Annotated in this window: 37 protein-coding genes and 1 pseudogene (1 of these 38 running past the window's edge); 18 read left to right on the top strand and 20 right to left on the bottom strand. The window is 40.1% G+C overall.

The window, feature by feature from the left end; translation table 11 throughout:
• From ABJD64_RS25410 to ABJD64_RS25385, 6 genes are all read left to right on the top strand, one after another.
• The coding region (locus tag ABJD64_RS25410) for a glycoside hydrolase family 3 C-terminal domain-containing protein (protein ID WP_348208281.1) at positions 1-1,354 on the top strand (1,354 nt) is incomplete at its 5' end.
• Positions 1,355-1,651: 297 nt separating this feature from the next.
• Positions 1,652-1,879, top strand: coding sequence for a hypothetical protein (locus ABJD64_RS25405; protein ID WP_348208280.1), 228 nt, complete (start codon positions 1,652-1,654; stop codon positions 1,877-1,879).
• 102 nt (positions 1,880-1,981) lie between these two features.
• The gene (locus tag ABJD64_RS25400; protein ID WP_348208279.1) at positions 1,982-3,352 is read left to right on the top strand and encodes an arylsulfatase; all 1,371 of its coding nucleotides are present in this window, start codon (positions 1,982-1,984) and stop codon (positions 3,350-3,352) included.
• Between the two features lie 72 nt (positions 3,353-3,424).
• Positions 3,425-4,798 carry a DUF1080 domain-containing protein gene (locus ABJD64_RS25395; protein ID WP_348208278.1) on the top strand — a complete coding sequence of 458 codons (1,374 nt, stop codon included), beginning with the start codon at positions 3,425-3,427 and terminating at the stop codon, positions 4,796-4,798.
• Positions 4,795-6,129 carry a Gfo/Idh/MocA family oxidoreductase gene (locus tag ABJD64_RS25390; protein WP_348208277.1) on the top strand — a complete coding sequence of 445 codons (1,335 nt, stop codon included), beginning with the start codon at positions 4,795-4,797 and terminating at the stop codon, positions 6,127-6,129. Before ABJD64_RS25395 ends, ABJD64_RS25390 begins: the two co-directional genes overlap by 4 nt.
• Before the next feature lie 15 nt (positions 6,130-6,144).
• Positions 6,145-7,344: a Gfo/Idh/MocA family oxidoreductase gene (locus tag ABJD64_RS25385; protein WP_348208276.1), complete on the top strand. Its 1,200-nt coding sequence runs from the start codon at positions 6,145-6,147 to the stop codon at positions 7,342-7,344.
• Positions 7,345-8,031: 687 nt separating this feature from the next.
• Here ABJD64_RS25385 and ABJD64_RS25380 read toward each other — a convergent pair.
• From ABJD64_RS25380 to ABJD64_RS25350, 7 genes are all read right to left on the bottom strand, one after another.
• Positions 8,032-9,246 carry a hypothetical protein gene (locus tag ABJD64_RS25380; protein ID WP_348208275.1) on the bottom strand — a complete coding sequence of 405 codons (1,215 nt, stop codon included), beginning with the start codon at positions 9,244-9,246 and terminating at the stop codon, positions 8,032-8,034.
• A 1,863-nt stretch (positions 9,247-11,109) separates the two neighbouring features.
• Positions 11,110-11,685: a hypothetical protein gene (locus ABJD64_RS25375; protein WP_348208274.1), complete on the bottom strand. Its 576-nt coding sequence runs from the start codon at positions 11,683-11,685 to the stop codon at positions 11,110-11,112.
• Between the two features lies 1 nt (position 11,686).
• Entirely contained in the window at positions 11,687-11,899 is a 213-nt protein-coding gene (locus tag ABJD64_RS25370) for a hypothetical protein (protein ID WP_348208273.1), read from the bottom strand.
• An 88-nt stretch (positions 11,900-11,987) separates the two neighbouring features.
• On the bottom strand, positions 11,988-12,518 hold the full coding sequence (locus ABJD64_RS25365) for a hypothetical protein (protein ID WP_348208272.1): 531 nt from the start codon (positions 12,516-12,518) through the stop codon (positions 11,988-11,990).
• Positions 12,515-20,590, bottom strand: coding sequence for a DUF6443 domain-containing protein (locus tag ABJD64_RS25360; protein ID WP_348208271.1), 8,076 nt, complete (start codon positions 20,588-20,590; stop codon positions 12,515-12,517). Before ABJD64_RS25360 ends, ABJD64_RS25365 begins: the two co-directional genes overlap by 4 nt.
• Before the next feature lie 21 nt (positions 20,591-20,611).
• The gene (locus tag ABJD64_RS25355; RefSeq protein ID WP_348208270.1) at positions 20,612-21,289 is read right to left on the bottom strand and encodes a hypothetical protein; all 678 of its coding nucleotides are present in this window, start codon (positions 21,287-21,289) and stop codon (positions 20,612-20,614) included.
• A gap of 21 nt (positions 21,290-21,310) precedes the next feature.
• Positions 21,311-24,724, bottom strand: coding sequence for a hypothetical protein (locus tag ABJD64_RS25350; protein WP_348208269.1), 3,414 nt, complete (start codon positions 24,722-24,724; stop codon positions 21,311-21,313).
• A 593-nt stretch (positions 24,725-25,317) separates the two neighbouring features.
• On the opposite strand from ABJD64_RS25350, the gene ABJD64_RS25345 reads away from it, so the two are divergent.
• From ABJD64_RS25345 to ABJD64_RS25325, 5 genes are all read left to right on the top strand, one after another.
• Positions 25,318-25,662, top strand: coding sequence for a helix-turn-helix domain-containing protein (locus tag ABJD64_RS25345; RefSeq protein WP_348208268.1), 345 nt, complete (start codon positions 25,318-25,320; stop codon positions 25,660-25,662).
• 298 nt (positions 25,663-25,960) lie between these two features.
• A complete protein-coding gene (locus ABJD64_RS25340; protein WP_348208267.1) occupies positions 25,961-26,491 on the top strand; it encodes a hypothetical protein in 531 nt (176 codons plus the stop codon).
• Positions 26,484-26,825 (top strand): hypothetical protein, encoded by a 342-nt coding sequence (locus ABJD64_RS25335; protein WP_348208266.1) that lies wholly within the window; start codon positions 26,484-26,486, stop codon positions 26,823-26,825. The genes ABJD64_RS25340 and ABJD64_RS25335 overlap by 8 nt, the downstream gene beginning before the upstream one ends.
• A gap of 13 nt (positions 26,826-26,838) precedes the next feature.
• Complete coding sequence (locus tag ABJD64_RS25330; protein WP_348208265.1) at positions 26,839-27,351, top strand: hypothetical protein; 513 nt, start codon at positions 26,839-26,841, stop codon at positions 27,349-27,351.
• A gap of 129 nt (positions 27,352-27,480) precedes the next feature.
• Entirely contained in the window at positions 27,481-27,966 is a 486-nt protein-coding gene (locus ABJD64_RS25325; protein ID WP_348208264.1) for an NUMOD4 domain-containing protein, read from the top strand.
• 63 nt (positions 27,967-28,029) lie between these two features.
• Here the strand turns inward: ABJD64_RS25325 and ABJD64_RS25320 are convergent, their stop codons facing one another.
• The 4 genes from ABJD64_RS25320 to ABJD64_RS25305 all read right to left on the bottom strand — a co-directional run bounded on the left by ABJD64_RS25320 (position 28,030) and on the right by ABJD64_RS25305 (position 35,066).
• Positions 28,030-29,880: a hypothetical protein gene (locus ABJD64_RS25320; protein ID WP_348208263.1), complete on the bottom strand. Its 1,851-nt coding sequence runs from the start codon at positions 29,878-29,880 to the stop codon at positions 28,030-28,032.
• Positions 29,881-29,975: 95 nt separating this feature from the next.
• On the bottom strand, positions 29,976-31,799 hold the full coding sequence (locus ABJD64_RS25315; RefSeq protein ID WP_348208262.1) for a DUF2225 domain-containing protein: 1,824 nt from the start codon (positions 31,797-31,799) through the stop codon (positions 29,976-29,978).
• 350 nt (positions 31,800-32,149) lie between these two features.
• On the bottom strand, positions 32,150-32,857 hold the full coding sequence (locus ABJD64_RS25310; RefSeq protein ID WP_348208261.1) for a bacteriocin fulvocin C-related protein: 708 nt from the start codon (positions 32,855-32,857) through the stop codon (positions 32,150-32,152).
• 433 nt (positions 32,858-33,290) lie between these two features.
• A complete protein-coding gene (locus tag ABJD64_RS25305; protein ID WP_348208260.1) occupies positions 33,291-35,066 on the bottom strand; it encodes a hypothetical protein in 1,776 nt (591 codons plus the stop codon).
• A gap of 527 nt (positions 35,067-35,593) precedes the next feature.
• Here ABJD64_RS25305 and ABJD64_RS25300 point away from each other — a divergent pair.
• Genes ABJD64_RS25300 through ABJD64_RS25285 form a run of 4 tightly spaced genes read left to right on the top strand, consistent with a single transcriptional unit; the run spans position 35,594 to position 39,966 of the window.
• A complete protein-coding gene (locus tag ABJD64_RS25300; RefSeq protein WP_348208259.1) occupies positions 35,594-36,640 on the top strand; it encodes a nucleotidyltransferase in 1,047 nt (348 codons plus the stop codon).
• 2 nt (positions 36,641-36,642) lie between these two features.
• Positions 36,643-38,346: a ThiF family adenylyltransferase gene (locus tag ABJD64_RS25295; RefSeq protein WP_348208258.1), complete on the top strand. Its 1,704-nt coding sequence runs from the start codon at positions 36,643-36,645 to the stop codon at positions 38,344-38,346.
• A gap of 4 nt (positions 38,347-38,350) precedes the next feature.
• On the top strand, positions 38,351-38,818 hold the full coding sequence (locus tag ABJD64_RS25290; protein ID WP_348208257.1) for a Mov34/MPN/PAD-1 family protein: 468 nt from the start codon (positions 38,351-38,353) through the stop codon (positions 38,816-38,818).
• The gene (locus tag ABJD64_RS25285) at positions 38,818-39,966 is read left to right on the top strand and encodes an SAVED domain-containing protein (RefSeq protein ID WP_348208256.1); all 1,149 of its coding nucleotides are present in this window, start codon (positions 38,818-38,820) and stop codon (positions 39,964-39,966) included. The genes ABJD64_RS25290 and ABJD64_RS25285 overlap by 1 nt, the downstream gene beginning before the upstream one ends.
• Positions 39,967-40,576: 610 nt before the next feature.
• Here ABJD64_RS25285 and ABJD64_RS25280 read toward each other — a convergent pair.
• The 3 genes from ABJD64_RS25280 to ABJD64_RS25270 form a co-directional block, all read right to left on the bottom strand.
• Positions 40,577-42,037 carry a VapE domain-containing protein gene (locus ABJD64_RS25280; protein ID WP_348208255.1) on the bottom strand — a complete coding sequence of 487 codons (1,461 nt, stop codon included), beginning with the start codon at positions 42,035-42,037 and terminating at the stop codon, positions 40,577-40,579.
• A 555-nt stretch (positions 42,038-42,592) separates the two neighbouring features.
• On the bottom strand, positions 42,593-43,120 hold the full coding sequence (locus ABJD64_RS25275) for a hypothetical protein (RefSeq protein WP_348208254.1): 528 nt from the start codon (positions 43,118-43,120) through the stop codon (positions 42,593-42,595).
• Between the two features lie 11 nt (positions 43,121-43,131).
• The gene (locus ABJD64_RS25270) at positions 43,132-43,458 is read right to left on the bottom strand and encodes a helix-turn-helix domain-containing protein (RefSeq protein WP_348208253.1); all 327 of its coding nucleotides are present in this window, start codon (positions 43,456-43,458) and stop codon (positions 43,132-43,134) included.
• Positions 43,459-43,621: 163 nt separating this feature from the next.
• On the opposite strand from ABJD64_RS25270, the gene ABJD64_RS25265 reads away from it, so the two are divergent.
• The gene (locus ABJD64_RS25265; RefSeq protein ID WP_348208252.1) at positions 43,622-44,452 is read left to right on the top strand and encodes a helix-turn-helix domain-containing protein; all 831 of its coding nucleotides are present in this window, start codon (positions 43,622-43,624) and stop codon (positions 44,450-44,452) included.
• A gap of 9 nt (positions 44,453-44,461) precedes the next feature.
• Here ABJD64_RS25265 and ABJD64_RS25260 read toward each other — a convergent pair whose 3' ends face one another.
• From ABJD64_RS25260 to ABJD64_RS25235, 6 genes and pseudogenes are all read right to left on the bottom strand, one after another.
• On the bottom strand, positions 44,462-45,679 hold the full coding sequence (locus ABJD64_RS25260) for a tyrosine-type recombinase/integrase (protein WP_348208251.1): 1,218 nt from the start codon (positions 45,677-45,679) through the stop codon (positions 44,462-44,464).
• Between the two features lie 67 nt (positions 45,680-45,746).
• Entirely contained in the window at positions 45,747-46,016 is a 270-nt protein-coding gene (locus ABJD64_RS25255; protein ID WP_348208250.1) for a helix-turn-helix domain-containing protein, read from the bottom strand.
• 105 nt (positions 46,017-46,121) lie between these two features.
• The gene (locus ABJD64_RS25250; protein WP_348208249.1) at positions 46,122-47,123 is read right to left on the bottom strand and encodes an IS110 family transposase; all 1,002 of its coding nucleotides are present in this window, start codon (positions 47,121-47,123) and stop codon (positions 46,122-46,124) included.
• A gap of 893 nt (positions 47,124-48,016) precedes the next feature.
• A pseudogene (locus ABJD64_RS25245) lies at positions 48,017-48,204 on the bottom strand (transposase); the annotation flags it as partial.
• 82 nt (positions 48,205-48,286) lie between these two features.
• Positions 48,287-48,493, bottom strand: coding sequence for a hypothetical protein (locus tag ABJD64_RS25240; RefSeq protein WP_348208248.1), 207 nt, complete (start codon positions 48,491-48,493; stop codon positions 48,287-48,289).
• 80 nt (positions 48,494-48,573) lie between these two features.
• Entirely contained in the window at positions 48,574-49,164 is a 591-nt protein-coding gene (locus tag ABJD64_RS25235; protein ID WP_348208247.1) for an RNA polymerase sigma-70 factor, read from the bottom strand.
• Between the two features lie 251 nt (positions 49,165-49,415).
• Here ABJD64_RS25235 and ABJD64_RS25230 point away from each other — a divergent pair, with 251 nt between their 5' ends.
• Both ABJD64_RS25230 and ABJD64_RS25225 read left to right on the top strand, forming a co-directional pair.
• Complete coding sequence (locus ABJD64_RS25230; RefSeq protein ID WP_348208246.1) at positions 49,416-50,411, top strand: FecR family protein; 996 nt, start codon at positions 49,416-49,418, stop codon at positions 50,409-50,411.
• A gap of 90 nt (positions 50,412-50,501) precedes the next feature.
• A protein-coding gene (locus tag ABJD64_RS25225) for a TonB-dependent receptor (protein WP_348208245.1) crosses the window boundary here: on the top strand, positions 50,502-50,536 show its start. Its footprint extends 3,466 nt past the window's final position; 35 of the gene's 3,501 nt are visible here — the first part of the coding sequence; it begins with the start codon at positions 50,502-50,504; its stop codon lies off the right edge, out of view.

Genomic DNA, 50,536 nt, shown 5'->3' with positions numbered 1-50,536 from the left:
GAGGCAGGTTGCTGAGGCAGGATTGAATGTAAGAACACATTTTACCCCACCTCAGGATTACATTCTGCCACTTAGGGAATTAGTCAATGATGGAGAACTTTCACTGGCCACTCTCGACCGAAATGTGCGAGATGTGCTTAGAGTGAAATTTGAACTGGGACTATTTGACGAACCATATGTCAAAGACACGAAAGCCGCTGATAAGATTGTGGCGAATAACACCAAAGACTTTGTGTTGCAGATGGCAAAAGAATCCTTGGTGCTTCTGAAAAATGAAAATAGCACACTACCACTGGACATCAACAAGCTGGAAAATATCCTTGTAACGGGTCCGCTTTCGGTTGACACAACTGTATATGTAAGCCGCTATGGACCACAAAAAATGAAGATCACTAATGTGCTGCAAGGCATCCGGAATTATGTTGGGAACAATGCAAAGGTCGACTTTTCATTGGGATGTGAAGTTGTGGATGAAGCCTGGCCGGAGAGTGAGATTATACCAATTCCATTGAGCAACGAAGAACAAAGCCTGATTGATGATGCAGTAGCAAAAGCTAAACAATCCGACGTGATCATTGCTGTAATGGGAGAAGATGAGAAGCGTTGTGGAGAAAGCCGCTCAAGAACAGATTTAGGGCTTCCAGGCAGACAGTTTCAGTTGCTTCACGCCTTGAAGGAAACAGGCAAACCAATCATCTTAATTCTAATCAATGGTAGACCACTAACCATCAACTGGGAAAACCAGTACATCCCTGCAATTCTGGAAGCATGGTTCCCAAATGTAGAAGGACCAAATGCCATAGCGCAAACCATCTTTGGGGATTACAATCCAGGTGGGAAGCTGCCTATTACATTCCCAAGATCAGTTGGGCAGTTGGAGTTGAATTTTCCATACAAACCCAGTTCTCAAGTTGGTCAGCCATCTTCAGGTCCAAATGGAACTGGTAAGACCTCTGTGGTAGGAGAGTTATATCCGTTTGGTTATGGAATTAGTTATACCGAGTTCGAATACAAAAATCTGAAGATCACACCAGAGTTAGCCAAAACTCAGCAGCAGATCGAAGTGTCAGTGGATATCACGAACACCGGCAAAGTCAAAGGAGACGAAGTGGTACAGCTCTACTTTAAGGATCTAGTGAGCAGTGTGATCGTATATGAGCTACAGTTGAGAGGTTTTGAGCGAATCACCTTAAATCCGGGAGAAACCAAGTCGGTCAACTTCACACTCAAACCAGAGGACTTACAACTATTAGATAGAGACATGAACTGGACAGTGGAACCTGGAGAGTTTGAAGTTTTGGTTGGTTCCAGCTCGCAAGATATTCGAGCAATGGGAAGTTTTAAATTGGAATAGTCTAATTGATAATCAGATTTTAAAAAGGGATTATCGCTTGTGAATCTTTTTGAAGATGTGGATGCACGGCAAAAGAGCAAACATGTTGACTGGCAAGGAGCGTCATGATATTGGACGTCCCAGTGATGCAGGTTACTTAATCCGGGGGGTGTAGAAGAGGATTATCTCCACCTAATGAATTATGAAAACGATAGATGGCCTTCCGGAGAGCCGATCGCAGGATATCTCAAATATGAAGGTAGTCCGACCGATACTGTGGTTTCGAATAGCTGACCGCAAGATAAAGAATATTGGAAGATGTCTTTTGGTAAGCGACCCATCGACGAACTATACAATATAAAGATGGATGTGGAGTGTATGAATAATTTGATTGATAACCCAGAGCTTATTGGGACTTTGGAGTCTACAATGATTGAGCAACTCAGACTTCAACAAGATTCCAGAATGGTTGGTAATGGCGAATTTTTTTTGGTAGTTACATTTTTGATAACCCTTCCAATGATGACTTCTACAACAGTTATCTAAATGGTGAGCAAAAGACGAACCGATGTGTGAATAGAAAAGACTCTGTTAAATGATCATTTGAGTGAAAATTATATTTTTAGAAAGATGAAATTAAGAAAAAAGATGAAATTAAAAATCGGTACTGTCATGCTTCTTATTTGTCAGCTTCTGTCTACAGAAGCACAACAAAAAACTAACATCATTTATATTCTGGCGGATGATCTGGGGTATGGAGATCTGGGGTGCTTTGGGCAACAAAAAATCCTTACCCCAGAGATTGATCAAATGGCGGCTGAAGGCATGAAGTTTACCCAACATTACGCTGGCTCAACAGTTTGCGGACCAAGTAGAGCTAGTCTGCTTACAGGCCTGCATTCTGGTCATTCACCTGTGCGAGGAAATCCCCTTTGGACATTCATAGGAAATCCTGTTGATATGCCAAGAAGCCAGATCACGGTGGCTAAAGAACTCAAACGAGCAGGATATGTCACGGGTATAGTAGGGAAATGGGGAATGGCTGAGGCAGATTTGGAAAGTATGCCGCTCAATCAGGGTTTTGATTATTTCTACGGCTATAGGAAGCATAAAACGGCTCATTACTATTATCCAGAGATCCTTTGGGAAAACAACGATCCTTTTCACCCAGAGGGCAATGACGAATATAACGCCAAAGGCCAATATTCTCATGATAGCTTTACGTCAAAAGCAGTTGAGTTTGTTCAACAAAATGCGGATACTTCCTTCTTTCTTTATCTGGCATATACCATTCCTCACCAGGAGTTGACAGTACCGGAAGATTCAAAAGCTCCCTATAAGAACCTTGGCTGGCCGAAACGAGAGACTGGTAGACATCATGAGCCAGGCAATGTGACCTACGCGGGGATGGTAAGCCGCATGGACAGAGATATCGGTCGATTACTTGATGAGTTGAATGACCTTGGGATAGCTGAAAACACTTTGGTTATTTTCACCAGTGATAACGGGCCAGAATTTGACAATGGTTTTTTCGATAGTAATGGACCACTTACTGGTAAAAAAAGAGATCTATACGAAGGGGGTATTCGAATCCCTTTTATTGCCTATTGGCCAAACCATATCAAAGCAGGATCTACCAGCGAACATGTCTCTGCTTTCTGGGATTTCTTTCCAACAGCCTGTGAACTTGCTGGGGTAGAACCATCTACTCGAATAGATGGAATTTCCTATTTGCCATCATTGTTAGGTGAACGGCAGGCAGAGCACAACTATTTGTATTGGGAAATTAATGTACATGAGGGCCCCATTCAGGCTGTGAGGAAGGATAATTGGAAAGCAGTAAAGTTCTATAATAAGCCAATTGAGCTATATGATCTCAGTGAGGATGTCGGGGAGAATAACAATTTGGCAGAAGCAAAGCCAAAAAAGGCAGAGGAGCTTATGAATTTGATTGGATCGGCACGAAGCTATAACCCTGCGTTTCTCTTAGAGCCACACCCCAGAATTTTGAAAAAATGAAACTCATGTAAGGTGCTTAAAGCATTTCATTAGAAAAATAAATCAAAGGAGAAGATTTAAAGATTAAAAATCATGAGATACCTAAAATCCATTTTTGCACTCTTTTTATATTTTGTTGTAAACGTCTTATTAGCCCAATCTTGGCAACCCTTATTCAATGGAAAAGACTTAAAGAATTGGAAGCAGTTGGGCGGAGAGGCGATGTATTATGTGGATAAGGATATGATTGTTGGAGAAGCAGTACCCAATACGCCTAACTCCTTTCTAACCACCAAGAAATTATATAGTGACTTTATCCTTGAGTATGAGGTACTAGTCACCACAGATTTGAATTCAGGTGTCCAGATCAGGAGCAATAGCTTGAAGGATTATAAGGATGGCAGAGTCCATGGCTACCAAGTAGAGCTCGATCCATCGACAAGAGGTTATAGCGGTGGGGTTTATGACGAGTCGAGAAGAGGTTGGTTGTATCCATTGGCTCGAAATAAAAAAGCCAGAACAGCCCTTCAATATGGTAAATGGAACAAGGTAAGAGTTGAAGCCATTGGCAATAAGATCAATACCTGGATCAATGGCATACAGTGTGCCAGACTGGTAGATGACATGACTGCTGAAGGGTTTATTGGGCTTCAGGTTCATAGCATCAATGACAAAGAACTAGAAGGAGCAAAGATCAAGTGGAAGAATATGAATATTCTGACAGAAGATTTATCAGACAACTCATGGAAAGAAGATCCTGAAGTACCTGAGATCAGCTATCTGAAAAATGAGCTTACTTCATACGAATTGGATCATGGGTGGAGACTGCTTTGGGATGGAAAAACATCAGATGGCTGGCGAGGAGCCAAGCTGGATAATTTTCCTGCAGGAGGTTGGACAATCGAAGATGGCACTCTGACAGTAGCAGAAACAGAAGGAAAAGAATCAGCAGGTCCTGGTGATATTGTGACAACTAAGGACTACTCCAATTTCGAACTGAACTTGGAGTTTAAAATTACCGAAGGAGCCAATAGCGGCATCAAATACTTTGTTGACCCTAGACTCAATAAAGGATCAGGCTCAGCGATTGGTTGCGAGTTTCAGGTTCTTGACGATAAAAACCATCCGGATGCCAAGAAGGGAGTTAATGGCAACCGAACAGTCGGCTCGCTGTATGATCTGATCACAGCAGAAAATCTTTCTGTACCCGGTCGGGATAAAAGTTTCAAAGGCATTGGTAATTGGAACCATGCAAGAATTGTATCGAAAGACGGCAAAGTAGAGCACTGGCTCAACAATGAGAAAGTGGTGGAATATGACCGCAATTCACAAATCTTCAGGGCGCTTGTAGCCTATAGTAAATACAAAGACTGGGAAGGCTTTGGACAGTGGCCAGAAGGTAAGATCCTGTTACAAGATCATGGCAATGAAGTGAGCTACAAAAACATCAAGATCAGAGAACTATGAAAGAGAATAGCAGAAGAGACTTTATCAAGAAAACAACCCTGGCTACAGCTGGTATTTCAATGGCCAGCAGTTTGTCAGCAGCTAGCTATAATAGGATCATAGGAGCCAATGACCGACTCAATGTGGCTTTCATTGGACTAGGTAGAAGAGTTGGAGCCTATGTGCCAAGCCTGGAAAAGAAGAACAACGTGCGTTTGGCTTACTTGTGTGATGTGAAGAAAAGCCAGATTGACAAAGCCATGGGTGAGCTTAAAAGCATCATCTCCTACACACCCAAGACAACTGAAGACATGCAGGAAATCTTTGTAGACAAGGAAGTTGATGCGATCTTCAATGCGACTCCTGATCACTGGCATGCACCTGGTTCGTGGATGGCTATGCAGCAAGGTAAGCATGTGTATGTAGAGAAACCGTGTAGCCACAATCCATGGGAAGGAGAGCTATTGGTTCAGTATGCCAAGAAATACAACAAAGTGATCCAGATGGGCAACCAGCAGCGATCCTCGCAGCATACTATTGAGATCATCAAAGAGATTCATAATGGCCTAATTGGAGAGCCTTATAAAGCAGTAGCTTATTACAATAATAGTAGGGGAGAAGTTCCACAGCGCATCCAGCAAGCACCACCATCAGACCTGAACTGGGATCTATGGCAAGGGCCAGCACCAAGGGAGGATTATCGCCATGATACGTGGAACTACAACTGGCACTGGTATGGCTGGAAATGGGGTACGGCAGAGAGCGGGAACAATGCGATGCATGAATTAGATATCGCACGATGGGCGCTTCAAGTAGAGTTTCCAAATAAGATCACGACAGAAGCAGGTAAGCGACATTACAAAGAAGATGGCTGGGAGATGTACGACACTATGTACGCAACTTTTGACTTTGACAATGAAAAAGTGATTAACTGGGATGGTAAGTCAAGAAATGGTTACACGACCTATACTGGGGGAAGAGGAACCTTGATTTTTGGATCGGAAGGGACAGTTTTGGTAGACAGGGATCATTTTAAAGTATTTGATCGTAGAGGTAGGCTTTTGAAAGAACTAAGTTCAGGAAGCAGTGAAGGAGGACTTGCGTTAGGGGGTGGAGGTGATACGAGCACAAATCATGTGCTAAATTTCTTTGATGCCGTCAGAGGCAAAGCCAAACTCAACTCCCCAATTGACGAAGGAGCGAAGAGCACATTGCTGTGCCATCTGGCGAACATTTCCAGCAGACTCAATAAAACGTTGGAACTAGACAGCAGCAATGGGCATATCTTTGACAGAGAAGGTATGAAACTTTGGAGAAGAGAATATGCTCCAGGATTTGAGCCGAAATTGTAACAGAAATACCTGTAAATGATTGAATTAAATAGGAGGAAGTTTATAAAGTCAGGTTTTACAGTTGCTGGAGGAGCTATGTTAACCGCAAGTCTGGCAAACCCATTTTCAAGCTTTGCAAAAGACAAGGTCAAAGTTGGGGTAATAGGTGTTGGAGATAGAGGTACGGGACTCATGAGCTTGATGAAAGACTTGGATGGTTTTGAGATAGTAGCTCTGGCCGATCCTTTGCCCTTCCGTCTGGAAAGAGCCCTTGCTAAAACTCTAAAAGCCAAAGGCTACACCAGTCATGCTGAGCTAATTCAAGATAAGAATGTTGAGGCTGTTTTTATCGCAACTCCATTTTCCACTCATGGTGAAATAGCCATAGCTGCTCTTAAAGAGCGAAAGCACGTTTACTGTGAGAAAACCATGGTAAAAGGAGTGCATGAAATTCAGGATGTAATTGATATTCACAAAAATTCCGGTTTAGTCTTCCAGACCGGTCATCAGTATCATAGTAGCCCGCTTTACAATAAAGCACTTGAAATTATCCGCTCAGGGCATCTGGGGGAAATCACCTCATACGAATGTCAATGGAACCGAAATGGAGATTGGAGACGTTCAGTACCTGATCCAAAATGGGAACGCATGATTAACTGGCGGATGTATAGAGAGTATTCTGGTGGGTTGGTTGCAGAGCTGATGTCTCACCAGATTGATTTTATTAATTGGGTACAGCAGGAGTTTCCTGAGAAGATCACAGGTTTTGGTGGAATAGATCACTGGAAGGATGGCAGGGAGACATTTGACAATGTTCATATGCTTTACAAATACCCTTCGGGTTTAGACGCTTCATTTACTTGTACCACAACAAACGGCTATGATGATTACCAGATAAAAGTGCTAGGCTCTAAGGCTACCATGATTTTGGATTATACCAAAGGCCAGATTTGTGCAGAAGGAAAACTTGATCTTGAAACAGGTATAGTCGATGGTGTTTCAGGAGCTACCATCCAAGCCTGGAAAAAAGGCGAGGGGGTACCTATTCATGCTCCGGGAAATGATCCGACCCTGGACGCTATACAGCAGTTCTACAACTCGATTGTTAACGGGGATCCTGTGATTTCTGATATTCAAACTGGCGCACAAACAGCTAAATGTGTTCAGATATCCTTAGATGCCTTGTATCAGGAAGAGATTAAGGTTTGGAAGGACTATCAAGAGCTGAAGTTTTAGAACCTAACTTGATGGTTGAAGGAAATTGGAGTTTGTTTAATTGATTTTAGGGGCTCAAGGTTAATAGAGGTTATTTTCATCTATGTGTGCTTAATGCTAGGCTTTGGTCATGGTGGGCCTTCGGTATCAATAATTTGATCTCTCCTAAACCAAGTACTTTCCCCAAAAGTGACATACCCCAGCATATTGCTATGCATCCAGGTCCAGGTATTTCCAATTCGAAATGATTCAAATGGAATGTGGGTATGTCCTGAAATCCAATGATCTGCTTTGTGGAATTCATATGAAAGCCAGGCCAAGTGTGATTTCAGGATTTTCTTGTTCTAATTTCTTCCCTATTTGTTTTACCAAAAGTTTTACACTTTTTATAGAAGTGTTTGATTATCAGCAATGAGCGTAGTTCCCTACGGGCTACGAATAATTACCTTAAAATGCCCTTTCTGATATCAGAAAGGGTATTTTTTTTATCTCCCAAAACAACAGGTCGAGCGATAGTTCGAGCGTTTCGAAAATTGTTACAAATTTTCTAGCAATATCCTTTAGTCAATTAAAGTCAATGTGAAAAAGTTGCGGTGCTTAGGAGATTTGTTGTTTTAAATTCTTAACGAACTAAAAATTACTTTTCAAGTATACTTTCCACCTCTCGAATTATAACGGTTTGCATGGAATAAGACAGTGTTCAAACCTCTATTTCCCGGGCTTCTTTGTGAACTGAAATCCGACACGCATCACGAAAGGAAGCGGATTGAGGTCATTTCTGCGATGTAGGAAATCATACATGATGATGGAGTTCATGCGCACTCGCAATATTTTGAAATCCATGCCAATACCTATGAGTGCTGCTTGCTCCCATTTCACCGAAGTGCCGGACTCATTGCTGTAAATGATGGAACGGTTGATTTGCCTCTGAAACTCTGCCCAGGTAAAAAAGGACTGCTTCAAGTTGTAGCGATTGAAATAGCTGTAGCCGTAGCTATCTCCAGTCAAGGAGGTAGTCAGGTCATTTTTGAACTGCTCGCGCATTTCAAAGCCAGCACCAAGCATCCATTTCTTGTTAAGCCAGTAACCGAGCTGCAAACTACTGTTGACAATGAGCGGATCAGTGGAAGGCAAGTTTAGTTTGCCACCAAAATAGATTCTTTTGTAAAACGGAGTTTCCTTCAATGAAATTCTTTTGGTACCACCCTCAGGGCTGTTCATGTCCGGCATTTCAGAATACTTCTTTTTCATATCGCCCATTTCTCCCTGCATTTCCTCAAACTGCTCCCCATCTATTTTAGCTATGAGGTCTTGCGCCTTTGAAGGTTTGACCATATTTGGGTTCGGTGTGGATGCTACACGGTATTTAGAGGCAAAGGCAGTAAGGTCACCTCCTTGTAGTGGATTTGAGGCCAAACCTGATAGTGGATCTTGTGCTGTGGGACCCAAACCATCACCAACGTAAGAAGCCAGTGCTCTTTCTGCCTGATTTTCTATGATGTTTGTAGCCTTTGCAGCAAATACGCTATCTGACTTTATGAGAGTTTGTTCATCATAAAAAATTGGGTTCTCGATAAGCTCTATATATTTCTCAGGAAAATCCGTTTCATAAAGCACTTGCTTTGATAGGGCGAGTGAGTCTTCTATAGACCAGGTATATACAGAAAGACTATCTTGATTCAGCTGAGACAGCTGTTCTTCTTTGAGCTCATTATAAGACTCCTCATACTCTTTAAAAGCCTTTTGCTGTTCACGTATCTGACGAAGCTGTTCTTTTCTTGCTTTGGTTTGCGCTCTGGTTTCCTTTGCAGTATTGATCATTTTAGCATGCCTGCCCGTGGCTGTGGCATCTACCTCCACTTGCGCTTGCAATGAAAGTGCACACCAACTAAAAAGAAAGAAAATCCAGAGTCTTGTGAGCATGAAACTTAGCACATAAATGACAATGGAAAGGTAATAAATAGCGGTGAATTTTAATCATGCAATTTGATTTCTAAAGTATTAATAAAGTTAGACCGCTGGATTTAGGAAAAGACAAATAACAACGTACAAACAACTACTCTTTTTTCATCAAAACACATAACGCGCTTATGGAAGTGGGAGATAATTCAGAGGCTCATTGTTTAGACCTTATCAACCTTTGCTATTTGAGCTTTCTTGTATCGGACGAAATTGAAACTTACTGCTTATCAAGCGTACCAAGCGATTGATTTTTAGTACATTCGCTGAAGTGGAGTTCCTTCAGGACATATCTATTAATCTTATTTCTGATGCAATCTGGGCATTGGGCGGAGCTTTCATATATCACCTTTTTTTAAAAAAAAAGCTGCACGGTTACAGAGTTACAAAACCTTGGATTCCCTTTTAAAAAAAACCTCTTTTTGTCTCCTTGAGGATACACAGCCAATACCCCTTTAACACCGTTTAACATTGTTCAATTTGAACGTTCTTTAAATGCTGAGTGATTTTCCATCCCTCACTGATTTAACACCCTTTCAAACAGCTTATTTTATTTCAATTGGTTGGTGTTTGATCTAGCAAACTTCTTCTTGTAAGTCACCCAGATTGTGCAATAAACTGTGTTCCGTATTCAGGACGTGTTTGTGATATGTGATATGTCTAGGGCCTTTTATTAGGTTCATTATAAGTTTCTGGTTGACCTTTACCTAATCTCATATCTTATAATTCTCTCTTCAAATCATTTGCTCGATCCCTGAGCACACCTTCATAAGGGCTACAAGCAGCATTATTATGTTGACTCTGCCGTGTATGTAGTTATTGTCTGTAAGTCTTTTCTCTTCACTGTATCCATCTCTCAAGGAGATAAATATTGGCGTATCAAGATATGCTAAGTTGCCTTTTTTCTAGGCCTACCCATTTCCAGATGAGATGGCAGTTTTAAACAACCGATAGATATAAAATTTGCTTTTATCCTATTGACACGGCAGACTCCCAAAAAGAAAGTCTCCAATATCAGCAAAAGGATCAAAGTAGCTTCAATAATACAACCAAGGCAATCATCATCCCCAAAATTATAATGGTCATAAGGGAGGGGTTTTTGACCTCTAAACGCATCCATAAAAAACGGATTACTATGTGTTCTTCTGTGTCTTTCATTGACTTCTTCATTATTGTTTTGCGCCCTTATGATTTCAGCCCTTCAAAAAGTCGCTTTTTCATTTAGCGTATGAGCAAGCTAATGGAGCCTTTAAGCCTATGTTAGGACGTCGAGCTAATCAGCCTGCTTTCAACGATTTGCATAGTATACTACAGTCACTCAAAAAATTTACTTATGCTTCCGGCAAGTATAATCACTTAGCATACTCATCGAAAGGACAAGCTATTAAGAGCCTAATTATTCTGGTAGGACAGTTTTTCCATCTTACCTAAAACCAATAAAAAAGGCCCCATTAATGCTTTTATCGCATTAATGGGGCCCTCTTTGTCGATTTACCCTGTGGCTTCAAGTAAAGATAGTTAATATCTCTCAGATTGGTAAAGTGTACACCCCCTGAAAAATTTAAGAGTAATCAGAAGTTTACGATTAATCTTTATCGTGGACATTTAACTTAAATGCTTATCCACTAATACTCACCAGGTAAAACTCGCAGTAGCTACCCTAATCGAAGAAAAGTAGGAAACTACCCACGCTGACTTTATCAAGTTGACATCCAAACGGTTGAGGTAACAACATGTAGAGGCTTAAATAGCCCCTTGTTCCGCAAGGCTAATCATAGGCTTTCTTCTATTTAATGCCACCATGGAAACATGGCTGAGCACAGAGGATTATTCTAGACACTTTCCTACGTCAGATTTAAAATCACTTAAGATATTCAATTCAGATATAACTGTACTTTCCCATTTCTTTTGTTGCTCATAGTTAGTTCCGTGTCCAGTTTCTAAATCATACTTATGCTGTCTTTTATTCCGTTCTTCGAATAACATATTTACGCCATTCATGTAACCAGTTGAGGAATAGTCTTCACAATTATGAACCCAATCATTGAGATATTTTCTTATTTTCCTGGCGTATACCTCGGATATGTTGAAATGAAACCGTTCATGACTTAATAATGTACTGGAAATCCCAGTCTTATCCGCTATCCAAGATTCTTCTTGGTCAAACCTATTGATAACCTTGAATCCAATAGTGTCATCCGATGAGTAGGTTTTGATAATAATTTCGGTTTTTGAAACGGCTTTAAACCCCTCATTATCGAAAGGAATAGAACCTGTTAAACCCTTGAATGCTTCCACCCCAATTTCTAAGTCATCATTCCAATAAATATACCTGCAAGAATCAGGGGGCTGATAAGTCCCGATGGTCAACTTAATAAACAACATAAGACTGATAGAGAACATACTATTTCTTTTTTATCTTAAATTTTATAGTTTGCCTTTCTTGATCAAACTCATTGTGGATTTCTAATTGATCCTCATCCAATCCCATATCTTCTAATTCTCTCTTTAAAGTGTTTGCTCGATCTCTGAGAACATCTTCATAGGGATAAGGAGGATCGTCAGTAGCATTATCATGTGCACCTTGCGGCGTTCGTATATTAATTATTATTTTCAAATCTTTTCTCTTCTTTAGATCCCTCACTAAAGGAGGCTCTTTTCTTACACCACCATGTAAAACATGGCGGGAATGGGGGATTACCTAATCATCTATTATCCAACTCATATAACATAAGTATGATCAAAGGTAATCGCGTAAGAAAATTGTTATTAAACTCATTCCCGTCTATCGAATTCAAATATTCCTTAAAATGTGCACCCTCATCAATTTTAATATCATAACCCTTTTTCATTCTTCCTAGGATTTCGCCACTTTCAGAATCGGAAAGGTAAACATCGAACATTCCAGCCAAAACAGATGGATACAGAAGAGTTTCGGCATTCGTGCAGTTTTTATACAAAGTATTTAATTGAACACCTGAATTCAAAATAATATAATCATGATGCATTGTTTGATAGCCCGATTTCGTTTGAGATTTCAAATAACCCATAAAAACAAAATATCCTTCAACCCTTTTACAAGTTTCTAGTAAGGATAGATTAGTTGCCCCAGGCATATTTGGGTCAATTAACTTATTTAAATTTCTAATTATTCTTTCGTCATCACTTATTTGCGCATCACAGGCGTATGCATATACCAGCATCCATAGTGTTATAAAAATTTTTGTACCTCTCATATTCCTAATTCATTTCTTATTGCATTATCATATTCAACTGGAACAGAAATAAGTATTCCCGAGTCTCCCCATCTTATATTTAAGCGGGTATCATTATTTCTGTATTTGTCTTGATATGAGTATGGGTCAAAGGTACCACCACTTCTCAAGTGATCATCGTGATGGGGTACCTGAAAATAGATTTTGATTGTTTCATCACCAATTTTATAATTCCCAAATCCCATAAAGTGAGAGCCTGCGCGATTCAGACCATCAATATTCTCAAAAAGTTCTTTTAGATCGATTTTCGTACCTGTGGCAATGTGATATTTCAAACCTTTCATTAAATGTTTTATAATTTCATCATTGGAATTTTCAATATCTATGGTTCCAGGATGTTTAGGCTGTTGATCTTCATCATCAAACTCCATCCCTCTCAACTTCTGGTCAGTACCCTCAATGAGTCCTGTTATACTTTCCTCTTTTTGTTGATTATTATCAGAACTCTTCTTATCCCCTTGCTGACTGCCTCTATCTCCTTGCTGATCATTCCCATTACCTGTTTGTTTACCTTCTCCTTGATCATCTTTACTTATCAAACTTTCACCGCTATCCGATGATGTTTTATAAGTTCGACCCGTAGAACCACCAGCTTTTCTTGTAGAGCTATGCCATAAACCTTCACTTACCCCGAGAGGTGCAGGAGCTGGCGCCATCCCATCCGGATCTATATACCTGATCGGGTTATCAAAGGCATAAGCATAAGTGCTGTACCTGCGCATCACATCAGCAGCAGGGTCAACGGATGTGAAGCGACCTATACTTGGATCATATTGCCGAGCCAGGTAATCGTACCAGCCTGTTTCCTTCTGCTGCTCTTTGCCGTTGTAGCGGTACTTGTTTTCCACACCTCCATAGTAGGAGTTAAAGGTTAAACCGAAGGGATAATAGTCATCTATCTGAGCCACGTTGCTCATGCCATGATAGATCGCAAAATCATCGAAGTGCACGTGAAACTCTTCTTCATTTTCATTTGACAAATACGTCAACAGGTACCCTGGTTCTGTTCCAATTATATCCATAATTTGAACCACCTCGGTTGAACCTTCCGCAGCGGAAGATATTTGCTTAAATCCTGCCGATACATAATTCATTTCAGTATCAAAGATAATATAGTTGAGGTATGCCCGTGGTGCAGATGTACTATTGTCTTTGCCACTCATGCCACCAGTAGAACCCATGGCTGTCTCAAATGCGCTTGAGTTTGCCTCCACACCCTCCGGAAGGCTGCCTCCCAGGCCGGTCTGACCAAATGCACCGAATACATATTGGAAGAAATTTGCACTGGCGGTCGTGCCAGTAGGCAAACTGTCATAATGAGCTTTTACGCTGAGATGTAGCGTATCATCTTTTCCTATTTTCAACATGTAGAATGCACCCACCGAGTCTTTCGCCAGCCATTCGGACATACTCCCACCTGGGGTCGCGTTCCAATTTGGATGATGATGTAACTTGTAAAATCCATTATCGCCTCCTTCAAAATCCTCATTGGCCACATAGCTTTCATTTTTGCTTCTCACAGTCACTCTTGTATTACCCAGATGGTCTTTGAGATGGTATTGGTGATCGTAAGCTTTGCCGGTCGTTAGTTCTTTGAGAAGCACCCGCCCTTCAGCATGAGGGATGATTTGCAGACGTGTGGAGTCCAATCCTTCACCTTCATAGATCATGCCTCCAATGTAATCCGTGGTGCTGATCCTGTCAGTGGTGTCTTCCTCATAATAAAAAGTCTTTCTCAGTTTCACGCCCCCGGCATTGTAGGTATAAACCAGCGAGTCACCATTGAGAAACTTAACCTTGGTAGGCATGTTCATGTAGTTGTATTCCACATCGGTTATGCTTTTGTTCATGTCTTTTGACATGTTGCCGTTGCTATCATAGGTATATTCTCCCTCACCATCGGCTCCATTTTTAAAGCCCTTCTCCTCGCTGGTCGCACTCAGTTCATCCACCTCAGTGAGTTGATTCCCTGCATAGGAATAAACGAGGCTATCAATTCTTACATTATCCATCCACCTATTGAGGGTAAGGATATTGCCGTTAAGATCATAGCTGATGCCCGTTACGCTGAAATAGCCTTCGGTGGCTTTCCCCAGGTTGTAGTCGGCCTCAGTGAGCCTGTTGAGTTGGTCATAGCTGTAGTCAAAGGTTTGCTCCTCACCGGCAGCTCCTGCGCCATAGGGAGACTTCCAGATCATCTTGCCTATGTTGCCGTTGTACTCCCCGGCCGCATCATATTGCAGCTCCATGCCAAACATATCGCTGGCATCATCGAGCGCACTGCCATTGTTCATTTTGGTCATCCATCCGCGGATGTTGTACTGATAGTCGATAGACTGTAGCTCATCACCTATATTTTTCTCTTTTAACTCACCCAGCTCGTTGTAGTTATTGTGTGTCAGCACCACCGTATCGGTAATATGATGTTTGTGTTTGACTAACCTTCCGGCATTGTCGTATTCAAAACGCTCGAAGATGTTGACAGTATCATTTTCGGTGGTGTGTTCCCTGCGGGTTTTGAGTACCTGACCGATAAAATCAGTTTCTGTCGTGATCCTGTCCCTTCCGCCAAGATGGTTTTCTGCTACGGTCTGTAAGGACTCACCCCGGAAGTTGTAAAAATTGGCTGTCCACAAGAATTTGTCAGAGCCTACAATACTTGTTTTGGTGGCTACAGGCTTGCCTATGGCCTGTGTGCTATCCACAGCAGCATAGGCACTGGTGAAATCGTCCGGTATTTTATGGGCCAGGCTGTCGGGCAGTCCATCATAAGTATCATAAAACGAGAAGGTGAGCGTGTCTATCAGCGTGCCTTCCCCGATATGCTCAAATGGATAAGCCGTGGCACTGTAAACCGTGTCTGTCCTTGTGATGTAGCGACCCACCAAGCTATCAAGATGTAGCTGCAGGGAATCTCTTGGTGAATCGTCTTCCAGGATACCCGTCATGGCAGGCCGATTAAGCGCATCGTAGGTAGAAAAGAGCCACTGGTTTTTGGTGCGCTGCTCACTGTCCTGTGTGAGCACTGGTCTGTCCCAAATATCATAGACGGTATAAACCCATCCTGCGCCGGGCACTCTCTTTTCCACCATGCGGTGGCGCTTATCATAGTTATACTGGAAGGTCAGCGTGTCGATCTGATCCTGACTTGGGCTGTCATCTTCATTCAGCTCGGCTGAAAGATTGGGCTGTAATACAAAACGCAACCGGCCAAACACATCATAGATATACTGCGTCTCCACCCATGTGGCATCACTGTCATATACCCTACGCGAGATGACTCGGCCCATCTTGTCTTTATAGACATCCAGGCGGCTGTTGTTTTCGTCCATGGTGACATCTTTCATCAAAGTACCCGCATCGTATATATCGACATAGACCGGCATGCCGCTGCTTATCTTCCACAGCTTCACAGAGTCATCTGAGGTGTTGTGACGGTAAGCAAAGCGAACCACATGATCTGTGCTGTCTTCAGGGTCTGCGGTTGGCTGCCAGCTCGTACCCGGAGCTCCTTGCTTGAGGACTCTACCAAGTGGGGATTCTTCTATGATGGTGACGGAGTAGGGATCATCGTCATTGACAATATCATCCCCCGTAGCGCTGTAAAACGCCAGCTGCTCGGCAATGGCATTGGTATGGAAGCAAGCACCTTGTTCATTGCTCACATAAGGCAGGTATTTGATTGGCTCACGACCCAGATCGTCGTAATCAGCTATTTGAATGATATCCCTACCCAATGGTGACTGAGCCACGGCAACTTGCTGAATCGGTCTGCCCAATCCATCATAATAGGCTACATTGATCCTTCTGGCTGCTGCGCTAAGGTCGATCACGTCATCATTGTTTGTCACTCCCGACTGAGTGATCGTAGAGCTGATGATATGGTTTTGTGAGCCAAAACCCCCAAACCCGGTAAAGACTACCGGATCAGACGTAAACGAGTCTGATACTCCGGTCTTTGTAACAGTTACGGTATAGCTGCCGGATGCGCGGACCGTGTAACTGGCAGCTGTGCTTACCTCGGTACCGTCCTTTTTCCAGGAGTAGGTATCATAAGCAGTTGTCAGACTTAATTCTGACGAGGTACCAATGGCTATCTCACTGGCTCCTGTTTGACTTGTTGCCGGCTCAGCTTCAATGGTGACCGTCACCGATCTGGCATCTCCCCAGCATCCGGCTGTTGTTTGACTTCTCAGGTAGTATGTACCTGCCACAGTAACTGTGTCATATTGATTGGAATTAGTTGTACTTGTTCCATTTGGATCGGTACCCTGCCAGTACCATGTTTCGTCCAGCTCCGGTGCAGGTGTGCCTCGCATCAGTACGGATTTTCCGAAACGCTTCTCTACCGAAACGGTGGAAGGTTGAGCAGGGATTGCATCTACGCTATAGTTCACCTGAAGTGCTGGCCCCCAACAGTCGGTGATGTCATCTTTACCTCTCACGTAGTACGTAGTACCTGATGACCTGTCGAAGCTCGCACCTGAATTAGTCGTAGAGGTACCCGTACTTGTACTCTGCCAATACCAGGTAACATCTGTTGGCGCGGCATCAACCTGAAGCGTAGTTTCTCCGCAGTTGTTGGTGGTAGCCGGGTTGGATGGTGTGGACGGAAGTGCGTTTACCGTATAGCTGACACTGGATGCAGCACCCCAGCAGCCCGAGGTATTATTGCGTGCCCGCAAGTAATATAGCGTCCCGGTGGTCATATTGACCGTACTCGATGAGTTCGTTGTACTCACACCTGTCGAGCTGCTTTGCCAATACCAGGTGATACCAAATGGTGGAGTTGACATGGTAAGGTCTGTACTGCCGCAATTATTGGTAACCGTTGGAGTACTGGGTGCAGCAGGTATCTCATCCACGCTGTAATTAATGGTTTGCGCGGAACTCCAACAACCTGTGGTATTGTCTTGCGCTCTTAAGTAATAAACCGTGCCACTCGTCCGGTTAAGGGTCGTGGATGAGTTTGAAGTGCTTGTCCCGGAAGTACTACTTTGCCAGTACCAGGTAATACCCCCGGGAGGAGTTGATCTTGTCAAATCCGTACTGCCGCAATTATTGGTAACAGTTGGTAAACCTGGAGTCGCCGGAATTTGGTCAATACTGTAGCTAACAGTCTGGGCCGCACCCCAGCAACCGGTAGTATTGTTTTTTGCTCTCAAGTAGTAGGTCGTTCCGGTTGTCCTGTTTACTGTGGTGGATGAATTTGATGTACTCGTACCAGAGGAACTGCTTTGCCAATACCAGGTGATGCCTCCTGGAGGAGTCGATCTAGTCAAGTCAGTGCTTCCACAATTATTGGTGATCGTTGGTGCGCTTGGGACAGATGGTACCTGGTCTATGCTGTAACTAACCGTTCTGGAAGCACCCCAACAACCGGTCGTGTTGTCTCTTGCCCTTAAATAATAGGTTGTTCCGGTTGTCCTGTTTACCGAGGTGGATGAGTTTGAGGTACTGGTGCCGGATGAGCTGCTTTGCCAGTACCACGTAATACCGCCTGGAGGAGTAGATCTTGTTAAATCTGTACTGCCACAATTATTGGTAACGATTGGCGCACTTGGTACAGATGGCACCTGATCGATACTGTAATTCACTGTTCGGGCTGAACTCCAACAACCCGATGTATTATTCCTGGCTCTCAAATAATAAACAGTGCCACTGGTTCGATTAAGTGTACTCGAAGAGTTGGATGTACTGGTGCCGGAAGAGCTACTCTGCCAATACCAGGTGATGCCTCCCGGAGGAGTAGATCGGGTCAAATCTGTGCTGCCACAATTATTGGTGACCGTTGGTGTACTTGGGACAGAGGGTATTTGATCGATGCTATAATTGACCGTCTGGGCTGAACTCCAACATCCCGTGGTGTTGTTTCTCGCCCTTATGTAATAAACAGTGCCACTGTTTCTGTTCAGAGTAGTTGACGAATTGGAAGTGCTGGTACCGCCTGCGGTACTTTGCCAATACCACGTAATGCCTCCCGGTGGTGTTGATCTGGTTAAATCTGTATTGCCACAATTGTTGGTGACAGTTGGTGCACTTGGTACTGAAGGCACCTGATCGATACTATAACTCACCGTTTGGGCTGAACTCCAACATCCCGTCGTATTGTTCCGAGCTCGCAGATAATAAACCGTACCTGTTGTCCTGTTTATGGTGCTCGATGAGTTTGAAGTGCTCGTGCCGGACGAACTACTTTGCCAGTACCAGGTAATGCCTCCCGGTGGTATTGATCTGGTCAGGTCGGTGCTGCCACAATTATTCGTAACAGTTGCTGCACTTGGTGTTGATGGCACCTGATCAATGCTATAGTTAACCGTTCGGGCTGAGCTCCAGCAACCGGACGTATTATTTCTCGCTCTCAAATAGTAAACTGTACCACTGGTTCTGTTGAGTGTACTTGAGGAGTTGGATGTACTGGTGCCGGAAGAGCTGCTTTGCCAGTACCAGGTAACTCCCGCTGGCGGGGTTGATCTGGTCAAATCTGTGCTACCACAATTGTTGGTGACAGTTGGCGCAGATGGTAACCCCGGCACAACATTGATGGAGTAATTGACCGATCTGGCTGTACCCCTGCATCCGGTGGTATTGTTTCTGGCCCTAAGGTAATAAACCGTTCCACTTTCCCTGTTTATAGTGGCAGAAGAATTTGAGGTACTCGTTCCAGAAGAACTACTTTGCCAATACCAGGTAATACCGGACGGAGGAGTTGACCGGGTCAAATCCGTGCTACCACAATTATTGGTAACTGTGGGTGCGCTTGGGGTCGAAGGCAAGCTATTGACAGAATAATTAATTAGTCGGGCGGTTCCCCAACATCCTGAAGTATTATTCCTTGGTCTCAGGTAATATTCCACTCCGGAGGAAAGTGAAATTGTAGCAGAAGAATTGGACGTGCTCGTACCGGATGACGTACTCTGCCAATACCAGGTAACACCTCCAGGAGGGCTTGATCGGGTTAAATTTGTGCTGCCGCAATTGTTTGTAACAGTCGGCGCACTTGGAGTAGAAGGAACCTGGTTTACGGTATAATTAACCGTGCGAGAAGAACTCCAACATCCGGAAGTATTATTTCGTGCCCTTAAATAGTAAACAGTTCCACTCGTTCTGTTTATGGTCGTGGAAGAATTGGAGGTACTCGTGCCGGATGACGAGCTTTGCCAATACCATGTAACACCTCCGGGTGGTGAGGATCTGGTCAGATCCGTACTCCCACAATTATTGGTAATGGTTGGCGTACTCGGTGTTGATGGTACCGAATTAATGGTGGCTGTAACCGACCGTCTGCTACTCTCACATTGATCTTTCCTTGAAACATAGTAAGTAGTAGTTGAGCTGATTGAAGGCGTAGAATAAGAGCTACCTGTATGCACTGAGCTTCCTCCACTGGAGCTTGTGTACCAGTAATAGTCATATTGTGGATTGGGACTTTGCACTGTCAAAGTCACAGAACCCGTTCCACATCTGGATGCTCCGTTCGCAGAAGGTTGGGTGGGAATGGTGTTGATAATGGCCTGTGCCTGCGTACGGCTGTTACTCTCAAGGCCTATTGAGCTTACGGCAGAAACCCAGTACGAAGTGGTCGAGGACAATGAAGGCGTAGTGTAGCTACTTCCTGTGTGTAAGGCACTTCCTCCGCTTGATGAGCTATACCATTTGTAATTGCCTCCAGAAGGGGCCCCAGAAGCTGTTAACGTTACAGCACCACTTCCGCAGCGACTTTGATTGGAAGCAGAAGGTGCTGAAGGTACACTACCAACAGTCACATTAAGTGTTGCAATTGTCGTAAATCCGTCCTTAACAGTAATCGTTCCCGATGAGGTCCAGGTAATTGTTGCCGAGTAGGAGTTTTTGGTAACGAACGATCCTCCTGAGGTCACATACCATTTAGCTGTAAATGGTGGTGCAGGATCCATTGAGTAAGACTGACTGGTACCTGTAGCAACCACAGTCGGCCCACTTATTTGGGCCAACACCGAAGTATATGCAATGATTAAAAAGAGGCTAAAACTATGTTTGATACTACTTTTCATGGTTTGGAAGGTTAGCGGTGATTAGTAGTGATACTCTATTGAGTGGGTTGCATTACCCTCCTGATCTTTGGTATATAAAAACCTTCCCCATTCATCATAACAAAGGAATGTCGTCCGACCCATGGGGTCGGTCGAGCTTGTGAGTCCTACAAGTGGTTTGTAAATATAGGTGGACATCTGAGTATCCACAGTGTGGAATTTTAAATTATCAATGGCACCTGCCTGAGAGGCTATATAAGTGTCGTCGATAGTAAAAGAGGTACACTGATCCATCATTCTATGACTACCTTCATCATATTGTAATTGTACTCCTGTTCGACATGAGCTATCCAAATCAAAAGAGTAGTCAGTAGTTGCCTCCTGAGCATAAGCGTGATAACGAGACATCATTGATGAAAAAGCCAAACTATCTGGCAAACTGTCAACAGTAACATTTAGGGTGGCAAGAGTTGTGAGCCCATTTCTAACTGCAATCGTTCCTGATGAAGTCCAGGTGAGGGTAGCTGAGTATGAGTTCTTGGTGACAAACGATCCCCCGGAGGTCACATACCATTTGGCTGTAAATGGTGGGGCCGGATCCATGGTGTATGAATGGGTCGTGCCTTCGGCAACCACAGTGGGCCCACTTATTTGGGGTAACACGGAAGTATATGCAATGATAAATAAGAGACTAAAAGTATGTTTGATAAGATTTTTCATGGCTTGAAAGGTTAGCAGTGATTAATAGTGATATTCTATTGATTGGGTTAGATTACCCTCCTGATCTTTGGAGTATAAAAACCTTCCCCATTCGTCATAATAAAAGAATGTCGTCCGTCCCGTGGGGTCGGTCGAGCTTGTGAGTCCTACGAGTGGTTTGTAGGTATAGGTGGACATCTGGGCATCCACGGGGTGGAATTTTACGTCATCAATGGCATCTGCCTGGGAATCTGTGTAAGTGTCATCTATGGTATAAGAGGTACCCGATACGGTTACTGTTTTGCTCACCCTGTACCATACCCCGCTAACCCTTTCAAAATAGCTCAGCAGGTAATCTCCAGACTTTAAGCCTGTAAGGGTATTAGAGTAGGTAGCTGAACCAACTTTGTTACCGGTCTTTGAATTGGTATCGACTGAACCGCTATTGTCTTCAAAGCCAGTGTAAAAAGTGAGATGACTAGGCGCGTTGACAGTCCTTGCAATCGGATAATTGTCTTCATAACCCCAAATAAGGGATTCATATTCAAGGGAATCATTCTCATAGCCGGGGTATGATTCAGTTCTGTCAACTATAAAACTTCTACCGGGCAATTTGTATTGATCTGTTAAATGGTGGACCGAAGGGTCGTATTCCAGTTGAATCCTGGGACTCTTCATGTATTCAAAAGTCACCGTATCCTGAAAATTTGATAGACTGTCGTCAGGTGCCTGCTGAGTATATGTAGGTAACCACGTGTTGAGCGTAGCTGTGTCAAGTACAGGATCCTCAGTTTCAAGGAAAAAATACCTCAGAGGAATATTTCCAGCCAAGTAATCAGTTATCATACCTCCAACCAGCAATGAGTCCTTAAGCACCCTTTTTTCGGTCACAGCATTCTTTGCCACAAAGCCAATGGCTCCTGTGCTCCCCTGGTAATGTTCGGGATATTTGAAGAACCATAAATATTCGGAGCTATCAGATTGGAGGCTTCTTTTTCCTCTTAAATAGGTTGTTCCGTCATGATAGAATTGCGTTAAGCTAACCAGTGGTTCTTCATCAGGAGTATAACTCGTTTCTATTGCTTCGTTGAGGTAGTACCACTGAGATTGAATACTGTAGGCCTCATAAGTAAAGTCCTCGTAATAATCCGCCCAGCTTTGATCCACAGTCGCCTGCATGTACGGCTTAATGGCCATAAAGGTGTTTTTCGTCCATACCAGATAAGAGTTCTCAACCTTCTTGATGAGTTTGTAAACTCCGTTTATTCTGGAGAAATCTCTTTTTTCTTTAAGCTCAGCACCTAGAAAATTGAACACCGAGCCCACTGATTCCAACTTTGTAAATTCATAGGTTGATTTCAGTGTATCAGAAGCACCGAGTTGATATTCATTGATCTTGTTATAAAATATTTCAAGGGATGGAGGGTGTACCATACCGCATGTAGAATTGATATTGGTATATGACTTTGTTTCTGAGTCATTGGTAGCACTGAAATCTCGATACTCGTAGGCAAGCCCTTCAACCAAGCCCATAGGCTTCCCATACTCATCCTCATAGGTGAACTTTTTGGTGATTGCTTCACCTCCGTCTGGGTTAGAAGTTATTTGCTTAATTCTGATACCTGGCCCAGGCTCGGGAACATAGATTTCGTTGTTATACTCTACCGAAATATCTATGTTATTCTCTGACCCATCCAAGACGGTCTTAAATAGATACTTTCCTTTAGGTAACGTAGTGGTAACTGTATCCACATTCCGTGTCGGGTGATTGTCGTGGCTGTAAACAAGGCTTCCCAGTGGGTCAAATGACTCAGAATTGTAATCGTATATTTCTATGTCATCCAGGCTGTTGGCAGATGGATTTACCTTCGGAATGCGACTCACATAAATCGTGATTTCCTGTTCATGCGTCAGGAAAAACTCTTTACCCACTGAGGTTCTTACATCCGTGGTGGAGGTATTTGTTCTTTCAAGACCATCATACTCTGAGTCTGAAGAATATGAAGTTTGATTTTCGGTCAGATAGAAAGTGTTAAGTTCATAATCGAATTCTGACCATCCTCCTAGCGGATAATCAACTTTGCTTAGAGCACCGTATTTTGCATAGGTGAAGTTCGGTTCTCTATCAACACCAAAGGTTGTTCCTCCAATTTCTTGCCCTCTATATTCATCAGGTATGAGTCCTGTTCTGGAACCACTTCCATTCAGATATCCATAGTGATCAATGGCGGCTGTCGTGGCACTTGGAAATGTGGCTTGTTCGTTTTCATATTCAAACTCATATCCCTGGCCCAGATAGTTTCCATTGGCTCCCAACTCCTTAACCCAATCCAATTTTAGGTATCTTGATGTATGACCTCCTGAACCAAAGTAACTAGTCTTAAACTCGTAACTTTTGAACAGGCTCCCTTCATGGTCGTAGATATGAATGGCATCAAGAGCTTTCTGTGTGCCGTTTATGTCCGCTCTGGTATTACCTGGTTCAAAAACTACAATACACTTGTCAGTAATGATAGAATCGAGTCTCCAGGTATCTTCAACATCGGTTGGATAAGAAACCTTTGGGTCAAAAATCTTTGAGCTATGGGTTGCAGTTGTTTTCTGAAAGGTCTGCGTTCTTGTTCCGTACTGAACCACATCACCATCATCAGCGTAGGTAAGGCGGATAATTTCCCCTGTTGGATGAGTTATTTTAGACAAGTAGTAGCTTGAGTGATAATCTGGAATGGAGTAGTTAGCCCCGGCTGTACCTCTTAAACTGGTAGTCTCCTTAACATCAAATTTGTATTTAACCCCATCATCGGTGGTAATTTCAAAAAATCCCCAGGCTACTCCTCCGGTAACACTGAATCGCTTGTGTGGGAAAAAATAATACTGGTCATTGAGAATAATGAACCTTCCGGAATACCCCGGCATATTGAAATTGAAAATGTCAGGTTCAGTATCATAGGTGAAGCTGATACTTCCGGTTGCAGCATCATCCAGAAAAGCATTTCCGGTGGAATCATCATTGGCCTTGGCTATGAGGCTATCATAAATGCTTTCATAGCGATTTGGAGAATGGTGCGATATAATCGTATCTTCAATAGCACCTTGGTCATCATAGACAATAGTCCAAAGTGTATCGGTTGAAATTCCAGGGTCATCATCCAGTTTATCTTTGACTGTTCTTGTAATGACACCTCCTACGCTCAAGTTCCAACCGAGTCCGACCCAACTTGCCTCCTGAGCTGGTTTGAAGCCACTGTAGTTATAATTCAGACTTATCGGGTGTGAAAGGTTTGTCCCAGGACAATCAAATATTGGTATTGAAAGATTTGTTTTACCTGCATAGAGGGTTACCGGAACATCACCATAACGAGCCATTTCCTGGGCTGTTGGTGACGCACTTATCAAGTCTGTTCGGATGTAATTTGTGGGATCCTCAGTTTGTGCAAGTGATAAAAGAGGAGCCAAAAAGAATAGTAGAATTATGGCATAGGTTTCCTTATGGGAAACACCATAGCATCACGGTTTGAACATTGGTGGTTCGGTTAGGTAGTAGTGTACTTATTTCGGTTCTTTGGTACTTACAAACGAGTCAAAAATTCAATTCAAACGTTTGTAAGTTTTCCAATAATAGGCTTGAAAAATTAAAATACCAAAAAACGCCCTTATTTCTAACCTTACTTTTTTATTAATAACGTGTTAAGTTAAGGGTCAACTAGATCCCATAATGACCTGATTCAGAGATATTACTTCTTATCAGTGTTCAATAGATATAAGGTAAGTACTACTCTCACCTCGATGAATTAGCGATTAATTGAAAGTCAAGCACTTACGCTGCAATGTTTTGTATGGGAATAACATTGCTCAACTTGTAGAGCTCGTTTAGAGCTTCAAGAAAGGTGTTCGATATTTGAAACTTAGGGGCTACGAATAATTACCTTCAAAAGCCCTTTCTGGTATCAGAAAGGGCTTTTTTTGCCTCTCAAACAAGAGGTCGAGTGATAGTTCGATCGTTTCGAAAAAAGCCTCTTTTTCAGAAATAAATAAGAAAAAAGCCTTTTATGAATCACACAGTCTATCAAAAGGAGCTAGCCAAATATTCTAACGCCCCAAAAACTATCCATACTTCCTATAACATCTTCCAGCTGGCCAAGCTGATAGATGATGCTGTTAATCTAGCAATCAGTCGCAGGTTAGAAGGATTGGAAATAGTCAAAAAGGAAGAGAAGGACAAGCTACTAACCATTGAGGAAGTTGCGAACCTACTTAGTTGCTCAAAGGCATCTGTGCACAACTATAAGCGAGATGGAAGGCTCGAAGGGTTCGTCAAAGTGGGAAATCGTACTTATATCAAGGAAAGTGACTGCATGGTCTGTCTCAGGCGAATCGAGGGCAAAGGGAAATGAATTTTATCCCCTTAAGCTATTTCTAAGCATATAAAGGAAATGCACTGATCTAAGGAAGTCAAATGAAATAAAAGAACATCAAAAAGCAAGAGCATACCTCCTTAAAGCCAGACAATATATTTTCCTTGTACTCACTGTATTTCAAGAAAAGTAAAGCACCAGAAAAATACTTGAGTTAAAGGAAAGGGCAAGAAAGGATTCACAAGCAATTATGCCTTTAACAGCCTCTTAACACACCTTGTTAGGAGCATTTGAAGTGGGATGTTTTTTTTTGTATTTCAAGCAAATAAAATATCCCATGATAGACGACCCCTACCTGTTACAAGAATTCCTGATGAAGAATGCAGTGTCAATTAAATACTTACAATCTCAAGGTGTTAAAACAACCATTGAGGTCAAGGAACTAATCCGAGCTTTTAAACTGAAATACAAGATGGTTGAAGATCAGTTTTACGATTACAATCCAAGGACACTCTATGATGATGTTACATTAATCGATAGATCAGCTTACAGAGAACTCTACAATAGTCTTAAGAAGGATTCGGAGATAAAGTCTAAGGAATATGACATTGAGTTTGTTATGCGCAGGCTGATAAGTGTTGAAAAGATAGAAGGAGATGTCACCAGCCCACAGTTTTTAGAGTTAGATAAACTCGATACTGCTCTTATCCTCATCAAATATCTTCCGAAAATATTATGGCTAAAATTCAACATGCATCTCCATGGTGCTTTGGAAAAGGCTTGTTTTTCAGCTCATCAGAAAGAACTAATTGAAGCTATGAACAAAGAATCTATTGACTGGTCAACTATAACATATCAATATGAATGATTCAGGTTTAATCAAGCTAAGGCAGTTTAAGTGTGGGATCACCTTTATATGCCAAGATCAAGAAAGAACATGGGAAATCGAGAAGGAGTTCAAGCAGATGGGGTTTGGGTTTTACAAAATCAACACCCTTTTAGAGGGGCATGACACTCCAAAATTCTTGGTATACTTCGTTCCAACCGAATCATCAGAAGCAAAGCAGATTTTGGAAGATGTGGTTGATAATAATGAAGCAGTCCAAATTCTTAATCGAGGGGGGTTAGTCTTTCTGGAAGTAGAAAAGCCAGGCAATGCACTTGGTTGCTTTGCTTTCAGCGTAAAAGGGCAGCTTTGGTAAATAACTCTAGATCATGATTGACAACCCATTTATGCTCCATGAATTTCTGCTCCGGAATGCGGTATCTCTGCAACACCTCAGGTCAAGCGATCAGAGATTAACATTAAACATTGCTGATGTTTTGACAGCGTTCAAACTCCGTTACAAGATGATGGAAGACCAACACTTTGAAAGGAAGCCAGAATCATTGCAAGAGGTAATCACACTGATCGATCGGAAACAATTTGATAGAATTAAAGAAATAGCAGAAATAGCTTCGGATGTAAAGTCAAAGAGGTACCACCTAGAATTCCTCATGAACTCTGTTCTCAATGTAGATGAGTTGGGTGATGAGGACTCAGATATCAAGTATCTGGAAATGAAAAATCTCATCAATGTGGCTACCATTATCGAGTATCTACCACATATGCTCTGGTACAAATTCAACATCGGATCAAAGCAGACCGAACTTTACAAAACTTACCGTGATTTCACTAGTCTTGATTTGCAGAAAGAGGGATTTAATTGGGAGAGCATCGGCTACTAGTTTTTGAGATTGCTTGATGTATAAAAAGTAGAGTAACAAGAAAATCCAACGATCGTTTTACCTTCAGAAGAAGGTGACAGTTGTTTTAACTTACTCTCAAATTAGTACGAATAACTAAATCTTTAGTCTATGGCTAATAACAATGAGGAATGGAAGGCAATAGAAGGCTTTTCCAACTATGAAGTATCAAGCAATGGGAAGATAAGAAGTAAGGCACGAAAGACTTATCATTCTGGCTCTAAAAAGGAGATCAACATTAAAGGCAAACCTTTGAAGCAAAGGTGGCATCCCAAAGGCAAGTGCTTTTTCCTTGATCTAATTGATGACGATAAAAGGCGCAGAACAATCTATCCTCATGTAGAAACAGCCAATGCCTTTGTGGATAAAGAAAATGAAGATCAAACTAAGGTAATCCACCTTGACAACAACCCACGCAACAACAAAGCTTCGAACCTCAAATGGATGACTCCTTCTGATCATATGAAATGGCAATTCGAGGTTGGAAACAAAGACAACTATAAAGTTTGGAAGACTCGCAAAAAGAGATACAAAAATGGATTCAAGCCAGATACTGTTTTACCCGGTAGACCAAGAACTAAAAACCTTTTAGACTAAAAGGTTACGAGAACCCGCTCTTCGAGCCAGGTTCTGGAATTTGAGAGTTTAGGAATCCCGTTTTCACCACCATATTTGCTTCCCATTTTCAATAGTAAAAATTCTTTCCTGTTTACCTTTGGTATCATTCTTCAGGATAAATAAAGCATTAGTCGGAACCCTATCAAAAACTAAATATTCTTTCGAGGCAATTTGTTGTTCTAAAGATTGCCAGCCCTTATTCCAGTATAATAGATTGTACTGATCTCCTATTTCAATGGAATTTCCGTCATTGGGTGGATAGAATTCAATTTTTGACAAATGATCTGTGAAACCGGAACCCAAGTCAATTCCTACCCATCCATTAGAATCAGCTTCCGATACAAAATATGATAGAACGTTTCCGTCAGTGACCATATTCTTATTGAATTTCTCGCTTTTGTGTTCACTACTAATCAAAGAGCCAATTAGTAACTTTCCGTTTGACCCATAAAATTTAATTTCAGCGACCTTGCAAGTTTCATCAGGCAGGATAAAACGATAAAATCTGTATGAGTGACTATCATCCAAAATATATGTATTAGTCCTTGGCTCTGGTCTATCAAAAATTGTATAAATAGTCCGAAAAGTTCTGAAATCCGCATGATTCGAACCCTGAAACATTCCTCCTAACATTTTTTCCTGCGCACTTTGTTGTCTGTATGTATAAGGCCATTTCCTTGTCAGGGTTATACATTGCCGGTTTATTGTGTCAGGGTTCAAATTTCTAACTATTCCGTCATTTTGAATAATAAATGGATTATAAATTTCAGTACTCATGGATTCAGGCAAATAAACTATGTTCTTACCTATGTTTTCAAATCTCCAAAGTGACTCGTTTAGAGGAGTTCCTTCTACTAAACCTTTCCATGATCTTTCATTGAAAACAGCCAGCCTAACATTTTTAACCGAGGAGGTTTCAATGTCAAATGTTACGTCAACAGGAAAAGGCCAGTATTCATTTGTTACATCAACAATATTATTAGGCAACGAGATATTTCTATGTTGTTTAATTGAATAACCGAATCTGTAAATTTTAGGAGCCCTTCTTGGTTGAGATATTTTAAATTTAGGGATTTGCCCATAAAAGCCTATAGAATCAGAATTAACAATAGCATCAGAATTAACAAAAGCATCAAAAGCATAAAGCTTTCCATATTCGTCCTTAATTGATATCCAAGAATGTCCCTTATCTCCCGTACCCCATAATGGAACATAATCGAAACTCGCTGGAACACCCATTGCTCTTAAATAATAAATAGTCCTAGTAACAAAATGATCGCATTTGCCTAATCTTCCCAGGTTTATATTTCTAAATGACACTGCATTTGGAATACCAAAAAGATGAGCATTGTAATGAATCGAAGATCCTGTTTTATACACTATGGTATTAGCTACTGAAACCAAATCTTCTTTATTCAGAGAGTCCTTTAGCCACCCAAACTCTTGCATCGCTAATCGTCTCCAAGACTTATCAATAGGTTCATTCAGCACCTTATAAGGCAATATTGTCTCACAGAATAAATTAAAATCAATTTTCTTTGACCAGCTAAAATTCTCCCAAGAAAGAAATGCAAATTCGATATTTTCTATCAGGAAATCTGCGGTAATTATTTGACAATCCGGCTTTAATGCAAGGTCAATTTCAAATATTCCCATTGAATCGGCTAAATCCTTTGCTATCTGGTTTCTTTCCGAAAGGGTCAATTTTTCCCTCCAAACATTTGATAGTTTTTCATAATAGCTATCATACTTATCCAAATCAGGTCCATAGTAGGAATAATGTGAATCCATATTTTCAATTAGGAACATTGCAGCCGCATATTTCAAGCTGTCATCATTAAAATAGTCAAGAACTCTTAGTAATTCATTCTTATTTGTTCCTGCTAACTCCAAAACATTGTTTAACCTTTCACTTCGCTTATTTTGGCAGTCAGTGAGCAACAGACTGAAAAGTAACATGGTCGTAAAGAATTTAACCTTAAGCATTATTATTTTGATGTTTGAATGTTCTTTAGCATAGTTTCCATTTCTTGTTTGATCTCTACTATGGCTGTCGACTGAACTTTCACGTCTTTCTGCAAAATTTCTCTTGCTATGGAAATTGCCTTTTCATTTTCCTGAATAGATTCATAAAGCTTAGCCAAAAGGTACAAGGGGTAAAATTTATGTGGCATCAAATAATAGGCATGCTGGTAGGATTCTTCCGCTTTTGTGTACAGCCCCTCTTCCTTATAACAATCTCCAAGGGTAGTAAACAGATAAGGGTCAGATGTCAATTGCTTTGCTTGGTTTAAAACTTCAATTGACTTTTTGCAATCATTATCCAACCTCAATACTTGCCCATAATCAAGCAAAAAATCACCGTTGGAACCAAGCTCTAGCGCTATTTCATCCATTATTAATCGTGCTTTAGGTACTTGATTCCAGTGGTTTACTTCATTTCGTGCCTTTTTCCATAGCCTATAATTTATCACGTTTTTATAGGCATAATGTAAAGAATAGGATACCCAAACAATACCAAACAATACCATTACAATTTTTATTACATAGGATATTTCCAACACAAATAATGTTTTCCAATTTGTCATTCCATAGACCATAGCAAGAACAATAAAAAAAGAGATTAACAATGGTGATATAGAAAAGGGATAGGAGAAGCATGCAAACACACAAATAGAGGTCAGTGACATTGTGAAGCCTAGTATGAGATAATCCCTTTTATCAAATGCTGTAAGAAACCCTTTGTATAAAATTATAATAATCGGGATTATAAGGAGAAAACCTCCAATGATGCCATTTTCACAAAATACTCGTATCCACTCGTTAAAAACATACTCACCTTTTCCCGCAACTCGAATTTCAGTTTCCGAAGCGTCTCGTGTACGAAAATAATTAGCTTGAGTAAGCCCAAATGTTGGGCGATGCAGATCAAACCCAATCCCGAGTAAAGGTTGTTGAGCAATAATATCTCCTGTAATTTTCCAATTTAGTATTCGACCTTCAACTGATTCAGGCTTCACTCGCGCTAAAACAATGACCGCAATCATTGAAATTATGACGCTTACGAGGATCAATGAAATTTTATGTCTTGTTGTTTGAAACATAAAATTCCATTTGGAAATATGAACAGTTAATGCTACAAAAAAAAACAGGCTGATAATAACACCTAGCAATGCAGCTCGGCTAAGAGTTAATATTATTACAGCAATTGTTAATATCGAAATGCCTGTTGAGAGATATTTTATTTTTGATCTTGAAACAATGCTGAACGTCAATAATGGCATTAGCCATATTAGCAGAAAAGCAGCGAAGGGTGCTGGATTGAAAAAATAACCAGATATAGTAATATGACTCTGCGGAATATAATTGAACATTTGGCCAATTCCGATTACAGAATTGACAAAAAGCCCAACCATCAATATCCATATAACACCTACCCAATTGATCGAAAAAAACCTCTTGACATACTGTGCGGTAATAAAGAAAATCAAAACTCCAATTTCCCAAAGAGAGATATTTAAGAATGGAAAGGGCTGATTAACTTTGAGTCTATTCATAACCAAAAACACTCCAAAAACCACAAGCAAAATATCTACAACGCTAATCTTCCAGTTGGTTTCAATAGATATTGCAGATGCTGTGAAAAATATCCCTGTTGCGATAAGCAAAAATAAATCCTTAGATATTACATAACCTTGATGAAGATCATTGATATAAATCAAGGAGGAGAAAATCAAGCAAATAAGTAGGCAATAAAAAGCCCAAGGAATTCTAATGAGAAACTTTGACCCGTTTATGAGCTTAACATTCATACACAAGTTCATCTTGAAAAAGCACAGAATATGATAGTTTGATTGAGTGGAAACAAGTAGACCTTGCTAGAAGAGCACGAAATATAGCTCTAGCAAAAGTAGGTTCAAGAAAGTGCTCCCATGTACATTCAACTTAGCTTTAAAAACCTCTTTGTCTATAGACGACTTTGTTGACAATCCTTTAATTCATGTTCGAGTTCCTCTATTCTAAAATGCTTTTCTTCTACCATTTTGGCAAACCGCTCTGCTTCCTTAGCTTTAAAATACACTTGCAGTGATAAAAAACAGAACAAGAGGAAGCATACAAGTAATACTATTTTATTTTTCATGTATATTATTAGTTTTCAACCTTATGAACCCTGACAGAACCCATCACAACAATAAAGAAGTCCCCAACCACACCCTGGTATACAATTGATTTCGCACGAACCATAAGAATATTCACAATCATCACTACCGCACCACCAAGGATCCTGTCGCGAACAATTACATTCACCACTTTCTCCAGAACTAGATCTTAGAAATTCGCCCAAGGATTTGAGCTTTAAACCAGACTCAGATTTTGGATCATTTACCAAATCATGGGTTAACAAAACCTCTGACCTATCAATGTAGAATGTCATACCTAGAATTCTAATTTTGTCAAAAGACCAACCCAGATTGGATTGAGCTCTTTTTGCCCATCTATCGGAAAACATCTTTAGCTCGGCCAGAGAAACTGGGTCATCCTGAAAATGTTTTTTTTCAAAGTGATTGAAAAAGATTCCAATGAATTTTTTCTCTTTTACACTATAGAAATCACATTCTTCAATGTCTCTCCATTTCTCCATCCATAGATTATATCTCTTCTCTAAGGACAGATTTATTAGTACCTCCTTTTGTGCTTTCCATGGCAAACCAATTAATTCCTTTCTTGATATGTTTTCAAGAGCATCTTGGTTATCCCATATAAAATCTATGAGTTCGTTTGAAGATAAATTACTTGGCAAAACGAACTCCGAATATGATATCTGAGACTCGGTTATTGATGGTTCGGTCTCTATAGTTTTCGAATCCATACATGAGTTGCTCAAGAAAAAAATAATGAGTAAATACAAGTATCTAACTGACAAAATTGGCGTGTGAGTTGTTTTTTGCATGACTAGGCTTTAATGATTAATAAAATTTTTGATTGAACTAATTTTCTGTTAGTCAAGGAATTTAATTCTAATAACTTCACTATTTGTAACATGTCATCATAATTTGACATGCACAGCTTTGCACACCTTTCTATGAGGTATAAGACAGGATTTTTACCAAGGCTTTCGTAACATATCAAAAATTTAATTCGAACATCAAAACTAACTTATCTCTCATGGAGATTATTTTTAATATTGTATGTCGCAATATGATATCTTCAATTTGACATTTTGGAAATCTAAATTTTAATTGCTTTAAAATGCCGCAATACAAATACATACAGTGAAACTGTACTCTCAAGAGTACAGTCCTTTAAAGCCCAAAAGCAGCTATTTTCTCATCTATGCTTTGAGTATTTTGAAGTTTATTCTTCAAAACATCTTTCTCCTCTCCACTTAGACTTAGCATTCGACTACAGAGTTGTTTCAGTTTAATGACCAGATTGTAACTCTCCACTTCAGGTAATGTATTGACCTCAGAAGATAGGCCATCATATACTTGTACAAATGCATTATAGATCATCCCATTATTGATAGAGGGATTACTGTCAATGTCTTTTCTGAGTGCGGTGGCATCAAGCATGACCATCTTCACATGATTGCTGTTTCTACCTAGTTTCTCGGCTGGCTGCTGAACCTGATTCCCATAAGGATCATAGAACTCGCTTCTAATCAGTGACCCACTTTCATCGAAGTATTCCCATTTATCCATTTTGATTGATGTGCCATTCATTACGTTAAACATTCCAACACTTGATGGTCTTCCATTATCATGAAAGGATTTGTATTTGCTTACCATAAAATCTTGAAAATCCTTAAACCCACCTTGATCAACAGGGTACTTCATATTAACGAAAGTTGCTTCTTCAGCTCTTTTATTATTTGACCAAATCTCTCGCCTTTCTACAGAGTTATTTAAGACATAATCTACCTGAACTTTGTCTCCGTTTTCATTAAAAATTGTTACTGGCCCATTGTAGAGTCCATCTTTATGATTCTCAATTGTAGATAAGTTCCCGTTTTCATAATAAAACCTGCATTCCCCATCTTTAACTTCTGGGTCAACTTGAAGTAAGCGGCCTTCAAACTGTAATTTGCCACTGGCATAAAAGTCCCTCACTATACCAATCGGAGTACCTTCATCATCAAACTCAATCTCCCTATAAAATGTAGCCTCATCTGGTGAAGAGATTTCATTCCAATGCTGATCAAAGTAAATGATCCATCTACCAGTTCTCTTGTTGTTTATATAATTACCCTGGCTCAGTACGTTTCCATCTTCATCCCACTGAGTAACCAAACCATTTACAACCGCCTCATAGTGTTTGTATTCACCTGTGTTCGGCTTCCTTGAAAGTATAAATTCTGTTGATGTCGCTTTGTTTCCATTATCGTAATAGATAACCTCATTATACAAATCTGAATCTGGGTACTTATTCCATTCCGAAGTTTTCTGACCATCTGAATTATAGTCAATGTACTTTACAGTCAGTCCATTATCCCCAAAGTAGTTCTCACTTACTAGATTTCCTTCCGAATACCTTTTAACCTCCTTGATTTTGATGAGGTCACCAAGTCCGTTTAAAACATAAAAATCATCTCCTTTTGGAGCATCTGCGTTACTTTCTGCTAAGTCCCATGAAACACCATTCCATTTACCGTTTGGATAAAGTATAGCGGTCATGGCTATCGAGCCGTCTTTATGCCAGAAAGTCCATGTTCCGTTAACGATTTTGTGATAATTTTTTGTCCCATCGTTTAGGTAAGAAGTTTCTTCAACCAGCTCCCCACTCTGGAATTTTTGATGAAGTCGTAACTGCCCAGTGCTTAAATTATAAACTGTGTGATATTCTTTGCGGTCACCATCGAGGTAGTTATCCTTGTAATTAGCCTCTGAGATTGGCCCCCCTTTTTTATCAAAAGCTTTATAAGTTCCATGCTTAGTAGCTGTCCCAGACTTTACTGTCCAAATCTCCTTTAAATGGGCTCCAACATAGGGATCATAATAAGTTCTTTTTTCCTCAAGAGATTGAGAAAAGGCGAGGTGGGCAAGAAATAATAGAGATACTGAAAGGATGCGATAATTCATATGATTTTGGTATTTGATGCCTTGAGGTTCTAAAGGCGATGAGTAGTTAATACCAAAAAAGAGGGCGTGAACCTCAAGCTTTATCTTCTGCCACTGAGGTACGGCTAAATACCCAAACGATCAGAATTAGGCAGAGGACACGCCCATAGGACGCGTCAACTCTAGCCATCTCCATCGTTCTTGAAATTTTAGCCGTTTTCAGTGAGGAGACGACAAGCTACGCTTATCTTATATGTCTTATACGTTTCTAGAAACTGATTCTATTTCATACACCTTTTCTTTTAATTCAGAGATATATTCCTAAAGCTATAAAGGCATTTTCCTTACCTCGTAAATGTTAAATACCAAAAAGTGGACTTCATACAAAGAAAAATAAAAGCGATCAACCGGACAATATTGATTTGCAGATGACATGAATTAGATCAATTGGCGGTCAATATGTCAGCATTAATCATCGAAACATGACACCACCTCTATATGGCACTATAACTGTTTGATGGAAATAATGGCTCCTAAATAACAACAACATGGCAGTATATCTTCAAAAACAATTCCAGCAATTCCACGAGAATATTAAGCTCATAAATACGGATGACAATGCTCCATTACGAGAGAAACGGGAAATCCTGATTGGCGAGCTTCGACGATACTTTGAGGAAAAGGCAATAAGAGAGGGTACAACAAAAATCACGTTTGATCCAGAAAACCAAGGAAGTTATTCTATGGGTACAGGAGTTAAACCACTTACAGGTGGAGATTATGATATTGATGTCATGATTCTATTCAACTTCTCCAAGGATGATGAGGATAAGAAGCCGGTAACAGTAAAAGAATGGGTTTATGAGGCCCTTAATAAGCCAAATAGAACGGTTCAATATAAATATCCATGTGTAAGAGTACAGTATCATAAATCAGGCGAGGAGCATTTTCATGTTGACCTGGCACTATATGCAAATCTTAATGCCAATGGGAAAACCTATTTATCGAAGGGAAAACCTACATCAGCTAATGTCGATAAGAAGTGGGAAGAGTCAAACCCAAAGGTTTTAAAGGACAAAATCAACAATAAATTTTTGGATAGTGATGATCGCCAGCAAATGAAAAGGGTGATTCGCTATTTGAAGCGGTGGAAAGACTTGAAGTTTAAAAGCCAGGGAAATGGCCGACCAACGGGAATTGCATTCACAGCATTAGCGTATGATCACTTCTCTCCTGAAATAAACCGAGTTTCATTCAATTCAAGTACAGAGCCAAACGATCTTGTTGCATTGAGAAAACTGGTAGGTCAAATAATCGATCAATTCAACTGGTGGAACGGCAGGATAACAACTTATTTGCCTGTAGAGCCAGGCAATGACTTATTTGAAAAGTTATCCGAAGGGCAATGCAAAACATTAAAGGAAAAGCTGGAGAACTTGAAGTCCGTACTTAAAAAAGCTGAGAATGAGCCGGACCCACACGAAGCGTCAAAAATGCTCAATAAGGAATTAGGAGAAGATTTTCCTATAGTCGAAAAAGATCAATCTGCTCAAAAACGTGCTCTTGCATTTCCTGGGAAAAGCGAAAGCGCGTGAAGATGACGAGGGAATTACTTTTAAGATATATTGAAGATACTGAGGGTATTGAGTTTGTCAAAGAATTAGTTGACTCCAAGTTATTTAAGAATGAACAACCGCTTTTTCTATTTGGATGTCAACTGACAGTTGATAACAAGAAGGTTTCGATCTCTCTTATAATAAGCAAATGGTTCCCTCAACACTTACCACTTTTTCTTCTTCCGGAATATGACCATCTAGGCTTTTTACCTCACATTGAACCAAAAGGACTGATATGCTATTTAGAAAAGGAAAGTGTCTTTGTTAACAGAGAAGAACCAAAGGTTGTATTCCAAGCATCTGTAGGGCTTGCAATTCAAACACTAGTAGACGGAATATCCGGAAAGAATAAAGGGGATTTTAGAGAAGAGTTTCACGTTTTCTGGGAACGGAACAAGTACATACTTCCCTTACATATAATGTCCTTTATTGAAGTCGATGATGAACCAAAGAAGGTTCTAATCTTGAAGAATCAAAAGAAGGCGATTGTTTTTGACTCTGACAAGAATATTGAAAGTCAGAAACGGGTCCACTTCAGGAATTCAGCAACTTTATCAAAATCAGGCATTTATATCCCATTAAAACTTGACTCAGATTTAATACCTCCTAAGTATGATCAGAATTGGACAATGGCTGAGTTTATTGACTGGTTAAGACCAAAAATTAGCGATGAGCATTGGAAAAACATCACTGAATCAATTCTGGATAAAAAGCCAACAAGGTTCGAGTATTTATTGCTTGGTATTCCGCGAGAGACTGGGCCGACAATTTTGGTCGGAGTTCACCTAAAGCCTAAAAAGGAGACACCTCACCCTCTGCTTAAAAAAGGAGCAGGATGGGGGCTGGAGTTACTCACCATTTCCCGCCTTGATAATACTGCCTTTTTACCGAGAGGTGGATCAAGATTGGAGTTGCAAAACAAATCAGTCTTACTGGTTGGCTGCGGATCAGTAGGAAGTCACATCGCTTTGAATCTGGCAAAAATGGGCATTGGTAAATTAGACTTAGTAGACAAAGACATACTTAAACTCGAAAACATACAACGTTTTGCAATTGGATTTGAGTATTCTCTTAAGCCTAAGGTGATGGCATTGAGAGAGTATTTAGACAAAAATCACTTGAATACTTTAGTAGCTGCTCATGAGAACACGATTGAGTCCTTCCTTGACACAGAAGGTGCGGACTTAACTAGCCACGATCTCATCATTTCAGCTACGGGAGATCCAGCCATAAATATGTATTTGAATCAGGAGTGCAGAAAGAAGGAGGTTCCTTTAATAGTGGCATGGAATGAACCTTATAGCATAGGCGGACATGCTCAACTCAGCATCTCTCCACAAAAGGGATGTTATAAATGTCTCGATCGAGATCATTATAATATAGCTTCTTTTGCGGCAAAAGATCAATCTAAGCCATTTTATAAAAAGCACTTAGGGTGTGGTGAAGTGTACACTCCTTACAATGCTTTAGATTCAAGTTGCACATCAGAAATAGCCAGTCGAATGGCGGTGTCTTTTTTATCAGGCCAAATTGAGCAACCGCAAGTACTTTCGTGGAAAGGTAACAGCTCAGAGTTCACCTCAAGTGGTTTTCTATTGTCTTCAAGATACCTGAATCAAACACTTGATCAGTTGGAAGAATTAAAAAATGAATTTGTAAACCCAGAATGCACACACTGCGGCTAAAACCATGATTGCAAAAATGACAAATAATGGAAGATTAAAGATCAGTGAAGAAGCATTGATTAGGATGAATCAATACAAACAGGACAGTAATGAAAAATTTGAGGCTGGCGGAGTTGTGTTGGGCAGGTTCATCAAAGATTTTAAGGACGTAATAGTAGACCGCATCACGGTGCCAATGATCGGTGACGTACGAGGTCGTACCTTTTTCATTCGTGGAGAAAAAAGGCATCAACAAGTCATTACAAATGCTTGGATAAAAAGCAATGGTACTTGCAACTATTTGGGAGAATGGCACACTCATCCCGAATCATACCCAACACCATCAGGCCAGGACATCAAGAACTGGAAAGAAATATTAAGCACTCGTACATTTTCGAGCCTGTACTTATACTTCATTATTGTAGGTACACATCAGGTTAGAATTTGGGAAGGAAACCGTAAAACAGGAAAGATCAAAAGGCTATACAGGTAATGACAAAGAAAAAAAGTGGTAGACCCCAAGTGAGTCTTAAGGATAATGAAAAGATTAAAATCTGGACTGAAGCGGCTGGTCGCTGTCAATTCAGGGGGTGTAATACAGAGCTTTGGTACAATTCTCTAACTCTTAGCAACAGAAATTTTAGTGAGTTGGCTCATATTATTGGAGCTAGTGAAGATGGGCCACGAGGAAATCATCAATCAACAAAGCTAGCGGATGATCCTAATAATATTATGCTTCTTTGTGATAGATGTCATAAAGAAGTTGATGGGACTGAAACAAGAAAACTTTACCCTGAAGATGTCTTGATCAAGATGAAGAGTGAGCATAATACCCGTGTCAGGATGCTCTTGGATCAGAAAGCAAAGAAAACAAGACCATTAATTCTCACTGCACAAATTGAAAAGCAGAACGTCATGTTTGCAGATCGAAGTATTCAATCTGCCATTTATCCAGACTACCTAGACACAATTAGTGACAACTGGATAAGAATTGAGCATGGTAAATTTGATCGCACAAAAAATGCAGAATGGGAGGTCGCAAAGTCTAGAATTGAAGTCGAAATCGAAGATGTAAATCGTGCTGTTGCTACAGGCCATCTTGAGCATCTTTCCGTTTTCGCTTTGGCCGCTCAGCCGCTTCTCATGTATTTAGGTAGCAAATTAGGAGACAAAGCAATCATGCAAGTCTTTGAGCCAAGAAGAACAGATGACTTAGATAAAAAATGGACATGGGAGGAAGAAGACGGAAATGGAATCACCTATCAGGATGCCCGAATCCAAGAAGGAGAAGGAACTAATGTCATACTCCTCCTTGCGCTAAGCGATTATTTATCAGAAGACAAATACACCAATATGGTTGCCGGCAATCCTCATGTTTACCAGCTGACCATAGACAAGCCCGTCCAAGGTTTTCTAACCAAAAAATCGGAAAAAGTTGCCTTCATTCATTCGTGTCGTCAATTATTGAATCGAATTCAGAAAGAAGTGGGTAGAGACTCTACAATCCATGTACTTCCTGCGATGCCGGCATCTCTAGCGGTGGAATTCGGACGATTACTTCAGCCAACAAAAGATCCTAAAATCTGGATTTACGAGAATGTAGATAAAACTGTACCCAAGAAAATTATTGAATTAAGCTAATATCCCATTCACCATCTGATTACTATAAGATATTTAATGAGGTCTATTTTTATTACATTCCAAAGTTCAATTCAATAACTATTATATGAAAAGCGTTGAGTACTTCTAGAGATTTAAGCGAGTAAGTACACTTTTATTTCAGCTGTTTTATTTTAAGAGTTATAAAATCTTTGAAATCATATTTAGGCTTCGGCAATTAAAGTGGAAAATGTTAAAACCTCGCTGTTAATTTCCATTCCCTCATTAATATAAATTGATTAAAATATTTGATTTTTCAAAAATTGTTGTGATTCCAGTCAGGAAGCGAACTCCTTATACCGAAGTGTGGTCTTCTGGTTCAGAAATCAATATCCGTAATCTTCTTTTAGATATAAGGTTGAGTAAAGATTCGAGTCCCGCAGCACAGATCGCAGGTAAAAAGGCATCAATAAGGGTTGGATTCCCATAAGACTACAGCCCCTGTTTCCTTGGTCAATATCTAGGTTAGCACGACAATTTAGGGTAACTTCCCATTCGTGTTCGTTACAAATAAATCATAAGTCGCTGATTAACAGTGTTTTATAGTCTTAAATTGTCATGGTAATGTTTGAACCCTTCTTACTTACCCAACTCAAACCCTTCTTGTAACGATTTGTGAATCAAACAAGTCATTATAGTTGATTGGTGAAAGTCCATCCTCTTGCACAAAGACAACTCCCCAGGTCTTTCGTCCATGAGTTGTTTTTCTTGGATAGTCGTGCTTTGTAAGTGCGGCACCGAGTTTTCGAACGGCTGTATTTGATACAGTTCTTGGCATACCTCCAAGTTCTAGAAGGTTTTTGAGTAGTAAAGTGGTTTGATCCCACCTTATGTCAAAGGTTTCATCACTATCCAGAGGCCTTCGTGTGTAGGCCAATAATAGCTCCTCTTCTGGATCAACAAACTGAAACTCCTGATTCAGCACTTCCTGTTCTGCGATATCTTCCTGGTCCAGCCAATACTTAAAGCCTTGTTTGATCTCAAAAAGGGCTTGAGAAAAGGCCATCTTGATTGGTAGCTCCACATTTAAATCAATCGATTCTGCCTCAAAACAGAGGTATCTTCGTGATCCCGTGCTATCTGTCAGAAATTGCTTTTTATTGGTCGTTGCCCCAAAAGTTGCTAGTCTCTTATACTCTTCCTGCTTCTTGTCATAAGGCTTTCGAACTTTCACCTTCTGTGTTGTTATCAATTCTTTTAAAGCTGTATTTTCCTTGAAATTTAGAGTATCAACTTCATCTATGACAAACAGAACGTTCTCGGCTAACATAATTTCAGTGTCTTTATCTCTCAGCTTGGGAAGTTTCTGAACCAGATAATTAGCTAGTATGCCAGGCATCAATCGCTTAAAAAATCGAGTCTTTCCAATACCTTGACCACCGGTCAGCACAAGGATAAGGTCATTAACTACACCTGGAGTGGTTATGCAAGCTACCAAACCAACAAACCACCGTTTAAATCGATCTCTTAGAACCTCTTGGTTCTTGGTCTTGATTGTATCTGCAATATCAGTTATGTAGTCTCTTTTGCCATCATATTCTGAAAGCTGCTGCATAAATTGACTTAATCCACTATCGCATTTTACCACAGCGGATTTCAATAGTAATTCAATTATTGATACACTTAAATAAGATTTTGAGAGCTCATTAAACTCAAGCCAAAGAGAGTTTAAATAGCGATCGTTTAACCTGATAAAAGGCTCTTCTCCTTTACGACGAATAAATATGTCGTCGTAGTATGTATCGAAGTAGCAATGCAGATAGTGTTGAAAGTCATCCATTTTAGCGTTGGTGGCACTGCTCGAATATTTTTGCCTCTTTCTTCTTTCCTCATTCTCCTTGTTCTTTGCTTTGATTTCCTCATACTGAGTCTTGAAATCTTCTAATGTATATGGATTGAGCGGTTCTACTTCGTTCAAAAATTCATAGCATTGTTTTGGACTGATTGTCTTTTTGCGAGCTGCTCTGCAAAAGTTAAAGAGAAACTTATTTCCTGAACTTTTTATGTTTGCTTCTTCAGTAATGTGATCGTAAATTTTTTGTAATTGGGTCATAAGAGTAGATTCTAATTTTGTGTTTTATTTCGTGTGAGTATGGATTCCAGAACAAGTCTGGATCGTGAGAGACAAAGCATAGCCGAGTTACATCATCAGCTTTGTCCAAACCCTTAGACAATATCCTTCGATAGTGTCTAGTCGCAGATTCATATGATGATCTGAATGTTGCTTTTGGATGTGAGAAAGTCTTAACCAATACCTTCAGTCCTTGTCCAGAAGGACTAATGAAGCACCCCAAAGTGTAAGGTGACTTTATAACTTGCTTTTTTGCATTATGAACATCATCAAGGAAATCGAAATCAAGAACCATTATTCCAGACATTGATTTGATTCTATCTGTACTCCTGAACCTATCAAAGGTTCCTGAAGGAGTGAATGACAATAGCCTGGATTTCTGCTTTTGATAGAGCTCAACATCTTGATCTCGTAATTGTCTGAGCCTATGTATCTCTATTGCGAAATGACCATTTTTTACAAGAGTGAGAATTTGGTGCAATGGGATGTCCATTCGCACGTTCCTTCCCACCCCTGAAAAAAGTGATACTAATCCCGCTAGGAAGTGATATTCCATGAGAATCTACCTTGGATGCCAGCTTCCTCAAATGCTAGTTTGACTTTCTCCGAGAGTTCGTCATACAAGTCCGCACCATGAGGCATTTCCATATGGTACTGCTTCAACCAAGCATACTCAGGATAATATGCAAGAATCATTTCAAACCGATCCTTGTACACATCACCAAAGAATACATCTTTGTCGGATCCTTTGGCAATTAAATCAGCCAACGGTTCAAAAGATTCTTGAAATAGCTTAACTCCAGGATTCTCATCATGGCTAACATCAACAGAGTTTTCTTCAATAAGCCTCTGGTATTCTTCGTCTGAAAAATTCTTAAATAGTTTCAGATCATACTCAGAGAACATTTTTGAGTATTTCACTTGAACAAAGAGATAGCAGAGTTGAATTGCCACCTCAATTCGTCCTGTGAATGCAGCAGTATTACTTCGTACGTTTTGCAATTTCCAGCCTTCGGCCACCGAAAGCTTGATGTATTTAGTTAAAAGATTATTCTTCTTTAACATAAGTTCTGATATTAAAAAATTGGAATTTGTTTTAGTTGATTCAGTTGAAACATTCTCACATCCTCACCCCTGAACCGTAGGCGAGATCGCTTTCCTTCACTGATTCGAAATGCTGGAAGTTTTCCTGTTCTTTCAAGCCGTCTTACGGTGCTCTCGGAAACTTTTAGATATCCCGCAACATCTTCAGTGGTATATGTCTGGAGAGGATCGCCACGACAGTAAATGCCAAGGAAGGGAATAAGATGTTCCTTGACATACCGATCAAGGCATTGTTCAGAGGTTTGAGCGATGCGTTCATCTATATAGCTATCTATAGGGTTCGATTTTCCCGATTTCATAATCATATTGTAGTTCTGATCACACATATAAGGGTGTCCAGAGTAAGGGTTGGTTTCACCCACGAGAATGTTATTGAATTAAAAAGTCGAGATGGAGACTGGAAACCTTGGTTTTTACTTTTATCCTTTGGAGATTAGGGATTCTATTTGTTGCGCATTATAGATGAAAAAATGTCCAAAATGTGAGAGTTATGCGATTGTAAAAGATGGCTTTGTCGGTAATCCGCCAGTCCAGAGGTATAAATGCAATACTTGTCAGTATAGGTCTTCCAAAGAAGTCACGAAATACAAACTGGATTCATATGAGAATGCGGTAATTACTTCTATACTGAAAGGGAAAACGTATTCGGAAATTGCTCGTGAAATTGGGATTCACAGATCAAGTGTAATGCGGTGGGTTAAGACGAAATCCCTGGAAGAGAAGGGATTATTAAAAAGACTAGTACTCTCTCTAATGATGTACCTAGAAAAGGTAGACCCAAAGGAAATTTCAAGATTGCTTGCGCTACCCCCGATTTTGATCAAATTTTGGATTAAATCCTATAAAGACATGCCTGTCAGGAATCTGCCTCGACATAGTGGAGAATCATATGAAATAACTTCATGGGATACCTCCAATCTATTTGTTGAAAACAAGCCATACAGAATAGAGTATTATCTAGGTGGTTTTACAATAATTATCATTTCCTCAATCCCTAACGAGTTTCTTCCAATTACTATAACAAAACCTGGGTCAAGTTCTCAACCCGTGTTGGATGGATTTGTTCGCATGAGGGCGATTCAATTACAACTAATCGGAATGGATAGTGAGAGTATTGTCGAATACTTGGATTTAGAAGAAAGTGATCTTAGTGACTTTATGAATATGAGTCTTGAAGAATGCAGAAAAAGCTACATAGGGGAGCCAATTATTAAAACTGTTCCCATTGAATACTTTCATTACATTGAGGTTTTTATTGAGATGATGGACGGGGAAATCCTCTTAAATAGATGATCCTTATTGCTAATTAATTTCGTCTAGTTTGATAACATGTTCCATCAGTCTACTTTCAGAAACGGCCATATACCGTTCAAAGCTAGAGAAGTTCTTGTGATGACTCAATTTCATGACGTCTTTCATAGGAATACCTTTATCCAAAAGTCTCGTAATGAACGTCTTCCTACCAATGTGAGTAGTTAATACTTCATATAATGGCAGCTTAATTATTTTATCCTCCTTTCCATCCGCCTTTTTCACCTCACGCTGGTTAGTTAATCCTGCATCCTTGCCAATCAGTTTCAATTTTTCATTTACCTTCTGGTTTGACGGTACTGAAATATGACCTTGATATTTTTCTACTATATGGCGGGCAACATTATTCAATGGAACATGCAGTTCTACACCGGTTTTTTGTGAATGCATAACAATTCTGTCATTTAAGATATTTGACTTGCGTATTTGCGAGTACTCTGAAAATCTTAAACCAGTCATACAACTAAAAACAAAAGCATCTCTTATTTTTTCGTGGGTTTTTAACTTTGGTTTATAACTCCATAGCTTAGATAGCTCTGCTTCAGTAAGCGCAATTATAGTTGCATCCATAGAAGGCTTTTTGAATCTCTTGTAGTTGGCGTTTGTAATTATTCCGTTAAGGTCACACCAGTTTAGAAATACTTTGAGTTGTTTTATCTGCGCACCAGTAGAGTTATTTCCAAGCTTTATTGTGTTTTGTAAAAAGTCAAGGTATTTATGGTACCAGCTTTCGTTGACGCTATTGAAATCCATCCTTCTTTTAAGGTGTGATTCAAATGCTTCCAAGTGCTTCTTGAATGTTCTATACCCCTTTAGAGTACTGTCCTTAACATGATCAACTTCCTCCTTGTAAGTAATAAACTCATTAAGGCAACTAAAGAAATCGGATGAGGTCACTTTTTTTGGCTCTTTAGACTCGATGTACTTGGACTTTACAAGTTGCGCCGTAGGTTCAATGTTCTCACGAATCAAATGTCGTCTAACTTCATCTATTTCGGCTTGAATTTCCTCTATGAAAACATTTAGTTTATTGAAACCGCGATGTTGTTTTTTGACTTTACATTCATTTGGGTTCCAATGCTCTGCAAGAATTTGTTCACCGGTACTGAAATAAGTATTTTTTGACTTGTGCGTATACTTAATATAAATGGTGACCTCGCCATGGCTATTCTTCCGGTCTATTCTAATCACTCTTTTTGTCTTACCCATCCGATTAGTTTTACGCCAAATGAAGGAAGAATTATCGAATAAAAAATGCAAGGTGTGTTAAGGCTTCTCATTTTTTTTCAACATGCTGGTTGATGAATTTTTCCAAATCCATTCTCCTAAAACGCACCGGAGACCTTGAGTTATAGCCTATCCTTATCTTTTTCAGCTTACCACTTCTTATATGTTGGTATAGGGTCATCTTAGACACTTTTAGGAGCGAGCATGTGTCAGCAATGGTTAAAAGCTCTAACGGGTCAATACCTCTCAGTTGATCTTCGAGAAAGTCTTCATTATCCTGAAGAAACTCTTCCAAACACTCTCCAATAATTGTTTTCAATTCGAGTCTTATTATAGAGACCAACTCTTCCTCCAATCTCATGGAGCAAAGAAAAAAATGAGAGAATTCGAGAACTAGCAAATTGTGTTAATCGAATTCCAGGGGTTAAACAAGAGCTGGCGTATAAATTTCTTCATATTTTCTTCCATCTCGTACACAGGCAAATATTCGGTGAATCAGTTTGTTTCTAATGGCATTTAGCACCACCATTTTATTCTTCCCTTCTGATACTTTCCTTTCATAGTAATCACGCAGTTCTCCCGGACTTGATACCGAAGATCTGGCAGCTAAATTGAGCAGCACCTTCATCGGCTTATGGGCTCTGTGACTCACTTTTGTCCTCCCTCTGATCCGTTTGCCTGACTCATATGGAAACGGAGCTACTCCACACTGACAGGCCATTTTTCGTGGATCGTTGATACTCTTAAATTCGTTCGTCATCACCAATATCGAAGCGCCTACAATTAGTCCTACACCTTTCACTGAACTCATTTGACTATATAGCTTTTGAAGGTGGGCATCCTCATTGATGATCTCCTTCATCTTACTTTCAACCTCTTTTAGTTGACGTTTCAATTGGGCCAGTATCGGCTTTAAATGTGCGGCGTGTTCCTTACTCCAGCCATCACCCATATAGGTCTCCTCTCCTAGTGGTGATGATAAACGCTGCTTTGTATTTAGCAACCGTTTTCGAAGCTGATAAAGACTCTTAAGTCTATGAATCACTGCTCTTGGTGCTTCCCATAATTTAGCCTCCTGCTGCTTAAAAAAAGCATATTGAGCTATCCGTTCCGCGTCCAAAGCATCGTTTTTTCCTCGCGAAAGACTATGAAAAGCCTTGATTCTACCTGCATCTTCTACCCACAAATCCAATTGTAATTCGGCACAAACTTCTATCACATGTTTGCAGTAAATACCTGTATTCTCCATGCACACCAACCAGGTACTTTTCTTATCGGTAAATTCCTTAAGCTTAGATTGAAGGTAGTTCTTCAAATCTTTTACACTGTTAGCCAACTGATCATGTCCTCTCGTACGATCATCTTTCTGTATGACCAAATCCAAGGTCTCCTTCGATACATCAATTCCTACGATTACTGTTTTCATTTCATTAACTTTAATGTGGACGTTTAATCAACATACTTAAACACTATCAATCCCTTTATAATGGACCTGAACCTCCAGATGGTGGGCCGTTCCTAAATTCCAGATGATGCTTGTTTAAGTAAACAGCAGAGGGACTAATTCAACTAATGGTACGATAGACCCGGACGTTATATAGGTCCCCTCTGCTGATGTTGTTTTTTATTTAAAGATATAGACCCACCTTCTGTAACGGTTCTGTCAATTCATTATCTTTAAATATTACAACGACTCTAAGCTAAAGGGATGTTAAGGTGTCATCTAGATTCAATTTCGAACTTGTATCGGCTATCTTTTTTCCAAGTTTTGTTCGTCTGGATGGTTTCTCGTGGACGTTATTTAATCAATTAGGTTGATTCTTTCTGCTCATGATTTCTCATTATATGCTTAATAACTATCTGAGTGATTAAACCCTTTAAAGAGGCCTAGGCATTTAACCTTCTATTCCACCTTTTATATCAGCCAAGGAATTAGCAATAAATTGTTGCAATTCCTGACTGCGGTTTTTAAGTAAGGCTACCTTAAACTGACATTGCATAATGCCTCACTTCCGATCAAGTTCACTATGAACTTTTTCATTTTAGATCATACATATATACCAACAGGTGTCACCTTGATTCGAGTGCATGGAATATTTATGGCTGAGCATCATTAATGACCTAGATTTTTGAAGAATCTTCTGACAGGAGTAGATGGTCATCAATGGCAATCAATAGTCAAAGATGACGTTCCCCTACGGACTACTTGAAAGCCACTCATTTGAGTGGCTTTTTTTTATGCTTTGGGGGAGGCAAGCTTGTTGGACTTTGGGTTGAGCGTTATCGAGGATCAAGCAATAAAGTTGTGGGGAGATTGTACTAAGCATAGATTTTAGAGAGTCGATATAGAAAGAAGCTGACATTCCTAACGCCTCTAAATTGGACTCTGAGTGCTTTGATCTTTGCATTGAATGATTGCGGACGGCTAGTCCTGCAGAAGCATTGGTAGATCTATTATCGAAGAAGTTTAGGATACTTAGGTAGTGGTTTTGAATTGTTCTTGCTATAGTATTTTGAAGCCTTAAAAGCCCTCTTAAGCCAATTTTAGAGTGTTTTTCTTTTATGGGTCAGAATTATTAATGTTTTTTATTATCCAGCTTTCCTTGTCGTTCCCTTCAACACCAATTCCTGATTCACTACGATTTTATCGCTAACTAATTCTTCTTCCGATAAGATTTTAATCATGATATGGGCTGCTTCAAATCCCATTTGTTCGGCTACATTTTCTACGGTTCTAAGCTGAGGATATCGTTTAAGGAATTTATCTAAAAATTGATGAGTGCCCGTGTGATTCAATTTTAGGAGGAATTCGGATAGACAAGTGATTCAAAATAGAAATGTTCAATTTGAGTGTCCTTATGGGAGGTACTAAATATCTATGCCAGCGAAATAGATAGCTCAACTAATAACATTAGATAAATCATAGACGCTGAGTAATTTCCCAGTTCTTTTCTAAAAGCCTGAAGTGCTCTTGATATGTGATTTTCAACAGCTTTAGTTGTTATGCCCAGTTCTTCGGCAATTTCTTTATTAGAATAGCCTTTGAATCGGCTCATCTGAAACACCAACTTTCGAAGCTTCGGCATGGAATTAAACGTCCTCTGAATTTCTGATTGCAGGTCGTTATAGAGCACTGTGTTTTCTGTATTGTTTTCCGGGTTTAAGAAATGAATTTGGTAGTCGTTTGCTGCTTTCTCCCGAACTAGTCTGCGATACTTGTCAATGATAATGTTTCTGGCAATTGAGTATAAAAACGAATCAAATTTTTTACTTAAGTCAATTGAATCTCTTTTTACCCAAAGTTTAATAAACACTTCTTGAAGTACCTCTTCGGCATCCTCAGGACTTTGACCATTATTGATGCAAAACCCATATATATTCTTATGATAGCGATCATAAACAGCCTTAAAAGCAGCTTCGCTTCCTTCGCTCAACTCCAAAATGATATGGTCGAATTCTTTGCTCAATGAGGTTTGCGGGAGTTAATTTTTGAGTGTTTTTCTGTCACCAATGTAGCAATTAGTTTTTGGAGCTATTGCTGATGTCATTGTGAATCTGTAATATCAGAAAGAAGAAATATTGATAAATATGAAATTTTATTAGCATTTTTTATTGTTATTTTTACTTATTGATATGTTTTTATAAAACTTTTGTAAAAGTTTCATTTTTATGAGTGTTCTAATGGAGCCAGGCGTATTACTATCAAACAACTCGAAAGGTGAATCTCAAAAACTTAACAAAATTCTTATCAGGCAAATCTTCTCATCAGGAGGCTCAGGAAATTGCCAGCTGGATTCATTCTGATGAAGCTGAGATAACCATAGGGGATGCACTTCAGAAGAATAAGTCTGATGAGGTCGAGATTGAATCGGAAAGAGTTTACGAATCCATTCTGGATGGTGTGCGAAAACTGGAAGCAGAAGAAAATACCTTAGTTGTGAACTTTCTGAGGGTTAATCACAAGATGAGTCGATTTAGAAGATTTTATGGAGTGGCTGCAGCGATTGTTTTATTTATGACTGCTTATTTCGGATTATACAATCTGGATGACCTTGAGTCAAAAGAAAACACTCTAATAAAAGATCCAATTGTCAAAATCACGGATAAGGGTCAAAAATTATCCTTTCGACTTACAGATGGTACCATAGTTAAGTTAAATGCTAACAGTAGCCTTTCTTACGATTTTTCTGATCCCAACGGAATCCGAAAAGTTCGATTAACAGGAGAGGCCTTTTTTGATGTAGCAAGAGATAAATCAAGGCCTTTTATTATCCAAACTGACGAATTGGAAGTTTCCGTGCTGGGTACATCTTTTAATGTAAATACCTCCCGAGAAAATAGACTGGTTGCTGTAAAATCAGGAAAAGTGAAGGTAAGGAGTGTCTCAAATGGTGATATGGTGTTTTTGCAGAAGAGTGAGTTTACGAGTCTCAATGATGATAAAACATTGTCAAATCAGCCAATAGCGGATCAAGAAGACCTATTCGGGTGGGTGGATAATAAGCTGGTATTCAGTGCCGACGAAATAACAGAAGTTACTTGGAAAATATCTCAATGGTTTGATTGTGAAATTGATTTGAGAGTGGATATAAAGGGTTTGGACAGATATACGGCCGTTCACAATAACCCTACTCTTAAAGAAGTTTTGGAATCATTTTCACATGCATATCAACTTAAATACGAAATAGATGGAAAAAAAATAACCCTGAAATAACTCAATAAACAACAAAAAAAGAGTCGAAATCACTTTGGGGAAAGCTTCGACTCTTTTATACGAAGTTTTAGTCAATCTAAACCAAAACCTATGAATGCAAAACTACTTAAAATTGTTATTCGCAT

Source organism: Reichenbachiella sp. (genome assembly GCF_039944555.1).
Classification (GTDB): domain Bacteria; phylum Bacteroidota; class Bacteroidia; order Cytophagales; family Cyclobacteriaceae; genus Reichenbachiella.
This window is presented reverse-complemented; position numbering and strand designations above follow the sequence as displayed.

Excerpts from the sequence above, each read along its gene's own strand:
- ABJD64_RS25405 (WP_348208280.1), top strand. The coding sequence starts at position 1,652 with ATGTCTTTTGGTAAGCGACCCATCGACGAACTATACAATATAAAGATG.
- ABJD64_RS25400 (WP_348208279.1), top strand. The coding sequence starts at position 1,982 with ATGAAATTAAAAATCGGTACTGTCATGCTTCTTATTTGTCAGCTTCTG.
- ABJD64_RS25395 (WP_348208278.1), top strand. The coding sequence starts at position 3,425 with ATGAGATACCTAAAATCCATTTTTGCACTCTTTTTATATTTTGTTGTA.
- ABJD64_RS25390 (WP_348208277.1), top strand. The coding sequence starts at position 4,795 with ATGAAAGAGAATAGCAGAAGAGACTTTATCAAGAAAACAACCCTGGCT.
- ABJD64_RS25385 (WP_348208276.1), top strand. The coding sequence starts at position 6,145 with ATGATTGAATTAAATAGGAGGAAGTTTATAAAGTCAGGTTTTACAGTT.
- ABJD64_RS25380 (WP_348208275.1), bottom strand. The coding sequence starts at position 9,246 with ATGCTCACAAGACTCTGGATTTTCTTTCTTTTTAGTTGGTGTGCACTT.
- ABJD64_RS25375 (WP_348208274.1), bottom strand. The coding sequence starts at position 11,685 with ATGTTCTCTATCAGTCTTATGTTGTTTATTAAGTTGACCATCGGGACT.
- ABJD64_RS25365 (WP_348208272.1), bottom strand. The coding sequence starts at position 12,518 with ATGAGAGGTACAAAAATTTTTATAACACTATGGATGCTGGTATATGCA.
- ABJD64_RS25360 (WP_348208271.1), bottom strand. The coding sequence starts at position 20,590 with ATGAAAAGTAGTATCAAACATAGTTTTAGCCTCTTTTTAATCATTGCA.
- ABJD64_RS25355 (WP_348208270.1), bottom strand. The coding sequence starts at position 21,289 with ATGAAAAATCTTATCAAACATACTTTTAGTCTCTTATTTATCATTGCA.
- ABJD64_RS25345 (WP_348208268.1), top strand. The coding sequence starts at position 25,318 with ATGAATCACACAGTCTATCAAAAGGAGCTAGCCAAATATTCTAACGCC.
- ABJD64_RS25340 (WP_348208267.1), top strand. The coding sequence starts at position 25,961 with ATGATAGACGACCCCTACCTGTTACAAGAATTCCTGATGAAGAATGCA.
- ABJD64_RS25335 (WP_348208266.1), top strand. The coding sequence starts at position 26,484 with ATGAATGATTCAGGTTTAATCAAGCTAAGGCAGTTTAAGTGTGGGATC.
- ABJD64_RS25330 (WP_348208265.1), top strand. The coding sequence starts at position 26,839 with ATGATTGACAACCCATTTATGCTCCATGAATTTCTGCTCCGGAATGCG.
- ABJD64_RS25325 (WP_348208264.1), top strand. The coding sequence starts at position 27,481 with ATGGCTAATAACAATGAGGAATGGAAGGCAATAGAAGGCTTTTCCAAC.
- ABJD64_RS25315 (WP_348208262.1), bottom strand. The coding sequence starts at position 31,799 with ATGAATGTTAAGCTCATAAACGGGTCAAAGTTTCTCATTAGAATTCCT.
- ABJD64_RS25310 (WP_348208261.1), bottom strand. The coding sequence starts at position 32,857 with ATGGATTCGAAAACTATAGAGACCGAACCATCAATAACCGAGTCTCAG.
- ABJD64_RS25305 (WP_348208260.1), bottom strand. The coding sequence starts at position 35,066 with ATGAATTATCGCATCCTTTCAGTATCTCTATTATTTCTTGCCCACCTC.
- ABJD64_RS25300 (WP_348208259.1), top strand. The coding sequence starts at position 35,594 with ATGGCAGTATATCTTCAAAAACAATTCCAGCAATTCCACGAGAATATT.
- ABJD64_RS25295 (WP_348208258.1), top strand. The coding sequence starts at position 36,643 with ATGACGAGGGAATTACTTTTAAGATATATTGAAGATACTGAGGGTATT.
- ABJD64_RS25290 (WP_348208257.1), top strand. The coding sequence starts at position 38,351 with ATGATTGCAAAAATGACAAATAATGGAAGATTAAAGATCAGTGAAGAA.
- ABJD64_RS25285 (WP_348208256.1), top strand. The coding sequence starts at position 38,818 with ATGACAAAGAAAAAAAGTGGTAGACCCCAAGTGAGTCTTAAGGATAAT.
- ABJD64_RS25280 (WP_348208255.1), bottom strand. The coding sequence starts at position 42,037 with ATGACCCAATTACAAAAAATTTACGATCACATTACTGAAGAAGCAAAC.
- ABJD64_RS25275 (WP_348208254.1), bottom strand. The coding sequence starts at position 43,120 with ATGTTAAAGAAGAATAATCTTTTAACTAAATACATCAAGCTTTCGGTG.
- ABJD64_RS25270 (WP_348208253.1), bottom strand. The coding sequence starts at position 43,458 with ATGAAATCGGGAAAATCGAACCCTATAGATAGCTATATAGATGAACGC.
- ABJD64_RS25265 (WP_348208252.1), top strand. The coding sequence starts at position 43,622 with ATGAAAAAATGTCCAAAATGTGAGAGTTATGCGATTGTAAAAGATGGC.
- ABJD64_RS25260 (WP_348208251.1), bottom strand. The coding sequence starts at position 45,679 with ATGGGTAAGACAAAAAGAGTGATTAGAATAGACCGGAAGAATAGCCAT.
- ABJD64_RS25250 (WP_348208249.1), bottom strand. The coding sequence starts at position 47,123 with ATGAAAACAGTAATCGTAGGAATTGATGTATCGAAGGAGACCTTGGAT.